This is a genomic window from Rudanella paleaurantiibacter (genome assembly GCF_009184635.1).
Classification (GTDB): domain Bacteria; phylum Bacteroidota; class Bacteroidia; order Cytophagales; family Spirosomataceae; genus Rudanella; species Rudanella paleaurantiibacter.
The window spans coordinates 1-57,671 of record NZ_WELI01000003.1 but is presented as its reverse complement, the minus strand read 5'-3'; the positions used below and the strand labels follow the sequence as shown (position 1 = coordinate 57,671).

Below are 57,671 nucleotides of genomic sequence, written 5' to 3'. Positions count from 1 at the left end.
CGGACAGAATCACAGTGCCACCCAGTGCCACGAGCCGGTCAGATACCTGACCCAGCACGGGGTTGGCCGAAATGCCAGAGAAACCATCGGAGCCGCCACATTCCAGCCCTACGCAGAGTTTGCTCAGAGGGGCAGGTTGTCGCACACACGCATTGGCCTGCATGAGTCCGGCAAATGTTTGCCGGAGAGCCTGTTCCATCAGGGTGACTTCGGTGCCTATGCTTTGTTGCTCCAGAATGTACAGCGGGCGCGGGTCGTTGGGGCTGCGTTTGGCAATTTCGTCCTGCAACATGGCAACCTGCGCATTCTGGCAGCCGAGGCTCAAAATGGTGGCCCCGGCTACGTTAGGGTGCGTAATGTAGCCCGCCAGTAGCCCACAAAGCGCCTGTGCATCCTGCCGGGTGCCGCCACAGCCTCCGTCGTGGATCAGAAACTTCACCCCGTCGACGTTAGGGAATAACTGCTGAGGCCCGTGGGGTGTGGCGGTGCTACCCCCGGTGGCTGAGAAATGGGTATCCAAAATCTGTTCTACGGTTTTTCCGGCCCGCACCAACTCAATCAGCTGGTTGGTGTGTTCGGTGTAGCTGTGCCGCCGGGCGTACCCCAGATCGTGTACCAGAGCCTCCTGAAGTACCTGAATATTTCGGTTCTCGCAAAACACCAGCGGGATCACCAGCCAGTAGTTAGCCGTACCCACGCGTCCGTCGGCCCGGTGATACCCCATAAACGTTCGGGCTTGCAGGTGGCTCACGTCCGGTGCGGCCCAGTTTTGGTGCAAATCGGGTGAGGTAGTCGTTGCGATCTGGTAGCTGTCGGTCGCATGCTGAACGTTGAATGTAGTGAGTCGGCCACCGGCCCGAATCGCGTGTTTGAGCGTACCCACCCGTACGCCGTACATGCTGACGGCACCGCCCGGAAGGCTGTCGGCGAGGGTCAGTTTATGTTTGGCCGGAATGGCCTCGGTCACGGTCAGGGTGGTATCTTCCCAATGAACAATTTCGCCCGGTTCGAGGTCTTTCAGCGCAACCAGGACTGTATCGTTCGGGTGTATTTTTAAAACGGATTGACTCATTTGTCGAGTAAAACGGATTTGGTAAAACGGGCCGCCAGGGTGGCGTAAAGTCCCTGATTGAGAAACTGTTCGAGAGCCTCATGTACGCGTTCAGCAAAACCCGGCAACAAAGTCAGGTCATGCCCCCATAATGATTTGTTGCTCAGTACTGTACTGACTACCTGTGCCGGTGTTGATCGCGACCATATGTCGGCGAAGTAGCCCGCTTTCTCATCCTGAATCGGGTAGGGGGTACCGTCGCGGTCACCGTACCAGAGACCACCCGATTCGGCAGGCTGATGTGTGCCCCGCATGAACAGGAGGTAGGCCGCAAACCCCAGCGGCATGTAGGCCGGTGTGGTACCCAACTGACGGTAGTACTGGAGCAGGGTAGGCACGTTGCGCATCTGCATTTTGGCGGTGTACTGCATCGTAATGGATAGCCAACGGTGTTCGATATACGGATTCTGAAACCGGTCGAGTACATCGGTAGCAAAGCGTTGGGCCGTTTTTTCGTCTACCGGGTAGGGGATGCCCGGCAGCAGTTCGGCCAGCATGAGCGACCGGATAAATGCTCCCATGGTTTCGTCGTCCATAGCCTCACGAACCGTATCAAAACCCGACAGCCAGGCCATGCCACAGCTCAAGGTGTGGGTGCCGTTGAGCAACCGTAGTTTTAGCTCACGGAACAAACCGATGTTGGGCCGGATAAACACGCCCGCATCGGCCCGGCTGAACGATAGCACCTCAGTTACCCGGCTCGCATTGGGGCCGTCGGGTACCTCAATAGCCCAAAGGCGGTACACTTCGGCAATGGTCAGCAATTCGTCGTCGTAGCCGAGTTGGTCGGCCAGGTCGTGCAGGGTAGTGGGGTCGGGGCGACCCGGCACAATCCGGTCGACCAGCGAGTTGCAGCAGGTATTGGCCGATTCGAGCCAGTCGATAAAATCGCTTTCAAGGCCGTTGCGGTGCGCCAGTTCGAGCAGAATGGCTTCGAGCCGGGCGCCGTTGTCGGGAATCAGTTCGGTGGGTACAATCACGAGTCCCCGGTCGCGGTCGCCCCCAAAAGCCTGGTAGCGGGCGTACAACACGGCGAGGAGCTTACCCGGAAATGATTGCGGGGGCGTTTGCCGAATGTCGTCCTGTACGAGTTGAATGCCCACCTCGGTGGTGTTCGAAATCACCAGTTTCAGGTCGGGGTTACCCGCCAGCTGAAGCACCGATTCCCATTCCGTTCGGGCCGATAAAACCCGGCTGATGGCCGAGCAGATAACGTTTTCCTCGACGGTACGGCCTTGTTCGACCCCTCGGATACAAAGCGTGTAGAGGTTGTCCTGCCGCCGAAACGCGGTGAGGTCGCCCCCGTCGGTCGATTTGACGACTACGATGCGGCCGTTGAAGATACCCGCCCGATTGGCTTTGTCGATCAGGTAGTCGGGCAGGCCCCGCAACAAGGCTCCCGTACCAAATTGAAGCACCGTTTCGGGCAGTTGCAGTAACTGCTCAGGGGTTGGGCGGGCGGCCGCAGCGGACGGTTGGTCCAGCAGGTAGTTTAGCGAAAGATCATTGGTCATGAGCCCTGTCGCCGGCGATAAACCGGATTGTCTTTTTTCAATCTGTATCGATAAAGAGTGCCCGGTTCTGGAAAAGCCGGATAGGTTAAGAATAGCCAGTCTGGAAGCTCGCCCGACGGGTTAGGCTGTATTTATTCATGCAATCGTTATCGGGAACGTTGCCAATTTGGCTTCCCTGTGGGTGGGTTGGGGGCTTATCAGTAGATTTGGTCTCTAAAACCCTCCTACTGATGACTCAGCGACGACGGGTTACTTTATCTTTTTTTGGATTTTAGCGAGAATACGCTTTGGAGGCAGTTACCATAAAAGACATCGCCCGGGCCCTGAATCTGTCGACTTCAACGGTATCGAGGGCCCTGCGGGGAAGCTATGAAATCAACCCCGAAACCAAGCGGCTGGTGATGGAGTATGCCGAGCGGATGAACTATCGGCCCAACCCGATTGCACTCAGCCTGAAAGAAAACCGCAGCCGGGTGATTGGCGTGATTGTACCCCAGATTGCGAACGATTTTTTCTCGCAGGCCATCAATGGCATTGAGGCTATTGCCTACAACCGGGGCTACCACGTGATTATCGCCCAAAGTCACGAGTCGTTTGAACGTGAAGTAGTTACGGTGCAGCAGTCGGTGGCGCGTAAGGTGGATGGGCTCCTGATCTCGCTATCGAGCGAGACCAACGATGTGAGCCACTTGCAGGAGTTACGGCAAAAGAACTTCCCGATTGTTTTGTTCGACCGGGTGTCGGATGAGCTGGATACCGTAAAAATTGTGTCGGACAACTACGGGGGGGCGTTTGCCGCTACCGAGCACCTGATTCGGTCGGGGCGTCGGCGTATTGCGCACGTGACCATTCCGCCGTACATGTCGATCACGCAGGAGCGATTGGCGGGTTACCGGGCGGCTCTGGAACAAAACGGGTTGCCGTACGATGAGTCGCTGATTCGGTATGTGGGGTTCGGGCAGCACGAAATTGACCCGATTGTCGACGATTTGCTGGAGCAGTCGCCCCCGCCCGACGCTTTTTTTGCCGCGAGCGACCGACTGGCGCTCGGGTGTCTGGCTACGCTACAGGCTCGCCGGATTGTGATTCCCGAGCAGGTATCCATTGTGGGTTTTACCAATATCGGGGTAGCGCATCTGCTGTCGCCCCCGATGAGTACAGTGGTGCAGCCCGCGAAGGAGATCGGTCAAACGGCCGCCGAGCGACTCATTGAACTGATTGAGCGCAAGCAAAAAGCCGCCCCCATTGGTACCGTCCGTATTCCGACGCAGTTAATAGCCCGTCAGTCGAGCGGGGTGTGATTACCAATAAGTCTATTGCTGAATCTTTACCACCCCCTGCTCCCTCCTGAAATAAGGAGGGGGAGCGGAAACGTCCATATCGACGAATAAAAGGGGACAGTACTGGACAAAATGAATACCCAAGCGATTGAGGTAACCAAAAATTGAACGCAGATGACGCGGAGCAGGCATATGTACACCGATTCTCTTTATCAATCCGCGAAAATCGCCTTAATCCGCTTCATCCGTGTACCAATCTTTTGAATTTAAATAGCACGCGGATAACACCGATTTAACGAATTCGCGCTGATAAGTAGATCAGCGAAAATCGGCTTAATCCGCGTCATCCGCGCGCCAATTTTTGAATTTAAATGGCACGCGGATAACACCAATCTAACGAATTCGCGCCAATGAGTAGATCCGCGAAAATCGCCTTAATCCGCTTCATCCGTGTACCAATCTTTTGAATTTAAATAGCACGCGGATAACGCCGATCTAACGAATTCGCGCTGATAAGTAGATCAGCGAAAATCGGCTTAATCCGCGTCATCCGCGTGCTAATTCTTCACTCAATCTCTCAATTATTTTCGCAGAGCCGCAGCGTTCGAGGGCACTTGCTCCAGTAGCCACGTAGCCAGCTCTTTACCGGCTTTGAAGTTCTCGTAGCGGGCCGGGATTCTCCGTCCATCCACGTATTCGTTGTACAGCCAGGGGTCACCAACGGCAAACACGGTTCCTTTGCCTACTTTGGCAACGGCCATGATCACATCCCCACCGTCTGTCACGACTGCCTTAGCCGGGGCCTTCACCGATAGGGGAGACAATTCTTTGATGTACACCGTACGGGTGGTCGGGAATAGGGGTAACCCGGCTGGAATGGTAATTTGCCCTTGCTCGAACTGATCTTTCTGGACCATGTTGCGGTTTTTGGGCAGAAACTGAATCCCGAACTGAGCCGCCAACCGGTTGAAGTTTTTGTGTTCGCAGTTGGCCGTATCGTTGGCCATCAGCACAAGCGTACCCCCCGCCCGCACCCAGTCGGCAATGGCTTTGGAGTCGGCTTCCGAAACATAGTTGGGTTGGGCCGTCTCCTTCGGGGTGTCGGGGTCCACAATAATGTACACGTCTATGTTTTTGAGGGCCGCGGCTCCCGGAGCTGTAGGTACCGAAACGGTTTTGGCCCCGAGGTCGCGGAAGGTGTTGCCCCACCACCAGAAGCCTGAGTGGAGTTTGTCGTCCCAGGTGTAATGGAATGGCTCCTGCTCGCCCAATATCCCTTTCCGAAATTCATGGTTGAAATACGTATCAACGGCCACCGTTTTGCCAACGCCCACGGCAGTTTGCCCCGCTGCCCCGGCAATTTCCAATTCAACGCTCGCCATAATAAACGGCCCAACACCCTTCAGGTCGTCTTGCCGGAGCGGCTCGCCTAAGTAATACTCGTAGCTGCCATCGCGGTAAGGCGTACCGCCCAGGCCGCTCACACTTACCGTTTTTTCAAGGTGAATCAATCCCTTGCTATCAGTCGAGATAAAGTTTTTGAGCATGCCAGCGTACCCTTTGCGGGCGTAGGATAGCATCGACGCGGGCAGGTATCCCAGCCGGACACCCTTTGCCAGCGCATACACAAACATGGCTGTTCCTGAGGCTTCGAGGTAGTTGCCGGGGCTACCCATGCGGTCGGTGACCTGATACCAGGCTCCTTCTTTCGGGTCCTGGTATTTCACCACGGCGGGCATGAGCCGTTGCAGAATCGCGATCACCTCGCCCCGGCGCGGATGCGAGGCCGGAATATAATCGAGCACATCGACCAGAGCCATGGCGTACCAACCCATAGCCCGGCTCCAGAAGTTGGGCGACTTGCCGGTTTGGGGATTCGCCCATTTTTGTTCGCGGCTTTCGTCCCAGCCGTGGTACAGCAGGCCCGTTTTTGCATCGCGGCTGTGCTGCTCCATCCAGACAAACTGATTCACGATGTCGTCGAAATTTTTCGACTCGCCAAACAGCAGGCTGTATTCGGCATAAAATGGCTCGCCCATGTACAAGCCGTCGAGCCACATTTGGTATGGGTACCGTTTTTTGTGCCAGAAACCCCCTTCTTTAGTTCGGGGTTGTTGAGCCAGTTGCTTCCGAAGCAGGTCGGCGGCTTTGCGGTATTTTTCCTTGCCCGGCAACGACTGCTGATACAGCAGCAGTAGCCCCCGGCCCGGTGTCACGTGGTCGATGTTGTAATCTTCCAGCTTGTACGTGCGGATAGTGCCATCGGCCGTAACGTACCGGTCGAGGTTTTTCTGGATGTACTCGAAATACCGGTTGTCGCCGATACGGTACCAGACCTGCTCAATTCCCCGTAGCACTACGCCCATTTCGTATTCCCAGCGGGCGTCTTTTTTCTCTTTGGTGTACGCAATAGAGTCGGCATGCGTAGCCATCACAGTAGCGGCCATGCGCTCCGACCAGGGCGCTGTTTGGGCGTAGGCGGCCATACTCAGGCCCAGCCACGCCAGTAGGGTGAATCGTTTAGTCATGGTTCAGAAAATCTTCCCGCATGGGCGTAAATACATCGACCAGTACGCCCGCTTCGAGGCACACGGCACCGTGCATCACATAGGGCGGAATGTAGTAAGCATCGCCGGCTTTGAGCTCGCGTTTGGTGCCGTCGATGTCGATTTCAAAGCGGCCGCGTTCCACGTAGCTGATTTGGGTATGTGGGTGGTTATGCAGCGTGCCGATGCCGCCGGTTTCAAAGGCTACTTTGACCATCATCAGGTCGTTGTCGAACGTCATGATCTGGCGTTTTACCCCTTCGCCAGCTGTTTCCCAGGCCAGTTCGCCTGCGTCGACAAAGCGTTGTTCTCGTTGCATTCTATCGGTCGTTAAACCCGGTGTTGTTCAGGCGCGATGGCCCGTTGGGTGTACACGTAAAACGGTTTGGAGGTGTTCGTTTACTTGGCCAGCATAGCCGCCGTAGCCTGACCGCCAAACTCGACATCTTTTTTGGCCTTTGTTTTGTCGGTATTCAGTAGCCGGATGTTTTTTGAGCGGTCGCCGAGTAAGCGTAAGAGCAAATCGACATTGTCGGCATACCGAATCCCGTCGAGGGTCAGGTTTTTGCTGTTTTGCACGGTCATTACGGTTTTGGCTTTGGTGAGCAAGGTCACGTTTTTGAGCCGGATATTGTCGGCTTCCACGCACACCAGCCCGGCATTGGCCTGCAATACGGCATTTTCGATGTCGATGTCTTTGATGGCCATTTCGGGCAAACCCCGGATCAGAATGCCCGTTTCGGCACCCTGACAAACCACGTTGCGGATGTGAAAATCGCGGAATTGTGGGGTGCCGTCGTTCAGGGGCTTAGCCTCAATGGTGGGCAGCTCGTTCGACTCGCCTGCCTGCGGTACGGGGTCTTTCGCCATGTAGTACATATCGAACAGGATGGCCTCACCCGGAATGTTGGTCATGTTGATATCCGACACGTAAATCTTCTCGACAATGCCCCCGCGTCCGCGGGCTGTTTTAAACCGCAGCCCCACGTCGGTTCCGAGGAAATTGCAGTTCGATACAAACAGATTCCGCACCCCGCCCGACATTTCGCTGCCGATCACAAAGCCACCATGCCCGTGAAAAACGGTATTGTTGCGCACCACAATGTTTTCGGTCGGAACACCCCGCTTACGGCCTTCTTCATCCTTGCCCGATTTAATGCAGATGCCATCGTCACCCACGTCGAGCGTACAGCCCTCTACCAGCCCGTTTCGGCACGATTCGAGGTCGATGCCATCGCCATTTTGGGCGTACCACGGGTTCCGAATGGTCAGGTTGCGCAGGGTAATATGGGCACAAAGCACCGGGTGCAGGCACCAGGCGGGTGAGTTCTGAAACGTTACGTTTTCGAGCAGCACCCGTTTGCACCGGGTAAGCACGAGCAGGTTGGGCCGTACAAATTCCTTTATCTCTTCGGTATTCTGCAAGGTGTAGCCCTCGGCAACTACGCCCCCCCGTTTGGCCGATGCGCCCTTGAGCGCTCGCTCGGTAGGGTACCAGGTTGTTTTTTCAGCGTCGAGCAAACCACCCGATTTGAGCAGGTTGGCCCATTGTGAACCGGTCAGCTTACCTTTCTTTACCGGCCGCCAAACTTCACCCGCACCGTCGAACACGCCTTGGCCCGTGATACCGATATTGTCGAGGTCGGTGCCGGAAATAGGGGCCTGCGCCCGAATCGCTTCCACGCCTTCCCAGGTGGTTTTGACCAGCGGAAAATCGGTGGTGTTCCGGCTAAACTGCACCAGCGCTCCGGCCTGTGTGTGCAGGTTGACGCCACTTTTGAGCGTAATAGGACCGGTAAGCCAGAAGCCCTTTGGAATCAGGACGGTACCACCCCCGGCCCGCGCACATTGCTCAATGGCGTCGTTGATAGCGCGAGCGTTGTTGGTCACTCCGTCGGCTACGGCCCCGTACCGCACAATGTTGAACGTGTCTTTCCGAAAAGCCGGCTCGGCTACGTGGGGTAATTCATACGCGTACTTACCCGTGAAAGGCGATGCTTTCAGAAACGTAGCCAGTGAGCTTACGTTTTGCCGGATACCGTCGGCTACCAGACTGGCCATCACGGCTGCACCGTAGGGCGAGAAGTGGGTGTTGTCTTCTTTCCCGTCGGGAAACTTGGCGTACATTTTGGTGGGCAGGTGCATAAACAAGGCTTTGGATTCCTCCACACCATGTTGAACAAGAGCCTCCCGGCTGCTGCTGTGCAGATCGATAAGGGGCACGCGGTATTGCTTAGCAACGGCCTTCACCACGCCGGGGTATTCTCCGTGCTGATCGACAAACTGACCGGCCTGGTCAAACTTACGGCGCATCACGGGCGTAATCAGCACCGGGTTAGCCCCCTTGGCGCGGGTTTCCTCAATGTACCGGATCAGGTTTTTGCGATAATCGGTCTGAGCGGCTGCAAACCGGGTCGTGTCGTCGGCTTTCTGATCGTTGTGACCAAACTGAATCAAGACCCAGTCGCCGGGGCGGAGGTTGTTCTGAACCGCTTTCCAGTGTCCCAGCGTCCGAAAGCTTTTGGTGCTTCGTCCGTTTACGGCATGATTTTGCACCTCTACGGCTTCGTTAAAAAACGTCGGGAACACCATGCCCCAACCCGTTTCGGGCGCGTCGAACGGGCGTTTATCCGCAATGGTCGAATCGCCGATGAGGAAAATACGAAGCTTATCATCAGCCGGACGAAAGGCCGTCAGAATCAGGAGAAAGGCAAGTCGTGATATGAATTTCATTACCGAAACCGGTTAAATCGTTTAGCCCTGAAATTAGATTATGGCAAGAACAGGTATTGCCAGCCGGGAAACCTGTTAAGGCCCCGGCTGGATAAGATGCCCCCAAAAAAGAGACGTAACCTCGCCGGGCTTTAACTTTTTTTACGCAATCGTTCCCGGTAACGATGTCGTTATGGCTCTCATCCGACGGTTATTGGCAAATGGGTCCGTTTTGAGTCAGCAAGCCACCTACCAAAAAAGCAGCCTACGTAGGCTGCTTTTTTGCACTTTCTCGGCTTTGCCGAATATTGGCGTGAATGATTGATCAGGCTGTTGCTTACTCTGGTTCCTGTGGTTAATTACTGCTGTGAAATCTCTGCTGTGGGTTTTCGGGTGTGGAGGGGTTAAAACCACTGCCAAGGTATAGAGGAGTTAAAACCACTGCCAGGGTCTTTGACCACTGGCAGGGTATGGAGAGCTGAAACCCTGCCAGTGGTCGAAGACCCTGGCAGTGGTTGATGTTGACATTGGTTGATGGCGGCTATTCAGCGGTTGTACAGATTGAATAAACCGTAGACGGCCTCATGACTCAATTACATCTACTGCTTCGTCACCCTCAGTACGGCGGTTTGCTTCGTGTCGGTAGTGGTGCCGGGGTAGGGGCGCACCTCAGTCAGCAATACCTTGTACGTGTCGGGGCCCAGTTGCAGCGTAGTTGAGTCTTTGTCGTGCAGCCCTTTGGTACCGCATTCACCCAGACATAATTTGCCCGACTGACTCAGGCTTCCCTGACTGAGGGTAAACGTAACGTCGGCATTACCGTACCGAATACAAACGGCATTGGCCGGGCATCGGCTATCCTGAATGGAATTGACCTGAACGGTCGCATTACCGCCAACCCGCGCCGACCCGTTGAGCTCTACCGCAACAGGTTGAGTAGTCGATTGGGTAGCTACTGTGGCTTCTTTTTCGCAGCTGAAGAAGGTTAAACCGCCCAATAGGAGGGCCAGAAAGGAAGTTGATCGAGTGGAACGCATGTGTAAACGTGTTTACTGTTGTCGTTCTGAAGACCCTCGATCTACGCGAATGGTTGGAATCAATACGAAAATTATTGCCGTTTGTCTGTTTAATCTTCTGCGTGAAAGTTAAACAGGTGTTCAAGCATGGGTTCGCTGAACCGGGCTTTCCGTTTGAGTGCCTGCTTTAACAGTTTGAGGTACTGATTCTTAGGTATTTCAATCGCGCCAAAACGCCGGACATTATCATTAATAAACTGAGTGTCAAGAAGTTCGAAGCGCTGTTCGCGTAGAATCATGATCAGGTAGTGGAAGGCGACTTTCGAGGCATTGTCGACTTCGTAGAACATCGATTCGCCGAAAAAAGCCGCCCCGAGGGCCACCCCATATAGGCCACCGACCAAACGGTCATCTATATACGTCTCCACACTATGGGCTAAACCCATCTGGTTGAGGGTGGTGTAGGCACTGATAATTTCTTCGGAAATCCAGGTGCTGTCGTCGTCTGACCGAGGTACAGCACAACGGCGCATAACCTGTTCAAAATCAGCGTTTATGCGGATTTCAAAGGTTTTTTTGTTCAGCACCGGGCGCAATGATTTGGCCGGTTTGTACGTTTCAAGCGGTATAATAGCCCGGGGGTCGGGCGAGTACCAGTATAACGTACCATCGGCGTCGGCCATCGGAAAGATACCGTTTAAGTAACCGTAGATGAGATCGTCGGCGGTTAATTGATTCATTAAGTTTTCGGCTGGCGCTTGATTTTGACAAAGATATATAAATAAAATCCGAATCTTACAATAATTGATTGTTAATTATTTGGGCATTAAAAGTGAACCATGCGCAAAAAAATACGTTTTATTCATTGCACAAGCCCGGCAATTTATCTAACATTGTCGGCTTTTTCAGGCTCATCTGGCCTATCTAATCAGCGATGACGAAACCGAACGACATAGCGGCCTTTTATCACACAACGCCCTATCGAGTCAGGTCCGAAAGGACCATCTAATCGCTTTTGCCTACGTGGCAGAACTCCTCCGCTATTCTTTTTTTATTCATCACTAAGCCAACACACGGGTCACAACGTCCCCGGTTGCGGTAAACGTCACAACGTTTTTCGTTGCCCAATAAATGACGATGATTAATCACGAAGTAGTCAACGACCAGTATATCGTACAGATTGCCAGCGAGGATCACCTCCGCCTGGCCGAGACCATCTGTCAGGAAATGGAACGCAGCGCCAAAGCCCGGGGCACCGGTATCGCTAAGCGCTCGCCCATTTATGTCATGGAAAAAATGCTTGAAGGCAAGGCCATTGTCGCTACGACACTGGCTGGCGAATGGGTCGGCTTCTGCTACATCGAGACCTGGGAGCACGGTAAATTTGTGGCCAACTCGGGCCTAATCGTGCATCCTGATCATCGGAAAAGCGGTATTGCGACCCGGATCAAGGCCAAAGCATTTGAACTGTCGCGCAAGCGGTTCCCCAATGCCAAAATCATTGGGCTAACCACCAGTCTGGCTGTTATGAAGATCAACTCTGATCTTGGGTATGAGCCAGTGACTCTGAGCGAACTGCCTGCCGACGAAGCGTTCTGGAAAGGTTGTTCGAGCTGTGTCAACTACGACATCCTGAACCGGACCAACCGGAAGCACTGCCTCTGTACGGGTATGCTCTACGATCCCGAGCAACATCGGAAAGAGGAAAAGAAAGAAAACTGGAATTTTCTGAAAGAATCGAAATTATATGAACGCTGGATGAAGCTGAAAGAGCGGATTTTGCTCCGGTTTCAGGATCGGCAGCGCGCCCGGCGGCACGACCGCGAGCTGGAAACAGCTTAGTTTTTAATGCTTTCTAAAATTGGTTGATAAAAGAATGAGTAATAAATCAATAAGACCAGTAGATAGGCTGATTTTACAAAATCAAATTATCCAAAGTCAGATTTTGGAGCACTTGAGTTTAACAAATGTGGGGCATATGAATCATTTTGCTTCGCTAATGCTTAACTTAAGTTCTATGGCGGCTTCGATAGGTATGCCTGCGTCACAAAGAGAGAAAATTTTACAGAATGTTCAAGTGGTATTGGATAATATTGATAGACTGGAAGGGTTGAATAAGCACATCTCACATTCAATTGCAGCAATGGAGCAAGAGATAGAGAACTTAGAAAATCAGAACAGTTTATGAGGAGTTTGTTTTAGCTGGCTTTAGTAAAAACAAAATCTCTCAGTAAAAGAGCACTAAAACCCCGGTTCCTCAGGGCCGGGGTTTTTTCGTGCCCAAACCCAAACAGCTTTTCCGGTAAGCGGTTATTATACGTATACCAACAGACTCAACACATGGAAAGCTACGCACCTAGTCCCGATGATATGATGAACCAGAATTCCAGCCGGGTGCCCACCGGGATGGAGCAGGACGTTCGGGCCGACGAAGATATTATTGACCAGACCGGGTCAGAGCCGGCTGCCGCCGATACCGAGTTGCAACGCGCCCCGGTAGAGCCTCCGCAGGTCGGCCAATCGACGCCGGTCGATGATTTAGCCAGCTCTATTGCTTACGCTCTCGACGGCTCGGGGCGGGGCGAAACGAACCCGGTGTCTCCGCAGCAGGGGCCAATTGGTCCCGAACACAAACCTATTACGGAAGGAACAACGGGGGCAAGCCTGCGCGATGAGGAAGACGCCCTCTGATCGTTGGATTCCTGATTGAGCCGGTTTCCGATTTGCGCAGTGAGACTACTTGGTTTAAGTAAACCCATTGGCTAATGTTTTAACTATTTTCTCGTATGAAGAAAATGGTATTCTTAATTTGACGCTGTTGCTCGCCAGTCGTTTTGTCGCCCAGATTTTACGGATAGTTTTTGGCGGGTTTGCTGTGGCTGTACCATGCCTGACTCTATTTTACACATTGAATCAAACGAAAACGGGCCGCGTTTAAACCGACTATTAGCGTCGGTATTCATGCAGGTGCCGTCGGCTATGGCGGTGGTGCAATGGCCTGAGTTGACCTTCGTATTTGCCAATCCACGCTATCAGACGCTTTTCAGGCGTTCCTCAGAGCAGCTGAATGGGCGTTCGATTAAAGAGGTATGGCCCGAAAGCTCAGCCTATGCTATTGATCGGGTAGGTGAATCGGGGAAACCGCTGACCATTGCCGAATATCCTATTGAGGTACAGGGCTCTGATGGAGGCTACCGGGTTTTGTATTATCAATTTGTGTTTCAGCCGATAGCCGTCGAAGGTGATACCCCAACGCATTTGGTTATTCAGGCAACCGATGTGTCAGAGCAGGTGTATGCCCGGCAACAATTGGAGCAGAGTCAGGACCGGTTTGGGGCGGCTATTGCGGCCGTGCAGGGTACGTTGTGGACGAACAACCCGCGCGGGGAGATGGAAGGGGCTCAGCCCGGCTGGGCCGCTCTGACCGGGCAATCGTACGATGAATACCAGGGGTACGGATGGTCCAGAGTTGTACACCCCGACGATGCGCTCCCCACGATCCGGGCCTGGAACGAAGCTGTCCAAGAACGGCGTATGTTTGTTTTTGAGCACCGGGTTCGGGCCAAAGGCGGGCGTTGGGGGCAGTTCACGATTCGGGCTATTCCGCTGTTTGATCGGGAGGGGGCTATCCGGGAGTGGGTGGGTGTGCATACCGACGTTACCCAGCAGCGACAGGCTGAGGCCGCCCTCCGCGAAAGTGAAGAGCGCTTCCGAATTATGGCCGACGCGACCCCGACGCTCGTCTGGACCTGTAATCCCGACGGCTCGTTTAAGTACGTGAACCCGCAGGTGCTGGCGTATCTGGGCATGTCGGAAACGCAGGTTTTCCCGCTCAGCTATACCGATCTGCTGCATCCTGATGAGCGCGAATCAGTTGGGCTGGCTTTCCGGCAGGCCATTCAGACGCTGCAACCCTACACACTCGAACACCGATTACGGAAGCAGGATGGTTCGTACCGGTGGTTTCTGGCGCAGGGGGCTCCAAGCCAATACCCCAATGGGGAGTTGTTTGCCTATGTGGGCTCCTGGATCGACATACACGAGCAAAAGCTCTCGGCTGAACGGCTGGAGCAGGAAGTGGCCGACCGTACCCGCGAACTGGTAAAGCTGAACCGGGCCCTCGAACGGTCGAACGAATATCTGCAACAGTTTGCTTACGTAGCCAGTCACGACTTACAGGAGCCGCTGCGTAAAATCCAGTATTTCGGGGGGCACGTGCTCGAACAGTACGGCCAATTGCTGCCGGCTCCCGCGCAGGATTTGCTCCGGCGGATGCAGAATGCGTCGGTTCGGATGGCGAATCTGATTCGGGACTTACTGGCTTACTCGAAACTATCCACACAGTCCTTGTCGGCACAGCCGCAGAATTTCGAGTCGGTGGCGCTTAAGGAGGTTGTGGCAGAGGTTCTCAACGATCTTGAGCTGACCATTCAGGCCCGAAAAGCCCAAATAGACGTGGGTGAGCTGCCCACCGTGTTGGCCGACCGGACGCAGATGCAGCAACTGTTGAGTAACCTGATGGGGAATGCGCTCAAATACACCCGCCCCGGTACCGACCCTGCGGTGCAGATCGGGAGTCGGCTGGTTGAGGCTCACGCTTCCCATTTGCCTGCGTCCCTTTCCCAGTCAGACAAGCCATACTGGGAAATTTGGGTAACCGACAATGGCATCGGTTTTCAGGAAAAGTATCTCGACAAGCTGTTTCAGATGTTTGGGCGGTTACACGGCCGCAGTCAGTACGAGGGGTCGGGTATCGGACTGGCAACCTGCAAACGAGTAGCCGAAAACCATAACGGGGCCATCACTGCGCGCAGTGAACCGGGGCAGGGGGCTACGTTTCTAGTGTATCTGCCGGGGTAGAAATCAGGCCATTTCCTTGTACTGCATTCGGTACAGGTTAGCATAGGCACCTTCCCGTTGCAGAAGCTCCTCGTGTGTGCCCTGCTCCACCAGATGCCCCTTGTCCACCACAATGATGTTGTCGGCTTTCTGAATAGTCGATAGTCGGTGGGCAATCACAATAGCCGTGCGGCCTTTCATGAGCTTTTCAATGGCCCGCTGAATGAGTTCTTCCGTTTCGGTATCGACCGACGATGTGGCTTCGTCCAGAACAATGATGCGCGGGTTTTGAACCATGGCCCGCACAAACGAGATCAACTGACGCTGCCCGACCGAGAGCGTGGCCCCACGCTCCATCACGTTATATTGATACCCGCCCGGAAGCCGCTCGATGAATTCGTGTACCCCTACCAGTTTGGCCGCTTCGATCATACTTTCGCGGCTGATGGTAGGGTCACCGAGGGTGATATTGTTCTCAATCGTGTCGGAAAACAGGAAAACGTCCTGTAATACCACCCCGATGTTTCGGCGCAGGGCTCCCAGCTCGTAGTCGTGCAGGTCGCGGCCATCGATTCGGATGTGTCCCCGATTGATGTCGTAAAACCGGCTCAGGAGGTTGATAATCGACGATTTGCCCGCGCCGGTGGCCCCCACAAACGCTACGGTTTCCCCTTCATTAACCCGGAACGATATGTCGCGGAGTACCCAGTTTTCGTCGTTGTAAGCAAACCAGACGTTTTCAAACTCCACCTGACCCCGAAGCTTTTCGGGTACGTACGAACCGTTGTTCTGGGTGTAATCGTCGCTGTCGAGGAGTTTCAGGATACGATCGGTACTCACAATACCCATTTGTAGGGTGTTGAACCGGTCGGCCAGCATTCGGATAGGCCGGAAAAACAGGTTGATAAACATCACGAAGGCCGTAACCGTCCCGAAGGTAACCTCGCTGTTCAGAATCTCGCGGGCTCCGTACCAAACCACCAGCCCCGTACCAGCCGCCGACAGAATATCGGCCACCGGAAAATAAATAGAGTAGTACCAGATAGAGCGGATATTGGCTTTGCGGTGCTCATCGTTGATGGCGCGGAACTTCTCGGCTTCGATTTTTTCACTACCGAATATCTGGACAATGTTCATGCCTGTAATGTGCTCCTGCACAAAGGCGTTGAGGTTAGCCACAGCCGTCCGAACCTCGTTGAACGAAGCTTTGATCTTTTCCTTAAAAATGTAGGTACTTATCAGCATGAGCGGCACCATCGACAGGCTAATGGCCGCGAGCCGCCAGTCGGTGTAAAACATCACGCCAATGATTAGAACCAGCTGGAGGATATCGCCCGCAATGGCGGCCATACCCTCGCTGAACACATCGGCCAGCGTTTCAACGTCGGAGATGGTGCGTGTAACCAGTCGGCCAATGGGGGTATTGTCGAAAAACTTGAGCCGGAGGTGCAGAATTTTGTGGTAAAGCTGTACCCGAATATCCCGGATTACATGTTGCCCCAGCCAGCCCGAGAGGTAGGTATTCGAAAATTGCATGACAGCCTGCACCACCAGTACCCCAACCATAGAAGCCAGCATGAGCGATAGCCCCTTGTAATCACCGGCCGCAATTTCATTGTCAATTGTGTACCGAATCAGGAGGGGCGTGACGGGTGCCAGAGCGGCTGCCAGCATGATAATCAGCACCAGCAGATAAAACCGGCCCTGATATGGTCGGATGAATGCATAGAGTCGGCGGAGGGTAGCCAAATCGAAAATCCGGCCAGCCGGAGAGCCTTCGGCGGTACTTTTTTGTGGTTCGCTCACGAGGGTTTGTAACGTTCTTCTGGGAGGCTAACAGCCAAAACCCACCGAACGTTTCCTATAAGTGGAGTGCTTTCATGGTGATCCCAGACTTCAGACCCAAAATCAATCCCCATCCTCCAACTGAAACACCTCCTCCACCCGTACTCCGAAAAGGTGTGCCAGTTTCAACGCCAGAATCGTGGAAGGTACGTACCGGCCCGTTTCGATGGAGTTGATGGTTTGTCGGCTCACACCAATGCGCTCGGCAAGGTGGGCCTGGGAAAAGTTATGCTCGGCGCGCTGCACCTTCAGGCGGTTCTTCATAGCGCGAGTAGTTGGTGATTATGGCGGTACATGAGCCACCGCATCCGGGCAACAAATACGATTAGTAGGGTAAACATGTTGTACGAAAGGACTAGAATGAATTCAAGCCCATGCGCCAGAATGATGAACAAGGCCAAAATGGCGTAATTAACTACCACACTCCATTGCAAAGCTTCCAGCCGCATACGGCTTATAAATTCATCTTCGATACGCTCGCGGGAGAACGCGATTAGAAACAGTCCTATCAGGGTACCTATGGCAGCTAACTCATTCGTGAGGTTTATTACCGGTGGTTCTTTTTTTACAGTAAGTCCAGCGAGTGGATCGGAAGTAATGAAGAATTCAGGTAACGGAACCGTCAAGAAATCGAGGGTAAAATCAAAGTTGAGGGTCGCGATGCCTAATAAAGCTGCCGGGATAAAGATTAGCCAGCCCACATAGCGGGCCCGATACGGAAAAAGCAAAGAGTGTAGCATGAGTATTGACAAGTTTAGTTGTTTGAATGTAAAACTAACTTGACAAATAGAATATTGTACTTGTCAGGACGATCTTTCTTAGTATTCGGAAATAAACGGTGAAAAAGAAGACTTCAAGGGCGTTTGGGGGCCGTAAAACGGGGCAATGCCTGCCTGAATTTTCCCCAGTCTTTGGTTTGAAGAAATGTCCAGGCCACCTCAGCGGCTGCGGCCAACCGGGGTTGAAGGTCCTCAAACGGATGGCTCGCCGGGCCGGGATGAATATAGCTGTAGTCGACCCCCAGAATTTGCGGCTGTAGCTCTGCGGGCATCTGATCGGGTACGGGGTCGAACCGGTACACCCGCTCGACCGGGAGGGTAGTGAGGGGCTGACTCAACTCTGTTTCGGCCCGACTGGCGTGGATTAGTTGTTGACCTGCCCGGGCCGCTTCGACCAATCCCCTTGCCGAACCTTGCCAGAACCGCACCGTGCCTCCGGTAGCGAGTTGGTACACGCGCGATGTCTCACCCGATAGGTTTGCTTTTGGTTTGGTCCGTTCCACTACAGCCAGGATATGCCGTTCCTGGGCATACCGAATTAACTCCTCAAGTTGTGCCGGGGGGTACTCCCCGCCAGTAGGTTCGGCGGGTGCCGTGCCGGGGTTTAGCAGCAGATGAAACCGGTTGAATTTGTGCCGGGCTAATTGATCGAGTAGTGTTTTGATCCGCTCGGTGCCTGCGCGGTACGTTCGCTCATCGAGGGTGAACGAACGCCAGCCAAAGCGGGGCTTGTCGCGCACGAGTAGGGCCGGAATTTGGCGGTTGTCCGTGGCCGGAAGCACCTGCCGGAGTGTTTGCAGGCCATAAAATACCCCCGCTGGGCTGCCACCCGTGAGCGTAATGCGTCGACCCGAAATGTGGAGTTCGTATCCTTCGGGGCCAAGGGCTTCCCGGCGCGCTGTATCTACGGTGAGCAGAATATCGGCTTGCCGGGCTTTGGCAGCGGATGTTAGATGGGGCAGACCCGCCTGTTGCCAGTAGGCTTGCAGAACCTCTCGTTCGGTGGTGCAGGCCGCCGAACTCCAGATGCGCAGGCCCGGCCGGATGCTAAACTCGCCCCGCTCGGGCTGTACCACAGGAGCCTGCGGAATAAGCCGAATCTGAGCCAGTGCCGAACTGGCCAAAAACACGAGGAAAAGCGGCAGAAATCGCATCGTACAGTGGGGTTGCCAGGCTGTAAGTTAGGCGAAAAGGCCCAAGAGAAAAAGCCCTCTGCAAACGGTTACTCAACGCAGGCGAAACGTAGCCATGACCGGGTAGTGGTCCGACGTAACGTTTTCTTCCACAATGCGGTAGGCTATCTGCCCAAACTCGCCGTTGGGGCGGGTCATGATGTAGTCGAAGCGTGATACCAGATCGGGAAAGGTAACCCCGTCGTTGTTAACCCCGGCGTAGCGCCAGTAGCGGGCCATTTGCCGAATCACGGGGTCGTCGGTATGGCCGTGCAGGTCGCCTACCCAAACTACCGGCTGAATACTGTCTTTGAGCAAAGCCGTAATGGCGGCCGCCTGCGCCAGCCGGTTTTGGATAGAATGCGGGTCGAGTTTGGCTGTGCAGAACCGAACGGTTTTGCCACCCGGCAGCTCTACGTACGCACACAGCAGCACCCGGTTGGCTCCGGTTTCGGGGGAGGGGAGGGGTAACGTCTGGCTTGCAATAATGGGGTGCCGCGACAAGATTGCCAGTCCGTGGCCGCCCTGCGCTTCGGTAACGGCCCGGCCAAACACGGCGTTGAGCCCCGTTGCTTTGGCAAGGGCCTGTACCTGGTTACGACCTTGACTGCGGGCTGTGACGCTGTCAATTTCCTGAATACCAATGATGTCGGCGCGTTGCTCCCGAATCAGTTGTCCTACTCTGACAAGGTTACTTTTATTTTGGGTATTGAGTCCATGCCGGATGTTGTACGACATCAGGGTAAGACTTTGCGACAGAGCTGTTAGGTTAACCAGCAAACAGATAATTAAGGCCAGAGAGCATCGCGTCATAGCGCAAAGATACGCTCCATCAGCATCCATTTTTCGCCCGGTTTGGCGGTTGGGAGGGCTTGCTGATACTGCCACATGAGCCCTTCCCACTCCTGTACCTTGGGGTTTTGGGCGTCGGCCTCCGCTTTGGCCGCAAACGAAAAGGTCTCGTTTGTTTCCATAATCATGAAAAGTCGGTTGCTCACCCGGTAAATCTGCATATCGGTGATGCCGCTGTCGCGGATGCTGGCTTCAATTTCAGGCCAGATTTTCTGATGGTATCGCTCGTATTCGGCAATCAGAGCGGGGTCGTCAACAAGGTCGAGTGCAAGACAATAGCGCATAAAAGAAGGGGGGGGAAGGAGGAAAGGAGAAGGGAGGAAAGGAGGAAGGGCTTTCTTCTCCCCTCCTCCTTGCCTCCTTATTTATATCCCCGCCAGCCGAACCAGGCTACAACGCTGAAACAGAGCAGCGGGATTATGTATGCCAGTTGAATGTTGCTTTGGTCGGAAATCCAGCCCATCAGTAATGGGAACAAGGCTCCGCCCGCAATGGCCATTACCAACAGCGATGAGCCCAGCTCCCGGTCTTCTTCGAGCCGGTCGATGCCGAGGGCAAAGATGGTCGGGAACATGATCGACTGGAAAAACGGTACCGCGAAAACGGCCCATACCGCCAACTCCGACTCTACCGTCATGGCCACACCCAGCAAGGCCATGCTGATGAGCGAATACAGGGTAAGCAAGCGGTTGGCGGGGATAAAGCTGGTCAGGAACGTACCCACAAACCGACCAATCAAGAAACCAAGCATGGCGTAGCCCAGCCAGTCGGCGGCTTGTTTTTCGGGAACGTTGCTCGTGTATTTGGCAAACCGGATAAAAAAGCTCGTTACGCAGACCTGCGCCCCCACGTAGAAAAACTGTGCCCAGATACCCGCTACCAGGTGTTTGTGCCGCAAGGCCGTGCGCAACGATGCTGTGTTGCCAGCCTCACGGTTCTGCACGTCGGGCATTCGGGTAATCACAAACAAGCCCAACACGGCCAGTACCACAATGGCGATGATAATATAGGGTAGCTTTACCGAATCGGCTTCAAACTGAAGGTACCCATCCAACTGAGCGGGCGTCATGGCGGCCAGTTCGGCTTCGCTGTGCTCAATGCCGCTCAGGATGAATTTGCCCCCGATGAGTGGAGCCAGAAATGCCCCCAGTCCGTTGAACGATTGGCTCAGGTTGAGTCGGGTAGTGGCCGTATTGGCGGGCCCCAGAATGGTCACGTACGGGTTGGCTGCCGTTTCGAGAAAGGCACAGCCCGAGGCAATGATGAACAGCGCCCCCAGAAAAAGCAGGTACATCCGGGTATTGGCGGCCGGCACAAACAGCAAAGCCCCCAGCGCGTAGAGGGCCAATCCGGCCAGAATGCCCTGTTTGTAGCCGTACTTCTTCATAATAAGCCCCGCCGGTACGGCCATCAGAAAGTAGCCGAGGTACACCGCCGAGTCGATCAGGGCCGATTGGAGGTCGGTGAGCTGACAGGCTTTCTTGAGGTGCGGGATCAGGATAGGCTCCAGATTGTGCACAAAAGCCCACAAAAAAAACAGGCTGGTAACCAGCGCAAACGCCACTTTGTGGTTTCCGGCCTGAGCCGTCGGGTTGGCAGTACTCACCGAAGGGGTAGGAGAAGGCATAAGAGCAGAAGGGAAATAGGACGTGTTTATGGGGTGCAGGCGGCTCCGATTTATCGTTTATGCCAGCTGCTTAAAGCGCAAAATAACACAAACGAATTAGTCGGTTATCGCCCGATCGAGGTGGGTGTAACCTCCGTCGATGTGAATAAGCTGACCCGTGGTGTGGCTCGACTTATCCGATAGCAAAAAGGCTACCATATTGGCAATCTCCTCCGGGGTGGTCATCCGTTGCTCCAGCGGAATTTTGCTTACAATTTTTTGGAGGGTTTCCTCGGGGTTCGGCAGCGTCTTGATCCAGTTTTCGTACAGGGGAGTCCACGACTCGGCTACAATCACGGCGTTGACCCGGATGCTGTACGGCAGCAGCTCCACGGCCCACTCACGGGTAAGAGCGTTACGCCCGCCATTGGCCGCAGCATAGGCCGAGGTGTTGCCCTGTCCGGTTTCGGCTACTTTCGACCCTATGTTTACAATACTCCCTTTCGATGCCTTCAGCGCGGGCAGGGCGTGTTGTGCCATGAGGTAGTAATGCACCACGTTTTTGTGCAACGAAGCCATAAAGGCTTCGTATGAGCCTTTTTCAAGACCCACGCTGTCGTTCACGCCCGCATTGTTTACCAGCCCATCAATACGCCCAAACTGTGCCAACACCTGTTCTACAGCGCGTTGACACTCCTCGGGGCGGGTGAGTTCGGCTACGATACTGATGGCTTTTCCGCCGGCCTGACGGATAGCGTCGACGGTTTTTCCATTATCAGCTTCGTTGCGGCCGACAATGGCTACGTGTGCCCCTTCGCCAGCCAATACCCGGCTGATGCCTTCGCCAATACCCTTGGCACCGCCGGTCACAATAATTACTTTATCGGTAAGGTTTAGATTCATGGTGTTTGAGAGTTGATGTCTTGCAAAACTACAATCGGTAAAACGACATGGCGTTGGCTCCGAATACCTTCTGGCGGACTTCAGCGCCCCAGGGGGCCACGTAGTCTTCGACCAGAGTTTTTACCTGCGTGTAATCGGCTGCGACGAGGCATACCGGCCAGTCGGAGCCAAACATCAGCCGGTCGGGACCGAATTGCTCGAATACCACGTCGAGATACGGAAAAAAGTCTTTCTTCGACCAGCCGTGCCAGTCGGCCTCGGTCACCATCCCCGACACTTTGCAGTGCACGTTTGGGTGCTTGGCTAGTTCGCTCATCCAGTTCGACCAGCGCGTAATCTCCTGTTTCTTGATGTACGGTTTGGCCAGATGGTCGATCACAAAGTTTACTTCGGGCACCTCCCGCACCAAATGCAGGGCTGCTTTGAGCTGACTGGGGTAGATCAGAATATCGTACGTAAAGTCGAAAGCTGCCAGTTGCCGAATACCCCGGATTACCTCCGGTCGCATCAGAAAATCGTCGGGTTCAGACTGGGCCACATGCCGGAATCCCTTCAGTTCTTCGTACTGCGAGTACACTTCGAGTTTATCGTACAACTCATTACTCCGCAGATCAACCCAGCCCACTACCCCTTTGACAAAGTCGTAGGCATTGGCCAGTCCCACCAGTAGAGTTGTTTCGGCGTCCGACTGGTCGGCCTGCACGGCCACGCAGCCGTCGATTCCGTTGGCTTTCAGCACCGGCTCCAGATCGGCCGGTAAAAAGTCCCGCCGAATCACGGCCATATCGTCGGTAATCCAGGTATCGCGTTCGGGCGTGTAAAACCAGAAATGTTGGTGCGCGTCAATTGTCATAGAAAGAAGGGAGAAAGGGAGGAAGGAGGGAAGGAGAAGGGGGATGAGGCCATTCTCCATTCCTCCCTTTCCTCCTTCCTCCTTTTGTTAAGAATACGATTCCCCGGTTTGCTGTTGTTCGCCGAGGCCTTCGATACCGAGCCGCACCACGTCGCCGGGTTGGAGGAAACGGGGTGGTTTGAGACCCATACCGACACCGGCAGGCGTACCCGTCGAGATAACGTCGCCGGGCAACAGACTCATAAACTGGCTAATGTAGCTCACGAGCGTCGGTACGTTGAAAATCATGTCGTTCGTGTTCGAGTCCTGCAATCGTTCGCCGTTCAGGTCGAGCCAGAGGTGCAGGTTGTTCGGGTCGGCGATTTCATCCTTCGTGACCAGCACCGGCCCGATAGGGGCAAACGTATCGGCACTTTTGCCTTTTACCCACTGCCCACCACGCTCCAGCTGAAAGGCCCGCTCCGAGTAATCATTGTGCAGGGCATACCCGGCCACGTAGTCAAGGGCGTCTTCGGTGGAAACGTAGGTTGCTTTTTTGCCAATCACAATGGCGAGTTCGACCTCCCAGTCGGTTTTCTCCGAATGTTTCGGAATCACCACGTTGTCATTGGGTCCGCAGAGCGCCGAAGTCGATTTGAAAAACAGAATAGGTTCGGCGGGGCTGGGTGAGTTGGTTTCGGCCGCGTGTTTGGCGTAGTTAAGGCCAACGCACACAATTTTGGAAGGCCGTTTGATGCACGACGCCAACCGGGCCGACGCGTCGACTTCGGGGCAGGAGTCGGCATTCGTTTGGAGCCATTGGGCCAGCCGGTCGAGGCCGCCCGATGCAAAGAACTGCTCGTCGTAATCGTGACCAAAAGCGGCTACGCTGATGCGTTTGCCAGAAGGAAGTTCAACACCGGGTTGTTCGTTGTCGGCGGGGCCAAAGCGGAAAAGTCGCATAAAAAGGAGTGAAAGAGTGAAATAGTGAAGGAGTGAATAGGCGGAAGCTGTTGGCGATGTTCTTGAGAAGATTCTTTCTCCCGTCGCCCTTTCGCTCATTCGCTCGTTCACACAGTAAAGGTCTGTGAATGCCCTTCTTTAATCATGCAGGGCTCGTAAAGATAATTCCTTTGTGTATTTCCGGGCAGAATGCCAGATATTTGCACTGCGAACAATGAACAGTGGGCAGTGAACAGAGAACAACTAACAACGAACAATAGGGTAGTACACAAGTAGTCACTATTCATTGTTCACTGTTGGTTGTTCTCTGTTCACTGTTGGCTGTTCGTTGTCCACTGTTAGCTGCTCGTTGTTCACTGATTATTATGTCTCAGAAAGTTGTTCTCGCGTTTAGTGGAGGTCTCGATACCTCGTTTTGCGTTAAATATCTGACCGAAGATCGGGGATTAGAAGTCCACTCGGTGCTGGTCGACACGGGCGGGTTTTCCGAAGCCGAACTGAAAGCGATTGAAGAGCGGGCCTACTCCCTCGGGGTGAAAAGCCACGCGACCGTTTCTAAAACCGACGAATACTACCAGCACTGCCTGAAGTTTCTGGTATTCGGAAACGTGCTGAAAAATAACACGTATCCCCTTTCGGTAAGTGCCGAGCGGTTTTTTCAAGCCATTGCCGCGGGCGAATACGCTCGCGAGATAGGCGCGTCGGCTATTGCTCACGGGAGCACCGGTGCGGGCAACGATCAGGTACGGTTCGACATGGCGTTTCGGATTTTGGCCCCCGAAGCCGAAATCATCACGCCGATTCGAGACCTGCGTCTGTCGCGCGAGGCCGAAATTGAATACCTCAAAAGCAAAGGCGTGGATCAGGAGTGGCACAAAGCGGCTTACTCGATCAACAAAGGCCTCTGGGGTACGTCGGTAGGGGGTAAGGAAACCCTTACGTCGGATCAGTACCTGCCCGAGTCGGCCTGGCCAACGCAGGTGACCGAGACGACCCCCAAAACCATTACCCTGCATTTTGAGCATGGTGAACTGAAAGGCATTGACGATGAGCAGTTCGGAAACCCCGTGGGGGCTATTCAGAAGCTGACGGCGCTGGCAGGCCCCTATGGCATTGGCCGCGATATTCACGTGGGCGATACGATCATCGGTATCAAAGGTCGGGTTGGTTTTGAAGCCCCCGCTCCGCTGATTATCATCAAGGCGCACCATACCCTCGAAAAGCACGTCCTGACCAAGCATCAGCTGACCTGGAAAGAACAACTGGGCAATTTCTACGGAACCATGCTCCACGAGGGACAATTCCTGGACCCGGTCATGCGCAACATTGAAACATTCCTGGCCGATACGCAGGCCCACGTGACCGGTAAAGTGCACGTTCAGCTTGACCCCTACCGGTTTACGGTACTGGGCATCGAATCGCCGTTTGACCTGATGTCGTCTAAATTTGGTTCGTACGGCGAGATGAACAATGCCTGGACCGGCGAAGACGTGCGGGGCTTCTCGAAAGTAGCTTCCAACCAGGTAATGATTTACGAACGCATAAAGGGGTGATAAGTGATGAGCGATGAGCGATGAATGATTTTGTGCCTGAACGAAAGAACCCGGCACGGCTCAGTTCATCACTCATCGCTCATCACTTATCGTTCATCATTTAATCTTGAACGTATTTATCGACGCCAGCCCGTTGGGCATTGGATTTTACCACCCCGAAGCGAAAACTGGCGTGAGTCGGGTCGTGGAGGAGTTGGTGCGCGGACTGTGGCGGTCGGGAGACGTACATTTGTCGCTGGCGGCCCCCTCGTACGTGTCTGAAACACAACGATACGCGCACTACACCTTCGGTCGGAGCGGCCCCCGGTTGGTTAATGATTCGGCCGACCGGCGCTGGGCAGCTCTGGAAAATACCTTACTCCGTTCGTTGTCGCCGGGCAGTAAACCGTCGAAAGCCATTCGGGCGGGGCTGAGTCAGTTTCGGCAAACGTTACGCATCAAACCCGGCCCGCTGCCCGTGGGCAAGTGGGCACCGGGTACTATTTATCATTCGCCTTTTTTCCCGATTCCGAAGGAGGTAGCGCAGGCGCGGCATATCCGCAAGGTGGTGACCATCCACGACCTGATCCCGATTCAGCGGCCTGAGTGGTTCCGCGATGGCGAGCAAACCGTTCGGCAGGTGATTGCGTCGCTCACGCCCCATACGCACGTGGTGTGTGTGTCGGAGGCCACCCGAACTGATTTCCTGAGCCATACCGGTTTCGATCCGCAGCGGGTGAGTACGATTCCGCTGGCGGCTTCGCGCGAGTTGTTTTATCCCGTTACCGACCCCGACCGTATTTCGGCGGTGCAGCAGCGGTTTGGCATTAAGGGGGGCAGCTATCTGCTGAGCCTGGCTACGTTTGAGCCCCGCAAAAACATTGACCACCTGATTCGGAGCTTTGCCCGGCTGGTGGAATCCCGTAGCATTCCCGACGATTTTAACCTTGTTCTGGTAGGCACCAAGGGCTGGAAGTTCGATCAGATTATGGCCGAAATCAATCGGACCGACCATCTGCAATCGCGTATTATTCTGACCGGTTTTGTCCCCGACGAAGACCTGGCTCCGCTCTACTCAGGCGCGTTGGCGTTTGTGTATCCGTCGTTGTACGAGGGGTTCGGCTTACCCCCGCTCGAAGCCATGCAATGTGGCCTGCCCGTCATTACGTCCAATCAGTCGTCGCTGCCCGAGGTAGTGGGCGATGCGGCCCTGTTGGTTCCTCCTACAGACTCCGATGCCCTTTGTCAGGCGCTACAGACGCTAATTAATTCGTCGGTTGTTCGGGCCGAACTGGCGCAAAAAGCCCTCGAACGAGCCGCTTCGTTTTCGTGGGACCGCTTTATTCGTGAGCATATCGAACTTTACAGAACGATAAGTGATAAACGATGAGTGATTTACATCAGCAAACTCATCGTTCATCACTTATCACTCATCGTTCATCACTCCTTACTCCTTACTTGACATGACCATAAACGTAGGCATTATCGGCGCGGCCGGCTATACCGGGGGCGAATTGCTCCGGATTCTGATTCATCATCCGTTTGCAGCTATTGCGTTTGCGCATAGTCAGAGTCAGGCGGGGAAACCCGTCTGGTCGACGCATACCGACCTGATTGGTGATACCGATTTGACCTTTGCCGGGGGCGATATGGCTCCCTTGTTGAACCAGGAGGGTTTAGATGTGATTTTTCTGTGTTCGGGGCACGGGGCCTCTAAAAAGTTTCTGGCCGAAAACGAGGTGCCGGACCATGTGTCAATCATCGACCTGAGCGCCGACTTCCGCGACGAGTCCGAAGACTTTGTGTACGGCCTGCCGGAGCTTCAGCGCGACCGCATCGGGCAGTCGGAGCGGATTGCCAACCCCGGTTGTTTTGCCACCGCTATTCAGTTGGCTCTGTTGCCATTGGCCGAGGCCGGCCGCATTCAGGATGCTGTGCATGTGAGTGCCATTACGGGCAGCACTGGCGCGGGGCAAGCCCTTGTACCTACTACTGGGTTTACGTGGCGTAACAACAACGTCTCGATTTATAAAGCGTTTGAGCATCAGCACTTGGCCGAAATCGGGCAGAGCCTGACGATGCTACAGCCTGAATTGAGCCATCCGGTGCACTTTATTCCGTATCGGGGCAATTTCACGCGGGGTATCATGGCCAATGTGTACACAACTTATAGCGGTACGCTCGACGAAGCAAAAGCTCTGTACCGGGCATATTATGCCGGGCATCCGTTTACGCACCTGAGCGAGGCTCCCATTGATGTGAAGCAGGTGGTCAATACCAACAAGGCGTTGGTGCATCTGGAAAAGCACGGCGATCAACTGCTTATCACGAGTGTGATTGATAATCTGACCAAAGGGGCGTCGGGGCAGGCCGTGCAAAACATGAATCTGGTATTTGGCTTACCCGAAGATGCGGGTCTGCGACTGAAACCGGTTGGTTTCTGATTTAGATTTGTACTGGTGCTTTCAGGTAGAGTAGTTTAATTTCTACGTGAAAGCACCATTACGCTTCAACTGGCGTCTGATAAATCTTTAATACCTGATCCTGCGCAAGAATTGGCATCGCGTACGGTACTCCATCAGGATCTGCAAATTCTACTAAAAAAGTTTGATTGTCGAAGAGTTCGACGATAGTGCCCAAACTTCCTTTTCTAAGCTTTTCAGCTGGCAAATCATGCAGAACGGCAACAACATCCAGAAGTTCAAATGAATCAGTCATTGTCGATTATTCTTTAACGTAACAACTAACTAAACGCGGAAACGATTCGCCAAACAAACAAATCCAGGCGGTCCGTACGTTTGTACGTTTGGTCTTGTGAGCCATCATAAAATCAACAGTATATAAATCACCTTGTTGGTTCCGGCCACTGTAAATAGCGTCGTTTAACAGAACAGCCGTGATAATCGCTTCTTTCAAAATTAAATAATCAGCAGCTGTTATCCCCAACGTAGCTTTAAAGACTCTGGCTTTATGCTTTCCCGTAATGTGTGTTTCCGACAAGCAATAACCTGTTAACTTCAAATCGTCAATAAAGGCCTTTTCAGCGAACGGTAAGAGCATAGACAAAGATACACCAAATCGTCGGTGGATCCGTTTACGCACCTTTCCAACGCGTCAGCGTTCTATTGATCCGTGTTAGTTTATTTTCAGCAAAATCTCTTTTAGCTGTTCCCCCTCACCCGGCTCGATGACAGCTGCAACCTTCCCTGCGCGATCAATAACGATATACGAAGGAAAGCCCATAATGGAAAATTTCTGATGAAACCCCACCGCATCGGGAATCGGTATAAAAGGCAGCGTTTCAGTTTTCAGTATTTCGTTGATAGCTGTCCGGGAAGTGCCCACTACACCCAGTACAATTGGGTTGACGGTTGCTCGTGATGGGCTGATCAAATCGTCAAGCGCTTTTGCCCCATTTGCATTCCAGAACGGTTTTTTCAATTCCAGCAGAAAAGCTAAAACAACCACTTGTCCTCTCAAGGCAGTTGAACGGTACACGTTGCCGTTCACATCCTTCATGACGAACAAAGGCATCACATCCCCCACCTTTGGCCTTTTTGACAAGTCGCGGGAGTTGACAGCGCCGGTTTGCTTTTCCTCAACCGTTAGCGGCCGGAGTTTGTAACTGCTGACCTGGGCGTACTCATCGAACACAGGTTCAAGATGGTGGCTTCTCGGGACTGTATCAATCAAACGCATAGCGTCTCGCACAGTAACTCGCTTGCCGGTTTCCTGGTCAATAATTTGTGTAGACTCGTCAAGTATTCGGCGGGTCGAAAAGGTGAATGGCTCGCCCGGTTGTTGCGCCTGCAAAGTGCCTTGCGACAAAAACCAGATGAGAAACGCACCTGTGAAAATTCTAAAAAAGGAAGTATTCATAACCTAACAAATGGTGTGTTGGTGGCAAGGAGACGTAAGTCGCCATGACTGAATAGACAAAAACTCGCCCTCTAATACCCGTACCAGTCGCCCCACCACTTTGCCAAACTACGCCGGATTTCGGCTTCACGGGCGTTTTGGCCGGGCTCGTAAAGTCGGTGGCCTTTCAGCTCGTCGGGCAGGTAATTTTGCTGGCTGAAATTGCCTTCGTAATTGTGGGCGTATTGGTAGTCCTGTCCGTAGCCAATCTGCTTCATCAGCTTGGTAGGGGCGTTGCGGAGGTGCAACGGTACGGGCAGATGCGCCGTTTTTTCGGCGAGGGCAATAGCATCGTCGATGGCTACATAACTCGCGTTACTCTTGGGTGACGTAGCCAGATACACCGCTACCTGCCCCAGAATAATCCGGCCTTCGGGCATACCAATGGCCCGGATTGCCTGCACCGCTTCCGACGCCATAATCATGGCCGTGGGGTTGGCGTTGCCAATGTCTTCCGAGGCCAGAATCAGCATCCTGCGGGCAATAAATACGGGGTCTTCGCCCGCCACCAGCATACGTGCCATCCAGTACAGAGCCGCATTGGGGTCGGAGCCGCGCAACGATTTGATAAACGCCGAAATAATGTCGTAATGCTGCTCGCCTGATTTATCGTAACGGGCAATATTTTGCTGGGCAACGGTCGTCACGCCCTCGTCGGTAATCACCAACGGGTCGGCCGAGACGTGGGCCGACGCTACCAGTTCGAGCAGATTGAGCAACTTGCGGCCATCGCCCCCCGAAAGCCGCAACAGCGCATCGTACGATTGTACGGTAATCTGCTTGCTCTGCAAAAATGGGTCGGCAGCAATGGCCCGGTCAACAACGGCAACCAGCTCATCGCGCGTGAGCGATTCGAGCACATATACCTGACAGCGCGACAGCAGGGCCGAATTGACCTCGAACGAAGGGTTTTCGGTGGTGGCCCCGATGAGCGTAATCTGCCCTCGTTCGACGGCCCCGAGCAGGGCGTCCTGCTGACTTTTGTTGAATCGGTGAATCTCGTCGATGAACACCACCGGGGCCATCAGCGGAGTGGCCCGGCTCAACACCTCCCGTACTTCTTTCACCCCCGAATTGATGGCACTCAGCGCCACAAACGGTCGCCGAACGGCTTCGGCCAATAGCAGAGCGAGGGTTGTTTTTCCCACGCCCGGCGGCCCCCACAGAATCATGGATGGCAGCCGACCTGACTCCACGGCCCGGCGCAGGGCTCCGTTCGGGCCAATCAATTTTTGCTGGCCAATCACCTCGTTGAGGGTTCGGGGGCGTACGCGTTCGGGTAGGGGTGTCGAGTCGGTGTTCATGCGTCGTTGGGTTTTGCGAAACGAAAACGTTACCGGTTTGGGTCGAGCAGGGCCACGCTGTACGGCCCCACGGTGAGGCTCGCATCGGAAATGTGGGTTGCCGGGCTGCTGTGCCAGTTCAGTTGGGTAAAGGCGGCTTCTTCGGGGGGCAGTACCGTGCTGATGGGTTGGCCGGTCAGGTTATGAACGAGCAGGGACCGCTCACCAGTTTGACTCCGCCGAATAAACGCTACTAAGCCCGTTTGCCGAATGCCACTCAGTTCGATTCGGCTCAGGTTGTCGTTGAGCACGGGGTGGCTGTTCCGAAACCCAATCAGGCGTTTGTAATGGCTGAACAACGAGTCGGGGTCGGTTTGTTGCGTGGCCAACGGGCGCACCGTCCGGCTGGTTGAGTACCGCGCCGACCGCGAACCGGTTTTGTTCCAGCGGGCCCGGTCGGGGTCGTGTTTGCCTACGTTCCAGACGAAGGGCTCGCGGATGTGTTCGTCGGGTTTCTGGCCCAGCATCCCAATCTCTTCACCGTAATACAGGTACGGGTTTCCGGGCAGGGTAAGCAGCAGGTTAGCCGCTACCTTGAGCCGGTCGGTATGTCCCTTCAGCACGCTGCCAATACGGTCCTGGTCGTGATTCGAGAGAATCAGGGCGTCGATAAAATTTGGCTCTACCTGCTCATACGCCCCCTGAATAAAGGCGAGCAACTCAATCAGGTCTTCGGTGTCATCCTCCTGCCGAATCACCTCAGCGAGCGAAAGGGCAAAGTCGAAGTTGAAGTTAGCGTGCAAGCCCCGGAAATAAGGGGCTACGTGAGCCGGTCGGGTCCAGACTTCGCCCACCAGGTGTACGCCTTCCCGACGCAGGCCGGGATGGTCGCCGGTGCGGAGAACCGTCTCTACTTCGCGCCGAAATTCTTCCCAGAACTGATGGTTTTTGGGCTCTTCAAACTCGCGATAAAGGTGCCGGGCTGCGTCGAGTCGGAACCCATCGACCCCGATTTCGGCGAGCCAAAACCGGGCAATCTGAAAAAACTCCTGCCGTACGGCTGGATGGTCGAAGTTGAGGTCGGGCATCTGGTTCCAGAACATGCCGTAGTAGCGTTCGGGGTACGAAGCCCCGGCTACCCGGTGCCACGGGTTGCGCTCCGACGAGTCGGCTGTAATGTCGCGGGTGGCCAGGTTTCGGGCCTTAATCTCGTCGGGGTGCAGCCATTTGTAATACGACCAATACGGGTTGTCGGGGCCTTTACAGGCTTCGGTAAACCAGGGGTGCTTACTGCTGGTGTGGTGCAGCACCAAATCCATCAGCACGGCAATGCCCCGCCGGTGGGCTTCCTGCACGAGCCGCCGGAAATCGTCTAGAGTGCCGTATTCGGGGTCAATGCCGTAGTAATCCGTCACGTCGTATTTGTGGTACGAGGGCGACGGATTGATGGGCATGAGCCAAATGGCGCTGATGCCCAAATCCTGCAAATAATCGAGCTTGGCCGTGACGCCGTTGAGATCGCCAATACCGTCGCCGTTGGAGTCACAAAAAGCCCGGACAAAAATCTCGTAATGGACGCCTGTATGGGCAAGGGGTGACGTTTGTTTCAAGAGGTTGTACTGCATGAGGTTATGTTCTCTACCTGTGCCCTGCACAGGTAGAGAAAACCTGATTTACTGCTTCATTAATTTCCGAACCACACGCTGCTCGCCCAGTTGCAACCGAATGATATACAGTCCGTTGGGTAAGTTGCGCAGGTCAATGGTCTGGGTCAGCGTGTCGGTTGTTTTCGTCGTCCGACTGCTGCGGAGCTCGCGACCTGAAGCATCGGTCAGGTACAGATTTACCAAACCCCGGTATGGGTTACTCAGTTCCAGCCGGGCCTCATCGGCGCTCGGATTGGGCGAAAGCGTCAGACCATCGACGGGTTGCTCGGTCACGGCCGTAACCACCGCCATCGATGGCCCGAACGGTACAAGCCCGGCCTCCGGTTTAGGCAGGGGTTGGCTTGAATACAGGTGAAACTCGCCCGGTTGCATCATTACGGTGCTGTTTGCGTCGGTAACGTTGATCGATTCGCCGGTGAAGAAGTCGTACCAACGGCCCACACCCGGAAAACCGCCCGGTACGGTACGGACTTCGGCGTCGGAGTTACCGATGAGGAAAATTGTATTGGCCGGGTCGCGGAGGGTGATGCGCTTCACCAGGTCGTTGGTGGCCATCGTCACATCGGCCGACCGGAACGCCGGTACCGTTTTTTTGAGGTTGATCAGTTCGCGGTACACGCCATACAGTTTTCGACGATTGGGGTCGCTGTAATACTCCCACCGAACGGGCTTTGCTCCGGTACGACCGTTTTCGTCGATGCTCACATCGTAGCCCAGTTCGCCAAATTGCCAGATTAGCTTCGGCCCCGGTGTGGTGACCAGAAATGCGGCCGCCAGTTTGGCCCGCTCAAGGGCAGTGGGTAGCTGGGTGGTGTTGTAGCTGTTTTCGACGCGGCCGTTTTTCAACACATCCACCAGCAGTCGCTCTTCGTCGTGGCTCTCGGCATACCCAATCAGGTTGGGCCGCTGCCAGCCGCGCTCTTTGGCCGAGAGGCCGTTGAGGTTGGCGGCCCGGCCTTTGGCAGTATTCCGAAAATCGCCGTTGTGATTGCCCCAGAACATCATGCCGTAATCAGCCAGTTCTTTCTCCTCGGTATTGTCGGCAAAGTGTTCCAGAATTACATAGGCGGTGGGGTCTACGGCCCGAATCTGGTCATAAATGCGTTTCCAGATGCGTACCCGGCTGATGTCGTAACTACTCCACGACCCTACATCGCTACCCGACTGCTTTTGCGTGAACCCTTTCGACAGGTCGAACCGGAATCCATCGAACCGAAACTCCTGCAACCAGTACGTATTGACCCGCTCAACCAGGGCCTGCGTGGCCGGGCTCTCGTGGTTGAAGTCGAAAAAGACGCTGAACGGGTGTGTTGCCTGTGGATTGAAGAACGGATTGTCGGGGCTTGGGCGGCTGCCGTCCCAGTACATTTTTACGTATGGGTACTCGTAATCGGCCTGATTCAATACCATGTCGAGCACAACGGCAATGCCCTGCTGATGAGCGGCTTCGATAAACCGTTTCAGGTCGTCGGCGGTACCGTATGCCTTGTCGGGGGCAAAGTAAAAAATCGGGTTGTAGCCCCACGAGTCGTTCCCGGCAAACTCCATAATGGGCATAATCTCGATGCAGTTGATCCCCAGCCGTTTGAGGTAGGGTAAGCTGTCGGTCACGGTTTTGTAGTTGCGGTTGGCCGAAAAGTCGCGGACGAGCAGTTCATACACGATCAGATTGGCCGGGTCGGGGCGCTCAAAGTTGACTTTACGCCAGGGGTAGGGCGTTTGGTCGGTTTGTAGAATCGACACGATGCCTGTAGCTCCGGCGGGGTAGGGCTTCAGGTTGGGGTAGGTAGTAGCCGGGATAAACCGGTCGTTGTTGGGATCGAGAATCTTGGTGGCGTAGGGGTCGGCCACGGCCAGGGTGCCATCTACCAGATACTGATACGCTACTTCGGCCTTGGGGGTCAGGTTTTTCAGTTCAATCCAGTAGCGGTTGCCGTCGGGTGTCCGCTTCATGAGGTACTCGGGCGAGGTGCGCCAGTTGTTGAACTCGCCAATGGCGTACACGAAGCTTTTGCGCGGAGCAAACAGAACCAGGGTGGCGGTGCTGGGGCTGGCGTAGTTCACACCATCGCGCAGGCCGGCGGGTAGCTCGGCTACGGTCGGCTCGGGCCGAACGGTGAAATAAAAGGTGTCGGCTGCGGCTTGCCCCGTGGGCGAAGTCATGGTCATGGCCCGAAACACAACCATCCGGCGGGCACCCGATTGCGTGCCGGTATTGATCTGTGCCCGCAGGGAGTCGCGGTCCAGCACATTTGCGACGGGTTGCCCGTCGACGGTCAGGGACAGAGCGGCCCGTTGTGAGGTTTGGTAGCGTACGGGTAGGTTGGTGTTGGGTGCAACAAAGAAGTCTTTTCCGGTTGGCTCGATCCGGTTAATACTGAGTCGGTTGTCGTAGATTCTGACGTACAGGTCTTCGGTTTGGGACCGGCCGTCACCGCTTTTGAGTAAAACGCCTAACCGCCGGATGGGCTGGTTGGCGGGTACGTTGAAATAGGTGCGGGGTACGATCCGAATCTGCCATTTGTTATTGCCGAGGGCGGTCATGGTGCCCGGCACAAAGGGGGCGTTGAAATTGGTTTGTCCCGTTGGCTGGAATTGAAAGGCGTCGCCGGTTTCGGTGGTGCCAGCCCCCGACCAGAGGTACACATCGCCCGTTTTGCCGAGCAAACCGGCGGCCCGGTTGTCTTTGGCCTGTGTGAGATCGAAGATGAGCGTCACCTCGCTGTCGGCTGTCGGAAAAGCGGGGACGGTGGTAACGACCTGACTTAAGGTGCGTTGGGCGAGAAAGAAAAGTGAAACGAAGAGAAGGAGACGAACGAACATAGAATCTTGTGATAGCGTAAAACCAAAAATACGGATAAAATGGCCTCTTTCCGAAGGGGCTAACCGGAGGGTTAGTCGAGGGGGGTATCCGAGGGGGCTAGCCGGGTTCTATCCGGGGACTGGCGTCCCCGGTGATTCGTAGTCAACCCCGTTGGGGTTGGGGGCGGAGGGGTATTGATTTTGGTAGGTGGGGTTTGTAGTTTGCGGGCATGGGCTACCGATAGATTCTATGAGCTACCGACAGATATTGTATCATATCGTTTTTGGGACGAAGCACCGTAAACCGACAATTCCAGATGAACACTGTACAGAACTGTACCGGTATATCTGGGGCGTTGTGAAGAACCAGAACTGTCGGTTGTACAGAGTGAATGGGGTAGCCGACCACATCCATATCCTCAGCGACCTGCATCCGAGTGTGTCGCTCGCTGATTTTGTGAAAGCCATTAAGGTAGGTAGCTCACTTTGGATGAAGGCCAACGGAAATTTTCCGGCGTTTGAAGGTTGGGCTGTGGGATACGGGGCCTTTACATACTCGATCAAAGAGCGCGACCGCATAATCAACTACATCAAGAAGCAAAAGGAACATCACCGCAAAATAACCTACGAGACCGAGTATAAGTCGTTGCTCGATGAACACGGTGTTACCTACGACGAACGCCATCTTTTCACCTGATCCACCAACCCCAACGGGGTTGACTCATAATTAACCGGGGACGATAGTCCTCGGATGGGGCGCAGTCCTCGGATGGGACGCAGTCCTCAGCTAGGGCATCATCCCTCACACACAGACTACCTACGCAATGTATATTCAATCTGTCAATGTAGGTCTGCCACAGACCCATACGTGGAAAGGCCGATCTGTACGTACGGCTATTTTTAAGCATCCTGTAGAAGGGCCTATCCGGTTAGAGCCGACTTCTATCGAGGGCGATGAACAAGCCAACAAGTGGGTGCATGGTGGCCCTAATAAAGCTGTGTACGCTTACGATTTGGCCTTTTATCGGTTCTGGGAGGAGGCTGGTAAAACCCTCGAACCGGGTCATTTTGGCGAAAACCTGACTACGGTGGGCTTGCCCGACCATGAGGCCGGATTGGGCGATACGTTTCGGATTGGAACGGCCGTGCTCATGGTGGTTCAGCCCCGCTTTCCGTGCAACAACCTAAACGTTCGCTTCAACGATTCGAGCATGGTGAAACAGTTTCAGCAGGCCCGTCGGCACGGTATCTATTTTCGGGTAGTCGAGCCTGGCGAAGTGAAAGCGGGTGATATCATCGAGCGACTCGAAACGGCTCCCTATGGGGTTACCATTCAGAATGTGGTCGATGAATACTACGCTAAAACGCCCGACCCCCTTTTTCTGACCAAACTTGCCCAGTTCCCATACCTGACCAACTACCTCCGGGAGCATTTTTATTAACGAGGGAGGAAGGGGAAGATGTCTTCTCCTTACCTCCTTCCTCCCTCGTTTTTACAACTCTACTCCGAACCGTTCGCCCAGTTCGTTGAGGCTGTTCACTACCGGCTCCACAACCGGAATGCCGTTGGTGGTACGCTCGGCTTCCATCATGCGTTCGGGGTCGCCGGGGATAAGCACCTGTTGGCCCGGTACCGCCCGTGCCGACCGAAACCGGTTGATCCAGGTATCCATGTGGGCTTTAAACTCGTCGGCGGGCCGGAACGCGTCGATGCGCATAGCCCCGAAAAAGTGCCCTGTGCCGATGCCTACACCTTCCTGCGCGCTCATGAAACCCGCCGTAGCAAAGGGAGGCACCCACGGGCCGTAATTCGCCCCCGACAGGACGCCGGAGAAAATATCGACTACAGACCCCAGCCCGTACCCTTTGTGCGAACCGTGTTCCCGGTCGGAGCCGAGCGGCAGCAGTGCCCCGCCATTCCGAACGGCGTTGGCGTCGGTGGTGGGCTGACCGTCGGCGTTTTGCGCCCAACCCGTCGGAATATCCTGTCCTTTGCGTTGCAGAATTTCGAGTTTGCCGTAGGCTACGGCCGTACTGGCAAAGTCGGCTAGGAACGTCGGTTCGGTTGCGGCCGGAATCGCCACGGCTATCGGGTTGGTGCCGAGCATTTTTTCGAGCGAAAATGTCGGAGCTACCAGCGGGGCCGCATGGGTCATTGCCTGCCCAATCATGTCGTGCTCGGCCGCCAGCAGGGCGTGGTAGCCCGCAATACCAAAATGGTTGGAGTTGCGCACAGCCACCCAGCCCGTACCCGCCGTTCGGGCTTTCTCGATAGCCACCTGCATGGCCCACGGGCCCACCACAAGCCCCAGGCCCCGGTCGCCGTCGACAACGGCCGTGGAGGGACTCTCGTGCACAATGCGCATCTGCGGTTGTGGGTTCAGGCGGCCCAGATCGTACAGGCGTACATAACCCGGCAGGCGGGCCACACCGTGCGAGTCGACGCCCCGCAGGTCGGCTGAGATCAGGACATCGGCCGCCAGTTGGGCGTCATGGTCAGAGCAGCCAATGGCCAAAAATATACGTTCGGTAAAAAGTCGAAGTCGGTTTGCGTGAATCATACCGCAAAGTTGAACAAAAATGAATTTTGGTACGATGTTCGCGGTTGAAGAGATGAAGCGAGCTGCCTAAATAGCCAGGTCAAATACTGTACAGGCCGCCCAGCGAGCAAAACCACCATGATCCGTAAATTACTCAATCGTACCATTACCTATTTTGGCCGTGGATTGCTGGCGGTAGCCCCCATTGGGTTGACCATCTGGATTATCTATGGTATTTTCGAGTGGGTCGACGGACTGAACCCCATCGATATCCCCGGCATCGGCGTGCTGATTATGGTGGGCATCATTTTTGGCGTGGGTGTGCTGGTCTCGACCATCATTCCGCAGTCGTTTGCCACCTTGCTCGAAGGCTCTATCAAGCACCTCCCGCTGGTGAGCCTGATGTATTTTTCGCTCAAAGACCTGATTTCGGCCTTTGTCGGTGATCGCAAGAAGTTCAACCAGCCCGTTTTGGTGCTTATTAACCGGCAGTCGGAGTTACGAAAGCTGGGTTTTATCACCCAAACCGACCTCAGCCATCTCCAGCTCCACAACATGGTGGCCGTGTACATGCCGCATTCGTACGCGTTTTCGGGCGAGCTGTTTATTGTGCCTGCCGAAAACGTGACCTTGCTCAATGTGCCGAGCGCCGATGTCATGAAAATGATTGTGTCAGGCGGAGTATCGGCCAATACCCCCGAACCCCTGGAAGCTCCTAAGCGAGTGGAGAACGTAATTTAGCGATACGTAATTTCGATCAGGCGTTTGCCGTCGGTATCGGGCTTCCCGACCGTGAACTGCTCAATCTGCCGCCCCTTTTGCAGGAAGGCCCTCTTCGCCTGCTCGGTGCTTTTGTAGATTTGGCCGTTCAGTTTGTACGTGGTAGTGCCCTCCGGGTACGAAAATAGGTTGAAGACCGCTTTGGACTGACGGGGTATAGACCTATCGGGGTTTACGTAATCATAAATCTCGTTTGGATTGGGCTTAATGTGGTCGTACGTCGGAAACCGGTCTTGGCTGGGCTGCGATTGACCAAAGCTATAGCTACTGCACAAAGCGATTGTCAGGAGGCTAAGGCAAAGAAAACGCGATGGGGCGGGTACTGGCATGGTTATCTCTTGAATGCTTTCAACGTGAATTACTACTGATATTCCAAAAACTCAATGCGGTTGCCAAACGGGTCGCGGATAAAAAAGCGCTGCCGCCCGTCAATCTCCGACGAATACGCAATCTCGACGCCTTTCTGCTCCAGCTCATGCCGGGCTGCAGTGAGGTCTGTTACTTCAAATGCCGGGTGCCGGGACGAGAAATTGCCTCCTTCTTCTTCGCGCAGGTGCAACTGAATGTCCGCAATTTCGAACCAGATAGCCCCGTGTGGGTGTCCGCCGGGAATCTCCGTCAGGCCGAGGACTTGGGTGTAAAACGTTCGGGCCTGCTGTGTGGTACCGGGCGGTATAGAGACCAAAATATGGTCGAGTCGTTTAAACTGGATCATTGGAAACATAATAATCGCCCGAAAGTAAACATAGAAATTTGGTTTTGAATACGATACAGGATCGCTGTAACCTTTTAGCCGTTTCTACGTTGTAGACTAAAACCCCGCTGCCATGAACCCTGTCTATTTTCTTCTGCTTGGCTGTATACTCACTACCATGCCCTTGGCAGGGTTGGCACAACGTGCGGCAGCGTTGCCCACGCTCAATGCACGCTACATGGCGCTCGACGTTCGGGGCCTGACGGGGTTTGCGCGGTATCGCTATCAGGTGGGCGACGAAATCCGGCTGCGGGCTAAAGGCGACCGGTGGGAAGGCCCGGTATCGGCCGTGACCGACAGTACGTTTGATATTCTGGTGCTTAATGAAATTATGGATCGGACGGAGAATCTGACCATTCGATTTCGGGATGTTGACCGAATTTATCGGCGCAAACAGATTCCGTTTGTGACGCAACTGGGAGTGATTTTGCCCGTTGCCGGGGTAATTTACGCGGCCGCTGATTTCGTGAACCCGAAAACGCTGGACGGCCGAACAGGCCGGTTTCTGTTTGATAAACAGGTCTTGATTCCGTCGGGGGCGATGATTGTAGCCGGGGGTATTTTCTACAAAATCAGCCGACCGGTTTACCGCGTGGGTAAACGCAATCGGCTGCGGGCATTCTGAGGTGCTGCCAATCGGCTACAGGGCGGCCATTAATCCTTCGGGTGTTAGCCCGGTAAAGTCCCGGATCACATAGTCCGACACAGCCCGTAACTGGTCGGTTGTATGCGTAGTGGCCACGCCCACGACCCGTGCCCCCGACGCCCGTGCGGCCCGGATTCCCGTCATCGAATCTTCAAAAATCAGACTGTCGGCGGGCGACACGCCCAGCATCTCCATGGCTTTGCTGTAAATCTCAGGGTCGGGCTTGGGCCGTTGCACCAGCTTTTCGTGCAGGAGCACATCGAAGTAATCGCGTAGGCCAAGCTTTTCGAGCACAAAATCAAGGTTCTCGACCGGGGCCGACGTACCCACGGCGGTTTTGATACCCGCCTGCCTGAGTGCTTCCAGGAAATCGGGTAAACCAGGCACGGGCACAATATGCGGGGCATACAGCTCGCGAAACAAAGCTTCTTTCTCGTCGCCGAGTCGGTAAGCTTCCTCATCGGTTAGTGTTTGTCCATCAAACAAATGGGCCACAATAGCTTTGTTATGATTGCCCGAAACGTATTTCACAAAATCGGCATCGCTCAGGGGCTTACCGTTGCGCCGGTAGTATTCGCGCCAGGCAATAGTATGGTAGGGGTTGGTATCGGCAATAACGCCGTCCATGTCAAAGATCGCTGCAAGCATGGGAACAGAGGGAGAAAAGGGAGGAGGGAGGAACGGAGAAGGTAGGAAAGGAAAAAGGGGGAGGACCTTCCTTTTCTTACTTTCTTTCTCCTTTTCTCCCTCCTCCCTTCCTCCTTCATTTTTCATTTTTACAATTTCACAATTTTAGAGAGTGCTGCCGATACGAGCATCATGAAGCCTACAAAGGCAATACCCCAGGGTAAGCCAAAGGCTTCGGCAACGAAGCCGATAACGGGAGGCCCCGCCAGAAAACCGATAAAACTAAAGGTGGCAAACGTTGCCAGACCGGCTGCGGGCGGAATACCCGGTACCCGTAAGGCCGCTGCGTACAGAATGGGTGCCCCCAGCGAACAGCCCGCGCCGAGCAGGGCAAATCCAAGCAGAGCTACACCCGGTACCGGGACCAGTACGGCCAAAAACAAGCCCGCAGCGGCAATAAGTCCACCCAGAAACAGAAACCGCTGCGCACCCAGCCGGGGAATGAGGGCGTCGCCCATAAACCGCCCCAGAGTCATGGTCAGCGAGAAAGCGCCAAACCCAAGAGCCGCTACCTGACTACTGGCTCCGAGAGTCTCGCGGAGGTACACCGCGCTCCAGTCAAAGGCCGTACCCTCGCCCATAGCCAGGGCTAGCCCGATCAAAATCATCAGCAATAGGTTGAGGTTGGGCATCACAAACGAAGCCTGTTCGGTAGTGGGCTGTACCGGAATCCGGGCCAGAACCGGCCGTACCCCGACCGTAATCAAAAGCACCAGCAGACCCATCAGCGGTAGGTGTATTTCGGGGGCAACGTTCAGGGCAATCACAGCCCCGGCCACGGCCGACCCAACCATGCCGCCCACGCTCCACATACCGTGACACGACGACATGATGGCCAGCCCCGTCGATTTTTCTACGTCGGTAGCCAGGGTGTTCATGGCTACGTTGATGAGCGCCCCGGCCAGCCCGACCATATATAATCCCAGAACGAGCACCCACACGTTGGGCGCATTGACCGGAATGCACATGGCCAGCGCCAGGCAGATAGCCGCCCAGAAACAGGCACGGGCCTGCCCCAGCTTGGCAATGAGGTACCCCGTGAGCGGGTTCATAGTGAGGAGGCCGGCAGGCATGGCAAACAAAACCAGACCCAGCTCGCCCTCACTTAGTTGCAGGCGTTGCTTGATGTGCGGAATGTGCGCTACCCAACTGCCAAACAGCAGGCTATCGGAGGCAAAAACCAGCCCTACTGCCCGGGCCTGTGCATGAACAAAATAAGCCAGCACGTTCCGAACGAGCGGGTTGCCCGTCATGGATATAGACGTTACAGTCGATTGATCCGTTGTATTCATGGTACAAAGCTAAGGCCCGAACAGCACTCGTACGACGCTACGATTTGCCAAAACCAATGCTCTGTTGATTTTTGAAACGCAGAATGTGTTATTTTTTGGTTAATTGAGCACGAGGTTAGTTCGGCATACCCGAAGACGGCCTCCTCTGAACAAAAAAAATAGACCGTAAGCCCTACCTGTATTGAGTGATTGGATTGTTACTTTCTCTAAATCATCAAACACGGGTTTCAACCACTGCCAGGGTCTTTGACCACTGGCAGGGTGAGGAGCGTTGAAACCCTGCCAGTGGTCAAAGACCCTGGCAGTGGTTGACGATAACAGAATACCCCGGCAGTAGTTGACGCCAGTACGTAAGACCAGAATTCAAGTAAACAACAATCCAGTCACTCAATACACCTAAACGCTAAACTCCGTCGTGCGCCTACAATTCGAAAAAATAGAACCCGGTCCCGGTAACTCCTTCAAGGTGGTGCACCTGACCGAGGCCGAAACCTGCCGGGTGTACTGGCATTATCACCCCGAATACGAGATTGTGTATATCCCGGAAGGGAGCGGTAAACGCCATGTGGGTACTAATATTTCGCAGTACGAAGCGGGCGAGCTGGTGTTTATTGGCCCCAACCTGCCACACCTCAATTTTAGCTACGGCAAGCAGGGGCAGTATGAAGAGGTGGTGGTGCAAATGCGCGACGATTTTCTGGGAAAAGGATTTCTGCTAACGCCCGAAATGACCGAAATCCGGCGCTTGTTCGAACGGAGCCGGCTGGGGTTGGTGTTTGGCCCGGCAACCAAACGGGCCGTTGGCGAAACCCTGCTCCAATTGCCCCACCTGCCCTCGTTTGCGCGCATGATGACCTTGTTGCAGGTGTTGCACCAATTGGCAGTCGCTCCCGATGTTCAGCCGCTGCACGCCGATGGCATCCGGTTCGACCTGAACCCGAAAGAACAGGAGCGCATCAATCGGGTGTATCAGTACGTGGCCGATCATTACGGGGGAGAGTTGTCGGTACAGCAGGTAGCCGACACGGCGGGCCTGACGGTACCGGCGTTCTGCCGTTATTTTAAACGCATGACGAGCATGACCTTCACCGATTTCGTCAACGAATACCGGGTCAATCAGGCTCGCAGGCTGCTCAACTCTGCCCGAACCGTGGCCGATATTGGGTACGCCGTTGGGTTTAGTAACCTATCCCATTTCAACAAGACGTTCAAGGTCGTAACGGGCCAAACGCCCAGTGCGTACCGGCGGGCGTTGGCACCGGTTTAAGCCGGTGAAAAAGCCCGGTCAGAGCAGCAGGCTTTCATTAAAAACGCCGGACGATGGAGATCGAAACCTCCTTCGTCCGGCGTTGCTGTACCGGCTCCTTCGTTTGGGGAAACCCCCAAACTCGTTACTGCCGTACTACTTTCACCGTTTGCACCTGGTTAGGGGTGCTTACCTGCAACAGATATATACCGGCCGACTTGCCGAGTGGCATCACGAAACGGTTGGCCGCTCCTGCCTTCTCAAGGCGCTGCTCGCCCATCGGCTTGCCCTGCGCATCGCTGAGACGGAGCATCAGCGGCTTACCTTCGGCACCAGTTACCTCAAACTCAACGGCATCGGCCGACGTTGGATTGCCAAACACCGTGATGTTGAGGTTACCCATCGGCTCCAGTACGCTCATACGAGCCGAACCTGGGTTGCCGGTACCACCTGGGCGGCAGTACGCACGGGCATCCCACGAGTACGAAACCGTGGTACCGTTCTGACGGGCCAGAATCGTGAAGGGCTCCACGTTTGGCTTGTCGTTCCGAACGTCCTGCGCTACTTCCGTATCCATCGTCTCAAAGCAGTTTTGCTGGAACGGCGTGATACCAATAGCGGCAAACTCGATAACCGTACCATTACCACCCCGTACGTTGAACTTGATTGTACCGGTCTGGCAATTGTAGGTAGGCTCAAGCAGCTGTAGCGGCTGACCAATGGTTGTTGGGTCGCTACCGCACTGATCGCTCGGGTTCACCGTAAGGGTAAAGGTTGTGCTGGCCGTGTTACCATCCGGGTCACGGGCGATTACAGTGATCTGGAAGCTACCCTGCTGAGTGGGTACCCCGCTGAAGACACCGTTATTGAACAACAGACCCCGTGGCATACCCGACGCCGTCAGTGTCAGCGACTGACCCTGCGGATCGGTAAACGTGTTGGCCGGAACGGTGTAGCCAAATGGAACACCTACTGTTGCGGTCTGATTCGGAATGGTGCCGTTGACAATCGGGGCACCACTACCACCACCCGCCGGGTTGATCAGAATCTGGAAATTACCCGTAGCGGTGGCCCCTTGTGGATCGCGGGCGGTAATCACTACACCAAACGTACCCGACTGCGACGGCGTACCGCTGATTGTGGTACCGTTGATGCTCAGACCAGCGGGCAAACCTGCTGCGGTGTACGTGAGCGTCTGACCTTCAGGGTCAGAGAACGTGTTGGCCGGGAAGGTGTACGTGAATGGTACGCCGACGGTGCCTACCTGATTGGTCAGGCCGCCGTTGTTGACCGGCGACTGGTTGGTGGGTTGGCCACCTGAACAGAACGCCCGGAAGTCGAACACGAAGACGACCTGCGAAGCCGGATCACCTACGTAACGAGCCATAACGGTGATCGACGTATTGTTGGCATCGGCCCGAACGGCGGCTTCAATAATACCGCTTGGATCAGTCGAATACCCTTTCACGCCAATCGCCATGTATTCAACCTGACGGTTCGGGTCGCCACCAACGCGGCCGAACACGATCGCGCCAGTTGTACAGTTGTACGACAATACCGTAGCGGCCAATGGTCCGGTGACACCGGTGCCATTGCTGGCTGGGCTGATCTGAATCTGGAAATTACCCGTAGCCGTTGCCCCCTGTGGGTCGCGGGCAGTAATCACCACACCAAACGTACCCGATACCGACGGTGTCCCGCTGATCGTAGTACCGTTGATGTTCAGACCAGCGGGCAAGCCTGCTGCGGTGTACGTGAGCGCCTGACCTTCGGGGTCCATAAAGGCATTCGACGGGAAGGTGTACGTAAACGGTACGCCCACGGTACCCACCTGATTGGCCAGGCCACCGTTGTAAACCGGCGACTGGTTGGTAGGTTGACCGGTTGAACAGAATGCCCGGAAGTTGAACACGAAGACCACCTGCGAAGCCGGATCACCTACGTAACGAGCCATAACGGTGATCGACGTATTGTTGGCATCGGCCCGGACGGCGGCTTCAATAATACCGCTTGGATCGGTCGAATACCCTTTCACGCCAATCGCCATGTACTCAACCGGACGATTCGGATCACCTCCCAGTCGACCAAACACAATTGCACCGGTTACGCAGTTGTACGACAGAACCGTTACGGCCAGTGGAGTTGTACTTACTGGGGCTGCTGGCGAAACGTTCAGGGTAAATCCGGCGCTGACACTTGCTCCCTGCGGATCAGAAGCGATCACCGTAACCCCGAATGTTCCTGACATTGACGGATTACCTGAGATCACCCCGCTGCTTGGATTGATATTGATACCTACAGGCAAGCCAGTGGCTGAGTAAGTCAGCGGCTGCATTTCGGGATCAACAAACGCCTGGGCCGTATTGGTCGAGAAACCTACACCCACCGTCGCGCTTTGGGGCGAAGCCAGGGGTGTCCCCGACAGCATTGGCGGCATGTTAGGCGTTACCTGCGGGTTCACCGTCAAATTGAAGCTCACACTGCTGGTAGTACCTACCGGATCGGTTACAGTAACCGTTACAGGGAAGACACCCGTTTGCGACGGAGTACCTGAAACAACACCCGTGTTCGGGTTGATCGTCAAACCCGCTGGCAGACCCGTAGCCGCGTAGGTAAGCGTGCCGCCCTCAGGGTCGGTTGCCACTACGGTGAAGCTGGCCGGGGTGTTGAGCGTCAGTGACTGATCGCCGGGCGAGGCCACAACAGGAGCACCACTCGGTGAAATATTGAGGACGAAATCATCGCTCACAGTACCACCTTGGCCATCGTTAGCCGTCACGGTCACATTAAACGAGCCTGATACCGTTGGGGTACCTGAGATAACACCCGTCGGGCTGATTGCCAGACCGGCTGGGAGACCCATCGCCGTGAAAGTAAGCGTACCACCGTCAGAATCGGAGAAGGCACCCGATACAGTGCTCGTGAATGGAACACCTACTGTACCACTCTGGGGCGACGTAATACCCAAACCAACGAGGGTCGGTGGTTGGTTGCCCGCAGCTGGAGATACGTTCAGGACGAAATCATCGCTCACAGTACCACCTTGACCATCATTAGTCGTTACGGTTACGTTAAACGAGCCTGATACCGTTGGGGTGCCCGAGATAACACCCGTTGGGCTGATTGCCAAACCGGCTGGCAGACCCATCGCCGTGAAAGTAAGCGTACCACCGTCAGAATCGGAGAAGGCGTTCGAAATAGTGCTCGTGAATGGAACACCTACTGTGCCGCTTTGGGGCGACGCAATACCCAGACCAACAAGGGTTGGTGGCTGGTTGGCAGGGGCCACGTTGAGCTGGAAGCCGGTGCTCACCGAGCCGCCTTGGCCGTCGTTGGCCGTTACGGTTACATTGAAGGTGCCTGATGCGGTCGGCGTGCCCGAGATCACACCCGTGGTGGGATTGATGCTCAAACCACCGGGCAGGCCCGCGGCTGAGTAAGCGAGCGTACCCCCGTCAGGGTCGGAGAAAGCCCCGGCTGTGGTCGTCGAGAAGCCGATACCTACAGTAGCCGACTGGGGTGAAGGGATGCCGCCATTCACCACTACGGGTGGTTGATTAGGCGTTACCTGCGGGTTGACCGTTACGTTGAAGCTCACACTGCTGGTGGTTCCCTGCGGATCGGTTACCGTAACCGTCACAGGGAAAACACCCGTTTGTGACGGAGTGCCCGTCACAACACCTGTGTTCGGATTGATCGTCAAGTTGGCTGGCAGACCCGTAGCCGCGTAAGTAAGCGTACCGCCCTCAGGGTCGGTTGCCACTACGGTGAAGCTGGCTGGGGTGTTGAGCGTCAGTGACTGATCGCCGGGCGAAGTCACAGAAGGCGCACCATTGGGGGCCACGTTGAGCTGGAAGCCGGTGCTCACTGAGCCACCTTGGCCGTCGTTGGCTGTGACGGTTACGTTGAACGTACCCGATGTAGTTGGTGTCCCTGAGATCACACCCGTGGTGGGGTTGATGCTCAGACCCGCTGGCAGACCCGCGGCAGCGTAGGTCAATGTACCCCCGTCAGGGTCGGAGAAAGCTGCGGCCGTGGTGGTCGAGAAGCCGATGCCGACAGTAGCCGACTGGGGCGAGGGAATACCGCCATTCACCACTACAGGTGGCTGGTTGGCGGGCGAAACGTTGAGCTGGAAGCCCGCGCTCACCGAGCCACCTTGCCCATCGTTGGCTGTCACCGTTACATTGAAGGTGCCCGATGCGGTCGGCGTACCCGAGATCACACCCGTGGTGGGGTTGATGCTCAAGCCCGCAGGCAGGCCAGCTGCCGAGTAAGCGAGCGTACCCCCATCAGGGTCGGAGAAGGCTGCGGCCGTGGTGGTCGAGAAGCCGATGCCGACAGTAGCCGACTGGGGCGAGGGGATACCACCATTCACCAGCACGGGGGGCTGGTTGGCAGGAGCCACGTTCAGCTGGAAGCCCGCGTTCACTGAACCGCCTTGTCCGTCGTTAGCTGTCACCGTTACATTGAAGGTGCCCGATGCGGTTGGTGTACCCGAGATCACACCCGTGGTGGGGTTGATGTTCAGCCCACCGGGTAGACCCGCGGCCGAGTAGGCCAACGTACCCCCGTCGGGGTCGGAGAAAGCCCCGGCCGTGGTCGTCGAGAAGCCGATTCCCACGGTAGCCGACTGGGGCGAGGGAATACCGCCATTCACTACTACAGGTGGCTGGTTAGGCGTCACCTGCGGGTTGACGGTTACGTTGAAGCTGACGCTGCTGGTGGTTCCCTGCGGATCGGTTACCGTAACCGTTACAGGGAAGACACCCGTTTGCGAGGGAGTACCCGTCACAACACCTGTGTTCGGATTGATCGTCAAGTTGGCTGGCAGACCCGTAGCCGCGTAGGTAAGCGTGCCGCCCTCAGGGTCGGTTGCCACTACGGTGAAGCTGGCTGGGGTGTTGAGCGTCAGTGACTGATCGCCGGGCGAGGTCACAGAAGGCGCACCATTGGGGGCCACGTTCAGCTGGAAGCCGGTGTTCACCGAGCCGCCCTGTCCGTCGTTAGCTGTTACGGTCACATTGAACGTACCCGATGCAGTTGGTGTGCCTGAGATCACGCCCGTGGTAGGGTTGATGCTCAGCCCACCGGGCAGGCCAGCCGCTGAGTAAGCGAGCGTACCCCCATCAGGGTCGGAGAAGGCCCCGGCTGTGGTGGTCGAGAAGCCGATGCCGACAGTAGCCGACTGGGGCGAAGGAATGCCACCATTCACCACCACGGGTGGCTGATTGGGTGGATTAACCACATTGAGGGTGAACCCGACGGATGCCGATCCACCAAATGGGTCGGTAGCAATAACACTAACGCTGAATGGACTGCCTACTGTTGTGGCGGCTGTCCCGGTTATGACCCCTGTGGTGGGGTTGATTGAAAATGATGCTGGAAGTCCTGTGGCTGAGTATGTAAGAGTTTGGTTGTCTGGGTCTGTAAAAGCACCCGCAGTAGTCGTACTGAAAGCTACCCCAACGGTAGCCGTTTGTGGATTCGTAATAGCGCCCTGGTTGGCAACTGGATTGTTGTTAACTACGTTGGCCACCACACGGAGGTCGTCGATGGCGAGGCTATGGTCTGTATCAATCACGTCAAGTGCTCCATTTTCAGCGTCGTTCAGATCAGTCCAGCGGAGCAGGACGTATTCGCCGGGGGCCAGTGGTGTACCAAACGTGATCGTTGACGTAAGTGTAGTTCGGTTGGCAGCCGCGTTTCCATTTAAAACACCCGCTGTACCACCGTTCTGTAGGCTTGTAAATGTCAAGCCCGGAACCTGCGTGTACGGAATCGTGCTCACAATGGGTAAATCGTTCAACAGGTTTAATACCCCTGTCAATAGACCTCCAATTGTAGAAAAAGCACCTTCGTCAAACCGGGCATAGGCTGCTGTGAGTGACTGTGCTGCTCCATCACCATCTTGATACCATTGTTCGCCCGTGTAGGTCACCTGTAGGGATGACACAGGGGCGCCTGTACTGTTCTGAAACAGAATGCCGTACCGAATGGGTACCAAACCAACGGCCGAGTTCAGCAGGTTGGCATTGGAACCAAGCGCCCGATCACTGTTGGTGCCGAAGCTGTAAGCCCCCCCTGTGGGAACCGCTCCCAATATATTTGGAGCACCCGTTGAGGCAAAAACCAGTGTACGGTTGGTGTACGTACCCTGCACGTTGCCCAGCAAACCAGCTGCCGAAACGGTAACGCCATTGTCGAGTGCATCGAAGTTCTGGGTAACTGTACTTGATGTTGTACCAATCGGAACCCCAATGCCGAGAACTTCAACGCCCCCCGTAATCTGCGCCTTTGCCATCGTTATCGATAGCAGTAGTACCAGCCAGCATATGAGCTGAGTAGTACGTCGTAAAGTTTTTGTCATAAACGAGAAAAAATGAAAAATGAAAAAAGGGATAATTACGAATCGGCTGATTCGGGGCCCCTAATTCAACTACTTTTCGTTTTGTTCCCCGTCTATCTAATTTTTTTGAATGTTCTATTTTCCGGTTATATAAGTATGTGATTTTGTTGATTCAGTGATATGACTTTTTTATTAATTGATGTTTTTACACTAAAAAGAAAGTGCTTAAGTAAAAGTAAGCAATATGGTGTGGTTTGTTTTGTGTGAAAATCTAAGTATTCCTTTCTTGAAAAGACCGGTCGGTAAAAGCTAATTGTCTGATTGTTAACATGTAACTCGTTGTTTTTGTAACCAAATGGATTGTAACCAAACCAAAACACCCGTTGTCAAACAGGGCCAGTATGGTAGTCCTGTTCGACAACGGGTGTAGTATATTCAATAGAGAAGCGTATCCGCCGATGCTTAATCGAAGCAAAGTGATGCCGCGCCGAGGAGGCCCGCATCGTTGCCAAGTGTGGCACGTTTTACTTCGAGCCCATCTTTGTAATAGGGGGTAAGCCAGTACTCAAGCTGACGGGTAACGCCGGGCATGATGTAATCAAACGAAGCCGACAAACCACCCCCGATCAGAATCTTGCGGATGTCCAGAATCCGAATGAGCGATACCAGACCCTCACCGAGCATTTCGCCAACTTCGTCCAGAATTTGCATGGCCAGCTCGTCGTTTTCGGCCGCAGCGGCTACCAGGCCTGTCGTTGAGATGCTCCCGTCGGCGGGTAGGCGGGTGGGCCGATTGTACTGCGCCCGGCGTTCGTTGGCCAGGTCGAGCAATTCTTTTTTGCCGATGTTCCGCTCCAGCACCCGGCCGTTGCGCGAGGGCAGGTGACCCGGTTCCATGGCGTTGCCATCTCCACCTTTGAACACTTTTTTATCGATGATAGCCGCACCGCCCACGCCCGTACCGAGCGTGATAAAGATGTAGTTTTCATCGTTCATGTCGTCTACAAAGTAAAACTCACCGAGTGCCGCAGCATTGGCGTCGTTTTCAAGGAAAAACTGAACACCCGGAAAACGCGTGCTCAGAATCTCGACCATTGGTACCCCATTGAGCAGCGGAATGGCTGTAATCTCGAGCGGAATGGTACGCTCCCGGTTAATCATACCCGGCAACCCGATACCGACACGGGTGATGTGCTTGTTGTCGTGGAGCTGCAGGGCAATGGCATCGCCGAAGCGTTCCATGAAATGACCCGATTCGCGCCAGGAGTTGGTGTCGTGGCTGTAGAAATTAGAAATGGTGCCCGACTGGGCGTCAACAATGCCCATTTTGACGTTGGTGCCGCCCACGTCGATACCTAAATACTGCTCTGAAGCCATTCTAAAAAAAGACGATTGATTAAATGGAGGTTGCAAGATAGGGAAAAGGGAGGAGAGGCTGTAAGTTTACCCCATGAATCCATTACTTGTTGTCACGGGTGGGACCAAAGGAATTGGTCGTGCCATCGTCGATTTGTTTGTCGAACAGGGCTTCGACGTGGTTGTTTGCTCGCGGAATGTCGACAGTGTAACCGGCCCCAACCGGCTACCATTTGCCGCCGATTTATCAACCCGGGCCGGGGTCGATGCGCTGGTAGGCTATGTGCAATCACTAAACCGGCCGGTAGAGGTACTGGTCAACAACACGGGCATTTTTCTGCCGGGCATGATCCATACCGAAGCCGAGGGGACGTTTGAAACCCTCATGAATACCAACGTAGCCAGCGCCTATCACCTCACGCGGGGGCTGGTAGGGGGCATGATGGCCGTGCGGTCGGGGCATATTTTTATGATGTGCTCTACGGCCAGTATCACGGCCTACACCAACGGGGGCTCGTATTGCATCTCAAAATTTGCCCTGCTGGGTATGAGCCGGGTGTTGCGCGAAGAGCTGAAACCACATGGGGTAAAAGTAACCGCCGTGCTACCTGGTGCTACCCTGACGGCCAGCTGGGAAGGCACCGACCTGCCCGAAGAACGGTTTATGAAACCGCAGGACGTTGCCGATAGCATTTGGGGGGCTTATAAACTCTCAAAAAGTGCGGTGGTGGAAGAAATCCTCATTCGGCCGCAGCTGGGCGACCTGTAGAAGCCGTAAACCATTCTATCTTTGTGGGCGTTAGGTAGTTTATGGCGTAAAGTTTATAGTTTTCGGTTGATGAGATGGAGATAACTAGTTGATAGATAGTCTTTTAAAAGTATCATTTTTTGATCGGAACTAGGCGTAGCCAAGCCTTCTGAGTACAACCTCCTCACAACACTTCCCCAAAACATGGCAGCAATTGGCCGTTATTTTATTTTTCTGGGTGCCCTCTTTACCAATCGTGAAAAGTTAAGCGTGTACTACCGGTTGATTATGGACGAATGTATGTCGATCGGGATCAACTCGGTATTTATCGTGTCGATTGTGTCGACGTTTATCGGGGCCGTAACCTGTGTGCAAACAGCGTATAACCTGGTAAGTCCGCTCGTGCCTCTGTCGATTATTTCGGTGATCGTGCGCGACAGTACCATTCTCGAACTGGCACCCACCATCACGAGTATTGTGCTGGCCGGTAAAGTCGGGTCGAGCATTGCCGGTCAACTGGGTACTATGCGGATCACAGAGCAGATCGACGCGCTCGAAGTTATCGGGATCAACTCGGGGTCGTATCTGGTGCTACCCAAAATTATCGCCGGGATGCTCATGTTTCCGTTGCTGGTAACGATGGCGGCCTTCCTGTCGATTCTGGGTGGATACATTGCCGGAACGTTTGCCAACATCATCACGCCCAACGACTATATCGAAGGGCTTCGGTCTGATTTTAAATCGTTTAGCCTCATTTTTGCCCTCATCAAATCAGTGGTGTTTGCGTTTCTGATTACCACTATTTCGGCCTTTCAGGGCTACAATGTGCGGGGTGGTGCGCTCGAAGTGGGCACAGCCTCAACCTCGGCCGTGACCAATAGCTGTATCGCTATTCTGGCCGCCGATTTTCTCCTGGCACAACTGCTGCTGTAACGTGGATTCTCACTACTGGACATTTGGACTTCAGACACTGGACGTTAGACGTTATACCTTTACAGGTGGAGGTCTAATGTCCAACGTCTAATGTCCAGTGCTGAGATTCTACGCTTTGTCCTGCTTTTCAATTTGTTTGATCAACTTCTGAGCCTCTTTCTCGTTGCGCTGGGGAAAGTGGACGGGGAGTGATTCGAGCAGTTCGGCCATGATGTGGGCAATAATCAGTTGCTGATTGTTCATGTCGTCGCTCGGAATTACGTACCACGGGCAGTTGCGGGTGGCAGTTGCGTTGATGGCATCCTCGTAGGCTTGCATGTAGGCGTCCCACTCCTGCCGTTCTTCCAGGTCATTTTCGCTTAGCTTCCATTGCTTTTCGGTGTCTTTAAGCCGGTTGATGAGCCGCTGACCCTGTTCCTCTTTCGAGACGTGCAGGTAAAACTTCACCACCCGAAACCCGTTGCGGTGGAGGTAATCTTCAAAATGGGTAATGTCGGCGTAGCGTTCTTTCCAGAGTTTGCCGGGGTTCTTCAGAAACTCTTCGGGAATGCTATTGTCGGCCAGCCGGTCGGGGTGGACTTTCAGGGCGAGAACCTCCTCATAATACGTCCGGTTGAAAATGCCAATGTAGCCCCGCTCGGGTAGTTTCTTCCAGAACCGCCACATAAAATCGTGGGCCAGGTCTTCTTTTCCGGGTTTTTTGAAAGCTGCTACCTGAAACCGCGACGGATTCACGCCTTTGAAAACATGCCGGATGCTGCTATCCTTACCGCCCGCGTCCATAGCCTGAAACAGCACCACAAAACCGTATTTTTCGTGGGCGTGCATCTGGTTCTGGGCCTGATCCATACGGTCGCTGAGTGCATCGAGCTGATGAGCACGGTCGTCTTCGTCCCGGAAAAGTGGGTCAATTCGGGTTGGGGTATGTTTGGCCGAATACGGCGTCCGGCCGTCGAACCGGAACGGTTTACTACTGAATTTTTTCATGACGTTGAGAATTGAGTAGCCAGCCCGCTGGGGCGGGCTGGGCGTATGTTACTGCTCTTTAATCACCTTAATAAGCTTTTTGAGGGCTGCGGCCCGCTCTTCATCGACTTCAGGTTTATGAATGGGCAGCTTTTTCAGTTCGCTGAGCAGAATTCGGCTCACCATAAGCCGCATATTCTTTTTGTCGTCGGCGGGGATCACGTACCAGGGAGCATTGGAGGTAGCCGTTTCGTTGATAGCTTCTTCAAACGCGGCCATGTACTCGTTCCAGAAACCCCGTTCTTTTACATCGCCTTCGTCGAATTTCCAGTGTTTTTCGGGGTTTTCAATTCGTTTGATCAGCCGGTCGGCCTGTTCTTCCTTCGATACATGCAGGAAAAACTTAATCACCGGGAAGCCGTTGCGGTAGAGGTGCTTTTCTACGTCGCGGATGGCTTCAAACCGGTGTTTCCAGACTTTATCCAGATCGTCGGTACGTGCGGTGGGTAGTCGTTGAGACTGGGTCAGAATTTCGGGATGTACCCGTACCACCAGTACCTCTTCGTAATACGAGCGGTTGAAAACCCCGATGGTGCCCCGCTCAGGAAGCTCGCGCCAGCTGCGCCAGAGCCAGTCGTGCTCCAGTTCCTGATCGGTGGGGCGCTTGAACGAGGTGATGCGTAGGCCGAGCGGGTTGGTGCCCGTAAACACGTGTTGAATGGTACCGTCTTTACCGGCGGCATCCATCGCCTGGAAAATAGCGACTAAACCGTACCGGTTATCCGCGTAGAGGTCGGTCTGGAGGTCGGCGATTTCGGCGGCCTGGTGGCGGAGCTGAATCTCGTAGTCTACGTCGTCCGTGTATAAATCGTCGATTTTAGTGGCAGCATCCTCCATGCGGAATGCCTTTTTTCCGTCGAAACGGAGCGATTCAATGTCGAAAGAAGTCATAGTGTATGGAAACGTGCGGCCTGATACTCAACACCTGGCCTGAGCTATACACAATAAACCCGATTTGGGGAAATAGTTCTGAATTGCCGATTCACGCAAACTCGGCGTGGTTGGTCAGCCTGTTTCGTTTTACGGGTCGGCTTGCCCATTGCAGGGTTATGGTGGTGCCAGCGTGTAATTGGCTCTGGATGCTCATTTCGCCCTTGTTGAGCCGTATAAACTCCCGGCACAGAACAAGTCCCAGCCCGGTGCCTTTTTCGTTGGCGGTTCCGGTTCGGGGTTCGGCCTGGGCGTACGCCTGACAAACCTGAAGGGTGCTACGCTCCGGTCGTTTACCGAGAAGGTAGAGGCATTGGCCGGGCGGATTCTGGAAGCTGGCGAATCGGCGGATGGGTATCAACTCGTTCAGGTGGTGCGGCAAGGAAAGCCTCTCGATTCGTTTACGCAGAAGCTCTGGATTCGATAGGTAAGCGAATGAACAATGTAAAATGCACAATGAATAAGGGTCTTGTCTGCCAATAATGGGCTTTTCATTATCCTTTGCTCATTACGCATTTGATTGTTCCCTGGTATTTATGCTAAAAAGCCACTGCACGGATAATGCGGTGGCTTTTTGGTTGGTTGGGCTGTAAACTTATCAGGGGTAAGATCTGTTATTCTGATGCAAACAAACCGGATTCGAACCAGTATGGTTACGAGTAATTTCTGGCAACAAGCCCTCACTGCACTGATCGCTTTATGGATCACCCCGGCCGTTTTTGGCCAAACGCAACTGGCCCATCGACCGGTTGGCGCTGCAACGAAATCCCAACAAACAGGAACAATGACAGGAAACGAATCGACGGCTGTGCCTGCAGGCCTGGCCAAAGCCACGTTCGGAACGGGCTGCTTCTGGTGTACCGAAGCCATGTTTGAAACCCTCGACGGGGTGCAATCGGCCGTATCGGGCTATGAAGGCGGAGCCAAGCCAAATCCAACGTATAAGGAAGTATGCACCGGTACAACGGGCCATGCCGAGTGTGTAGAGGTGACCTACGACCCTACCAAAATTACCTATGCCGAACTGCTACAGGCGTTTTTCCGTAGCCACGACCCGACCAGCCTGAACCGGCAGGGGGCCGACGTCGGTACGCAATATCGATCGGTGATTTTTTACCACAACGACGAACAGAAAAAACTGGCCGAAACCATTAAGGCCGAGTTGGATAAGTCGGGAGCTTACGACAAAAAGATTGTTACCGAAATTAGTCCGGCCACAACGTTTTATGTGGCCGAAGAATACCACCAGAATTATTTCGCTCAGAATCCTGAGCAGGGCTATTGCGCGTTTGTGATTGCCCCCAAGCTCGACAAATTCAGGAAAGTATTTAAGGATAAATTGAAGAGTGAGGTTAGTCATTAGCTCGTCATAAGTTGAAGAACTGTAAAGCCCTGAATTTCGGGGCTTTATTTTTTTAGTAGCTATATATTGGCTATCGAATAGCTTTGTTATTTCTACATATAGTTTGTACCTTGCTTGTACCTTTGAGGAAGATGTGAGGATGATGAGGTACAAATTATGAATGTAACGCTACGAACAAAACCGATCAGCGGTAACCGTCTCAGTTTATATCTGGACTTCTATCCGGCAATACCACACCCCGAAACCGGAAAGCTAACCCGTCGTGATTTTTTGGGCTTGTATCTATTCGAGAAACCCCGTACGGAGCTGGAGCGTACCCACAACAAAACGACTCGGCAGTTAGCCGAGAGCATACGATCAAGCCGACAGTTGGAGGTGCAAGCTGGCCGTTATGGGTTTCTGGTAAAGAATGATAAACCGGAGGAGCGCAAAGACTTTTTGACCTGGCTCAAAGTGCAGGCCGAAGCCGAGAAGCAAAAGAAGAGTATAGGGAGCCGGAATAATTGGATGAGTGTTTACCAACACCTCAGCCATTACGCCAAAGGTGCTCTGTTTGTCGATGAGCTGACCGAAGAGTTTTGCAAGGGGTTCCGTAAATATCTGACCACGGCGAAAGCCCTCAACGCTACCAAATCATCAAACGCCACCATTGCCCATAATTCAGCCGTTGGGTACTTCACCATTTTTAAGACGGCGCTAAGTCGAGCCGTAGAAGAGAAGTTACTGGAAGAAAACCCCAGCCAACGAGTGAAACGGATCAAGCGGAAAGAGACCCAACGGGAATTTTTGAGTTTGGCCGAAGTACAGGCACTGGCTAAGATAGATTGCGACTTGCCTTATCTCAAGAAAGCAGCTTTGTTCTCGGCCCTCACTGGCCTACGTTACAGTGACATTGCAAAGCTGGTTTGGGCGGAAGTACGCGACGATGCCGACGGGGCTTATTTGCGCTTCAGACAAAAGAAAACAGGCAGTGAAGAGACTTTGCCGATCAGCGGCAACGCCCGCAGCCTGTTAGGGGAGAGAGGAAATGAGACCGCTACAATTTTCCCCCAGCTACTTTACTCCAGTTGGCAGAATCAGAAGTTGCAGGAATGGTGCTACAAAGCCGGAATAATGCGCCCGATCACCTTCCATGCATTCCGGCACACGTTCGCGACGCTGCAACTACAGAGCGGTACCGACATCTATACCGTCTCTAAGCTACTGGGGCATCAAGACCTTTCCACGACACAGATTTACGCCAAGATTGTAAACGAACAAAAGAGAGCGGCCGTAAATCGAATATCTATTGAACTCTAACCCCTTCCCTATAACTATGTTCACTTCGATCCAACAAAAGATCAATAAGCAGCTCACTCGGCTCTACACAAAAAAAGGGGGAGCCTACCCCGACTATGAGCTTCTATACGACCTTGTTTGTGATAGCAAAGAATCTCCTTCGTGGGAAAAAACGAAGTACCTCACAAAATTATATTGGGCATTAAAGGACTTGAGTTCTGAAGTTTATTCTGATCAGTCAAGCATTAAGTCAATTGATGAAGCAAATCAGACAGTTACCTACACTACCCAGAGGTTTTACAACGATAAATGTGGTATTGAGACTTTGCCAGACCGCACGGTTACCATTGCCCCATATAAATTTGTCGGCTTGTATTCTGGGAAACTAAAGGAGTTGATTGAGAGGGAGCCAGTCGTAACATCACACACAAAGTTAGATCACTATTTGTCTTTGCCCCCTTTCGTGAGCCAGTTTGCACTGGAGTTTAAGCCGCCTGTCGGTACTCGACAGGTGTCATGAACCTCAAGGCCTGGTGAGGGCGTTCCGTGTTGTATTCGACCAACCATTCAT

At 54.3% G+C, this 57,671-nt stretch carries 52 protein-coding genes (1 of these 52 running past the window's edge); 18 read left to right on the top strand and 34 right to left on the bottom strand.

The annotated features are described in order from the left end of the window. Positions 1–1,072, bottom strand: the 5' portion of a protein-coding gene (locus F5984_RS09015) for a UxaA family hydrolase (RefSeq protein WP_152123952.1). Its footprint begins 608 nt before the window's first position; only the first 1,072 of its 1,680 coding nucleotides appear in the window; its start codon is at positions 1,070–1,072; the stop codon falls past the left edge of the window. Further along, positions 1,069–2,625: a tagaturonate reductase gene (locus F5984_RS09010; protein WP_152123951.1), complete on the bottom strand. Its 1,557-nt coding sequence runs from the start codon at positions 2,623–2,625 to the stop codon at positions 1,069–1,071. Before F5984_RS09010 ends, F5984_RS09015 begins: the two co-directional genes overlap by 4 nt. Positions 2,626–2,912: 287 nt before the next feature. Between F5984_RS09010 and F5984_RS09005 the strand changes: the two genes are divergently transcribed. Then, a complete protein-coding gene (locus F5984_RS09005; protein WP_152123950.1) occupies positions 2,913–3,926 on the top strand; it encodes a LacI family DNA-binding transcriptional regulator in 1,014 nt (337 codons plus the stop codon). Between the two features lie 560 nt (positions 3,927–4,486). Here F5984_RS09005 and F5984_RS09000 read toward each other — a convergent pair. The 5 genes from F5984_RS09000 to aat all read right to left on the bottom strand — a co-directional run bounded on the left by F5984_RS09000 (position 4,487) and on the right by aat (position 10,919). Beyond that, positions 4,487–6,433: a DUF4350 domain-containing protein gene (locus F5984_RS09000; RefSeq protein WP_152123949.1), complete on the bottom strand. Its 1,947-nt coding sequence runs from the start codon at positions 6,431–6,433 to the stop codon at positions 4,487–4,489. Beyond that, on the bottom strand, positions 6,426–6,770 hold the full coding sequence (locus tag F5984_RS08995) for a cupin domain-containing protein (RefSeq protein ID WP_152123948.1): 345 nt from the start codon (positions 6,768–6,770) through the stop codon (positions 6,426–6,428). Before F5984_RS08995 ends, F5984_RS09000 begins: the two co-directional genes overlap by 8 nt. 80 nt (positions 6,771–6,850) lie before the next feature. Continuing rightward, positions 6,851–9,184 (bottom strand): glycosyl hydrolase family 28 protein, encoded by a 2,334-nt coding sequence (locus F5984_RS08990; protein WP_152123947.1) that lies wholly within the window; start codon positions 9,182–9,184, stop codon positions 6,851–6,853. Positions 9,185–9,762: 578 nt separating this feature from the next. After that, positions 9,763–10,200, bottom strand: a complete 438-nt coding sequence (locus F5984_RS08985; protein ID WP_152123946.1) for a hypothetical protein — start codon at positions 10,198–10,200, stop codon at positions 9,763–9,765. 89 nt (positions 10,201–10,289) lie between these two features. Then, positions 10,290–10,919 carry a leucyl/phenylalanyl-tRNA--protein transferase gene (aat, locus tag F5984_RS08980; protein WP_152123945.1) on the bottom strand — a complete coding sequence of 210 codons (630 nt, stop codon included), beginning with the start codon at positions 10,917–10,919 and terminating at the stop codon, positions 10,290–10,292. A gap of 397 nt (positions 10,920–11,316) precedes the next feature. Here aat and F5984_RS08975 point away from each other — a divergent pair, with 397 nt between their 5' ends. The 4 genes from F5984_RS08975 to F5984_RS08960 all read left to right on the top strand — a co-directional run bounded on the left by F5984_RS08975 (position 11,317) and on the right by F5984_RS08960 (position 15,039). Next, the gene (locus F5984_RS08975) at positions 11,317–12,021 is read left to right on the top strand and encodes a GNAT family N-acetyltransferase (RefSeq protein ID WP_152123944.1); all 705 of its coding nucleotides are present in this window, start codon (positions 11,317–11,319) and stop codon (positions 12,019–12,021) included. A gap of 34 nt (positions 12,022–12,055) precedes the next feature. Further along, positions 12,056–12,367, top strand: coding sequence for a hypothetical protein (locus F5984_RS08970; protein ID WP_152123943.1), 312 nt, complete (start codon positions 12,056–12,058; stop codon positions 12,365–12,367). A 152-nt stretch (positions 12,368–12,519) separates the two neighbouring features. Next, the gene (locus F5984_RS08965; RefSeq protein ID WP_152123942.1) at positions 12,520–12,870 is read left to right on the top strand and encodes a hypothetical protein; all 351 of its coding nucleotides are present in this window, start codon (positions 12,520–12,522) and stop codon (positions 12,868–12,870) included. Between the two features lie 195 nt (positions 12,871–13,065). Further along, positions 13,066–15,039, top strand: a complete 1,974-nt coding sequence (locus F5984_RS08960; RefSeq protein ID WP_152123941.1) for a PAS domain-containing sensor histidine kinase — start codon at positions 13,066–13,068, stop codon at positions 15,037–15,039. Positions 15,040–15,042: 3 nt separating this feature from the next. Here F5984_RS08960 and F5984_RS08955 read toward each other — a convergent pair whose 3' ends face one another. From F5984_RS08955 to F5984_RS08910, 10 genes are all read right to left on the bottom strand, one after another. Continuing rightward, positions 15,043–16,824, bottom strand: a complete 1,782-nt coding sequence (locus F5984_RS08955; RefSeq protein WP_152123940.1) for an ABC transporter ATP-binding protein — start codon at positions 16,822–16,824, stop codon at positions 15,043–15,045. Positions 16,825–16,926: 102 nt separating this feature from the next. Beyond that, positions 16,927–17,127 carry a helix-turn-helix transcriptional regulator gene (locus F5984_RS08950; RefSeq protein WP_152123939.1) on the bottom strand — a complete coding sequence of 67 codons (201 nt, stop codon included), beginning with the start codon at positions 17,125–17,127 and terminating at the stop codon, positions 16,927–16,929. Next, a complete protein-coding gene (locus F5984_RS08945) occupies positions 17,124–17,603 on the bottom strand; it encodes a hypothetical protein (RefSeq protein ID WP_152123938.1) in 480 nt (159 codons plus the stop codon). The genes F5984_RS08950 and F5984_RS08945 overlap by 4 nt, the downstream gene beginning before the upstream one ends. Before the next feature lie 113 nt (positions 17,604–17,716). Continuing rightward, positions 17,717–18,796, bottom strand: coding sequence for a beta-N-acetylhexosaminidase (locus F5984_RS08940; protein ID WP_152123937.1), 1,080 nt, complete (start codon positions 18,794–18,796; stop codon positions 17,717–17,719). Between the two features lie 72 nt (positions 18,797–18,868). Continuing rightward, a complete protein-coding gene (locus F5984_RS08935) occupies positions 18,869–19,627 on the bottom strand; it encodes an endonuclease/exonuclease/phosphatase family protein (RefSeq protein WP_246168884.1) in 759 nt (252 codons plus the stop codon). After that, a complete protein-coding gene (locus F5984_RS08930; protein WP_152123936.1) occupies positions 19,624–19,950 on the bottom strand; it encodes an L-rhamnose mutarotase in 327 nt (108 codons plus the stop codon). The genes F5984_RS08935 and F5984_RS08930 overlap by 4 nt, the downstream gene beginning before the upstream one ends. Before the next feature lie 77 nt (positions 19,951–20,027). After that, entirely contained in the window at positions 20,028–21,293 is a 1,266-nt protein-coding gene (fucP, locus tag F5984_RS08925) for an L-fucose:H+ symporter permease (protein WP_185155461.1), read from the bottom strand. A gap of 96 nt (positions 21,294–21,389) precedes the next feature. Further along, the gene (locus tag F5984_RS08920) at positions 21,390–22,175 is read right to left on the bottom strand and encodes an L-fucose dehydrogenase (RefSeq protein WP_152123935.1); all 786 of its coding nucleotides are present in this window, start codon (positions 22,173–22,175) and stop codon (positions 21,390–21,392) included. A gap of 28 nt (positions 22,176–22,203) precedes the next feature. Further along, complete coding sequence (locus F5984_RS08915) at positions 22,204–23,028, bottom strand: amidohydrolase family protein (protein ID WP_152123934.1); 825 nt, start codon at positions 23,026–23,028, stop codon at positions 22,204–22,206. Positions 23,029–23,115: 87 nt separating this feature from the next. After that, positions 23,116–23,970, bottom strand: a complete 855-nt coding sequence (locus F5984_RS08910; RefSeq protein ID WP_152123933.1) for a fumarylacetoacetate hydrolase family protein — start codon at positions 23,968–23,970, stop codon at positions 23,116–23,118. Positions 23,971–24,335: 365 nt separating this feature from the next. Between F5984_RS08910 and argG the strand changes: the two genes are divergently transcribed. The 3 genes from argG to argC all read left to right on the top strand — a co-directional run bounded on the left by argG (position 24,336) and on the right by argC (position 27,946). After that, the gene (argG, locus tag F5984_RS08905; protein ID WP_152123932.1) at positions 24,336–25,523 is read left to right on the top strand and encodes an argininosuccinate synthase; all 1,188 of its coding nucleotides are present in this window, start codon (positions 24,336–24,338) and stop codon (positions 25,521–25,523) included. Between the two features lie 106 nt (positions 25,524–25,629). Next, the gene (locus F5984_RS08900) at positions 25,630–26,892 is read left to right on the top strand and encodes a glycosyltransferase family 4 protein (protein WP_152123931.1); all 1,263 of its coding nucleotides are present in this window, start codon (positions 25,630–25,632) and stop codon (positions 26,890–26,892) included. Between the two features lie 73 nt (positions 26,893–26,965). Continuing rightward, a complete protein-coding gene (argC, locus tag F5984_RS08895; RefSeq protein ID WP_152123930.1) occupies positions 26,966–27,946 on the top strand; it encodes an N-acetyl-gamma-glutamyl-phosphate reductase in 981 nt (326 codons plus the stop codon). A 58-nt stretch (positions 27,947–28,004) separates the two neighbouring features. Here the strand turns inward: argC and F5984_RS08890 are convergent, their stop codons facing one another. The 6 genes from F5984_RS08890 to F5984_RS08865 form a co-directional block, all read right to left on the bottom strand. After that, on the bottom strand, positions 28,005–28,220 hold the full coding sequence (locus F5984_RS08890) for a DUF4926 domain-containing protein (RefSeq protein WP_152123929.1): 216 nt from the start codon (positions 28,218–28,220) through the stop codon (positions 28,005–28,007). A gap of 6 nt (positions 28,221–28,226) precedes the next feature. After that, complete coding sequence (locus F5984_RS08885) at positions 28,227–28,562, bottom strand: DUF6883 domain-containing protein (protein ID WP_152123928.1); 336 nt, start codon at positions 28,560–28,562, stop codon at positions 28,227–28,229. A gap of 75 nt (positions 28,563–28,637) precedes the next feature. Further along, on the bottom strand, positions 28,638–29,381 hold the full coding sequence (locus tag F5984_RS08880; protein ID WP_152123927.1) for a TlpA family protein disulfide reductase: 744 nt from the start codon (positions 29,379–29,381) through the stop codon (positions 28,638–28,640). A gap of 71 nt (positions 29,382–29,452) precedes the next feature. Next, a complete protein-coding gene (locus tag F5984_RS08875) occupies positions 29,453–30,724 on the bottom strand; it encodes a replication-associated recombination protein A (protein ID WP_152123926.1) in 1,272 nt (423 codons plus the stop codon). 29 nt (positions 30,725–30,753) lie between these two features. After that, a complete protein-coding gene (locus F5984_RS08870) occupies positions 30,754–32,328 on the bottom strand; it encodes an alpha-amylase family glycosyl hydrolase (protein ID WP_185155460.1) in 1,575 nt (524 codons plus the stop codon). Positions 32,329–32,376: 48 nt separating this feature from the next. Beyond that, the gene (locus tag F5984_RS08865) at positions 32,377–35,193 is read right to left on the bottom strand and encodes a DUF4961 domain-containing protein (protein ID WP_152123924.1); all 2,817 of its coding nucleotides are present in this window, start codon (positions 35,191–35,193) and stop codon (positions 32,377–32,379) included. A gap of 229 nt (positions 35,194–35,422) precedes the next feature. Between F5984_RS08865 and tnpA the strand changes: the two genes are divergently transcribed. Together tnpA and F5984_RS08855 are read left to right on the top strand one after the other, a co-directional pair. Further along, entirely contained in the window at positions 35,423–35,869 is a 447-nt protein-coding gene (gene tnpA, locus F5984_RS08860) for an IS200/IS605 family transposase (protein ID WP_152123923.1), read from the top strand. Positions 35,870–35,996: 127 nt separating this feature from the next. Continuing rightward, positions 35,997–36,614, top strand: a complete 618-nt coding sequence (locus F5984_RS08855) for an MOSC domain-containing protein (RefSeq protein WP_152123922.1) — start codon at positions 35,997–35,999, stop codon at positions 36,612–36,614. 51 nt (positions 36,615–36,665) lie between these two features. Here the strand turns inward: F5984_RS08855 and F5984_RS08850 are convergent, their stop codons facing one another. Next, positions 36,666–37,733, bottom strand: a complete 1,068-nt coding sequence (locus F5984_RS08850; RefSeq protein ID WP_152123921.1) for an Ldh family oxidoreductase — start codon at positions 37,731–37,733, stop codon at positions 36,666–36,668. Positions 37,734–37,850: 117 nt separating this feature from the next. Here F5984_RS08850 and F5984_RS08845 point away from each other — a divergent pair, with 117 nt between their 5' ends. After that, the gene (locus tag F5984_RS08845) at positions 37,851–38,453 is read left to right on the top strand and encodes a DUF502 domain-containing protein (protein ID WP_152123920.1); all 603 of its coding nucleotides are present in this window, start codon (positions 37,851–37,853) and stop codon (positions 38,451–38,453) included. On the opposite strand, the gene F5984_RS08840 is transcribed toward F5984_RS08845, so the two are convergent. Beyond that, positions 38,450–38,821, bottom strand: coding sequence for a hypothetical protein (locus tag F5984_RS08840; protein WP_152123919.1), 372 nt, complete (start codon positions 38,819–38,821; stop codon positions 38,450–38,452). The genes F5984_RS08845 and F5984_RS08840 overlap by 4 nt on opposite strands. Before the next feature lie 32 nt (positions 38,822–38,853). Beyond that, a complete protein-coding gene (locus F5984_RS08835; protein WP_152123918.1) occupies positions 38,854–39,207 on the bottom strand; it encodes a VOC family protein in 354 nt (117 codons plus the stop codon). A 112-nt stretch (positions 39,208–39,319) separates the two neighbouring features. Between F5984_RS08835 and F5984_RS08830 the strand changes: the two genes are divergently transcribed. Continuing rightward, positions 39,320–39,871 (top strand): hypothetical protein, encoded by a 552-nt coding sequence (locus F5984_RS08830; protein ID WP_152123917.1) that lies wholly within the window; start codon positions 39,320–39,322, stop codon positions 39,869–39,871. A 15-nt stretch (positions 39,872–39,886) separates the two neighbouring features. On the opposite strand, the gene F5984_RS08825 is transcribed toward F5984_RS08830, so the two are convergent. Together F5984_RS08825 and F5984_RS08820 are read right to left on the bottom strand one after the other, a co-directional pair. After that, complete coding sequence (locus F5984_RS08825) at positions 39,887–40,540, bottom strand: HAD family hydrolase (RefSeq protein ID WP_152123916.1); 654 nt, start codon at positions 40,538–40,540, stop codon at positions 39,887–39,889. Between the two features lie 128 nt (positions 40,541–40,668). After that, positions 40,669–41,871 carry an MFS transporter gene (locus F5984_RS08820; protein WP_246168883.1) on the bottom strand — a complete coding sequence of 401 codons (1,203 nt, stop codon included), beginning with the start codon at positions 41,869–41,871 and terminating at the stop codon, positions 40,669–40,671. Between the two features lie 415 nt (positions 41,872–42,286). Here F5984_RS08820 and F5984_RS08815 point away from each other — a divergent pair, with 415 nt between their 5' ends. Then, positions 42,287–43,138: an AraC family transcriptional regulator gene (locus F5984_RS08815; protein ID WP_152123915.1), complete on the top strand. Its 852-nt coding sequence runs from the start codon at positions 42,287–42,289 to the stop codon at positions 43,136–43,138. Positions 43,139–43,262: 124 nt separating this feature from the next. On the opposite strand, the gene F5984_RS08810 is transcribed toward F5984_RS08815, so the two are convergent. Together F5984_RS08810 and F5984_RS08805 are read right to left on the bottom strand one after the other, a co-directional pair. Then, the gene (locus F5984_RS08810; protein ID WP_185155459.1) at positions 43,263–49,421 is read right to left on the bottom strand and encodes a putative Ig domain-containing protein; all 6,159 of its coding nucleotides are present in this window, start codon (positions 49,419–49,421) and stop codon (positions 43,263–43,265) included. Positions 49,422–49,928: 507 nt separating this feature from the next. Continuing rightward, complete coding sequence (locus tag F5984_RS08805) at positions 49,929–50,843, bottom strand: ROK family protein (protein WP_152123913.1); 915 nt, start codon at positions 50,841–50,843, stop codon at positions 49,929–49,931. Positions 50,844–50,916: 73 nt separating this feature from the next. Between F5984_RS08805 and F5984_RS08800 the strand changes: the two genes are divergently transcribed. Both F5984_RS08800 and F5984_RS08795 read left to right on the top strand, forming a co-directional pair. Then, a complete protein-coding gene (locus F5984_RS08800; RefSeq protein ID WP_152123912.1) occupies positions 50,917–51,591 on the top strand; it encodes an SDR family oxidoreductase in 675 nt (224 codons plus the stop codon). 183 nt (positions 51,592–51,774) lie between these two features. Beyond that, positions 51,775–52,503, top strand: coding sequence for an MlaE family ABC transporter permease (locus F5984_RS08795; protein WP_152123911.1), 729 nt, complete (start codon positions 51,775–51,777; stop codon positions 52,501–52,503). Positions 52,504–52,611: 108 nt separating this feature from the next. Here the strand turns inward: F5984_RS08795 and F5984_RS08790 are convergent, their stop codons facing one another. The 3 genes from F5984_RS08790 to F5984_RS08780 form a co-directional block, all read right to left on the bottom strand. Further along, positions 52,612–53,490, bottom strand: coding sequence for a PPK2 family polyphosphate kinase (locus F5984_RS08790; RefSeq protein ID WP_152123910.1), 879 nt, complete (start codon positions 53,488–53,490; stop codon positions 52,612–52,614). 48 nt (positions 53,491–53,538) lie between these two features. Then, positions 53,539–54,420, bottom strand: a complete 882-nt coding sequence (locus tag F5984_RS08785; RefSeq protein ID WP_152123909.1) for a PPK2 family polyphosphate kinase — start codon at positions 54,418–54,420, stop codon at positions 53,539–53,541. A 91-nt stretch (positions 54,421–54,511) separates the two neighbouring features. Continuing rightward, the gene (locus F5984_RS08780; protein WP_185155458.1) at positions 54,512–54,820 is read right to left on the bottom strand and encodes an ATP-binding protein; all 309 of its coding nucleotides are present in this window, start codon (positions 54,818–54,820) and stop codon (positions 54,512–54,514) included. A gap of 423 nt (positions 54,821–55,243) precedes the next feature. Between F5984_RS08780 and msrA the strand changes: the two genes are divergently transcribed. From msrA to F5984_RS08765, 3 genes are all read left to right on the top strand, one after another. Continuing rightward, on the top strand, positions 55,244–55,822 hold the full coding sequence (gene msrA, locus F5984_RS08775; RefSeq protein WP_152123907.1) for a peptide-methionine (S)-S-oxide reductase MsrA: 579 nt from the start codon (positions 55,244–55,246) through the stop codon (positions 55,820–55,822). A gap of 156 nt (positions 55,823–55,978) precedes the next feature. Beyond that, positions 55,979–57,121: a tyrosine-type recombinase/integrase gene (locus F5984_RS08770; RefSeq protein WP_152123906.1), complete on the top strand. Its 1,143-nt coding sequence runs from the start codon at positions 55,979–55,981 to the stop codon at positions 57,119–57,121. 16 nt (positions 57,122–57,137) lie between these two features. After that, positions 57,138–57,620 (top strand): hypothetical protein, encoded by a 483-nt coding sequence (locus F5984_RS08765; RefSeq protein WP_152123905.1) that lies wholly within the window; start codon positions 57,138–57,140, stop codon positions 57,618–57,620. On the opposite strand, the gene F5984_RS27010 is transcribed toward F5984_RS08765, so the two are convergent. Further along, positions 57,586–57,663 (bottom strand): IS3 family transposase, encoded by a 78-nt coding sequence (locus F5984_RS27010; RefSeq protein WP_394367403.1) that lies wholly within the window; start codon positions 57,661–57,663, stop codon positions 57,586–57,588. The two genes, F5984_RS08765 and F5984_RS27010, sit on opposite strands and share 35 nt — an antisense overlap. Positions 57,664–57,671 lie beyond the last annotated feature (8 nt).

Excerpts from the sequence above, each read along its gene's own strand:
- F5984_RS09010 (WP_152123951.1), bottom strand. The coding sequence starts at position 2,625 with ATGACCAATGATCTTTCGCTAAACTACCTGCTGGACCAACCGTCCGCT.
- F5984_RS09000 (WP_152123949.1), bottom strand. The coding sequence starts at position 6,433 with ATGACTAAACGATTCACCCTACTGGCGTGGCTGGGCCTGAGTATGGCC.
- F5984_RS08995 (WP_152123948.1), bottom strand. The coding sequence starts at position 6,770 with ATGCAACGAGAACAACGCTTTGTCGACGCAGGCGAACTGGCCTGGGAA.
- F5984_RS08990 (WP_152123947.1), bottom strand. The coding sequence starts at position 9,184 with ATGAAATTCATATCACGACTTGCCTTTCTCCTGATTCTGACGGCCTTT.
- F5984_RS08985 (WP_152123946.1), bottom strand. The coding sequence starts at position 10,200 with ATGCGTTCCACTCGATCAACTTCCTTTCTGGCCCTCCTATTGGGCGGT.
- aat (WP_152123945.1), bottom strand. The coding sequence starts at position 10,919 with ATGAATCAATTAACCGCCGACGATCTCATCTACGGTTACTTAAACGGT.
- F5984_RS08975 (WP_152123944.1), top strand. The coding sequence starts at position 11,317 with ATGATTAATCACGAAGTAGTCAACGACCAGTATATCGTACAGATTGCC.
- F5984_RS08970 (WP_152123943.1), top strand. The coding sequence starts at position 12,056 with ATGAGTAATAAATCAATAAGACCAGTAGATAGGCTGATTTTACAAAAT.
- F5984_RS08965 (WP_152123942.1), top strand. The coding sequence starts at position 12,520 with ATGGAAAGCTACGCACCTAGTCCCGATGATATGATGAACCAGAATTCC.
- F5984_RS08960 (WP_152123941.1), top strand. The coding sequence starts at position 13,066 with ATGCCTGACTCTATTTTACACATTGAATCAAACGAAAACGGGCCGCGT.
- F5984_RS08950 (WP_152123939.1), bottom strand. The coding sequence starts at position 17,127 with ATGAAGAACCGCCTGAAGGTGCAGCGCGCCGAGCATAACTTTTCCCAG.
- F5984_RS08945 (WP_152123938.1), bottom strand. The coding sequence starts at position 17,603 with ATGCTACACTCTTTGCTTTTTCCGTATCGGGCCCGCTATGTGGGCTGG.
- F5984_RS08940 (WP_152123937.1), bottom strand. The coding sequence starts at position 18,796 with ATGCGATTTCTGCCGCTTTTCCTCGTGTTTTTGGCCAGTTCGGCACTG.
- F5984_RS08935 (WP_246168884.1), bottom strand. The coding sequence starts at position 19,627 with ATGACGCGATGCTCTCTGGCCTTAATTATCTGTTTGCTGGTTAACCTA.
- F5984_RS08930 (WP_152123936.1), bottom strand. The coding sequence starts at position 19,950 with ATGCGCTATTGTCTTGCACTCGACCTTGTTGACGACCCCGCTCTGATT.
- fucP (WP_185155461.1), bottom strand. The coding sequence starts at position 21,293 with ATGCCTTCTCCTACCCCTTCGGTGAGTACTGCCAACCCGACGGCTCAG.
- F5984_RS08920 (WP_152123935.1), bottom strand. The coding sequence starts at position 22,175 with ATGAATCTAAACCTTACCGATAAAGTAATTATTGTGACCGGCGGTGCC.
- F5984_RS08915 (WP_152123934.1), bottom strand. The coding sequence starts at position 23,028 with ATGACAATTGACGCGCACCAACATTTCTGGTTTTACACGCCCGAACGC.
- F5984_RS08910 (WP_152123933.1), bottom strand. The coding sequence starts at position 23,970 with ATGCGACTTTTCCGCTTTGGCCCCGCCGACAACGAACAACCCGGTGTT.
- argG (WP_152123932.1), top strand. The coding sequence starts at position 24,336 with ATGTCTCAGAAAGTTGTTCTCGCGTTTAGTGGAGGTCTCGATACCTCG.
- argC (WP_152123930.1), top strand. The coding sequence starts at position 26,966 with ATGACCATAAACGTAGGCATTATCGGCGCGGCCGGCTATACCGGGGGC.
- F5984_RS08890 (WP_152123929.1), bottom strand. The coding sequence starts at position 28,220 with ATGACTGATTCATTTGAACTTCTGGATGTTGTTGCCGTTCTGCATGAT.
- F5984_RS08885 (WP_152123928.1), bottom strand. The coding sequence starts at position 28,562 with ATGCTCTTACCGTTCGCTGAAAAGGCCTTTATTGACGATTTGAAGTTA.
- F5984_RS08880 (WP_152123927.1), bottom strand. The coding sequence starts at position 29,381 with ATGAATACTTCCTTTTTTAGAATTTTCACAGGTGCGTTTCTCATCTGG.
- F5984_RS08875 (WP_152123926.1), bottom strand. The coding sequence starts at position 30,724 with ATGAACACCGACTCGACACCCCTACCCGAACGCGTACGCCCCCGAACC.
- F5984_RS08870 (WP_185155460.1), bottom strand. The coding sequence starts at position 32,328 with ATGCAGTACAACCTCTTGAAACAAACGTCACCCCTTGCCCATACAGGC.
- F5984_RS08865 (WP_152123924.1), bottom strand. The coding sequence starts at position 35,193 with ATGTTCGTTCGTCTCCTTCTCTTCGTTTCACTTTTCTTTCTCGCCCAA.
- tnpA (WP_152123923.1), top strand. The coding sequence starts at position 35,423 with ATGAGCTACCGACAGATATTGTATCATATCGTTTTTGGGACGAAGCAC.
- F5984_RS08855 (WP_152123922.1), top strand. The coding sequence starts at position 35,997 with ATGTATATTCAATCTGTCAATGTAGGTCTGCCACAGACCCATACGTGG.
- F5984_RS08850 (WP_152123921.1), bottom strand. The coding sequence starts at position 37,733 with ATGATTCACGCAAACCGACTTCGACTTTTTACCGAACGTATATTTTTG.
- F5984_RS08845 (WP_152123920.1), top strand. The coding sequence starts at position 37,851 with ATGATCCGTAAATTACTCAATCGTACCATTACCTATTTTGGCCGTGGA.
- F5984_RS08840 (WP_152123919.1), bottom strand. The coding sequence starts at position 38,821 with ATGCCAGTACCCGCCCCATCGCGTTTTCTTTGCCTTAGCCTCCTGACA.
- F5984_RS08835 (WP_152123918.1), bottom strand. The coding sequence starts at position 39,207 with ATGATCCAGTTTAAACGACTCGACCATATTTTGGTCTCTATACCGCCC.
- F5984_RS08830 (WP_152123917.1), top strand. The coding sequence starts at position 39,320 with ATGAACCCTGTCTATTTTCTTCTGCTTGGCTGTATACTCACTACCATG.
- F5984_RS08825 (WP_152123916.1), bottom strand. The coding sequence starts at position 40,540 with ATGCTTGCAGCGATCTTTGACATGGACGGCGTTATTGCCGATACCAAC.
- F5984_RS08820 (WP_246168883.1), bottom strand. The coding sequence starts at position 41,871 with ATGAATACAACGGATCAATCGACTGTAACGTCTATATCCATGACGGGC.
- F5984_RS08810 (WP_185155459.1), bottom strand. The coding sequence starts at position 49,421 with ATGGCAAAGGCGCAGATTACGGGGGGCGTTGAAGTTCTCGGCATTGGG.
- F5984_RS08805 (WP_152123913.1), bottom strand. The coding sequence starts at position 50,843 with ATGGCTTCAGAGCAGTATTTAGGTATCGACGTGGGCGGCACCAACGTC.
- F5984_RS08800 (WP_152123912.1), top strand. The coding sequence starts at position 50,917 with ATGAATCCATTACTTGTTGTCACGGGTGGGACCAAAGGAATTGGTCGT.
- F5984_RS08795 (WP_152123911.1), top strand. The coding sequence starts at position 51,775 with ATGGCAGCAATTGGCCGTTATTTTATTTTTCTGGGTGCCCTCTTTACC.
- F5984_RS08790 (WP_152123910.1), bottom strand. The coding sequence starts at position 53,490 with ATGAAAAAATTCAGTAGTAAACCGTTCCGGTTCGACGGCCGGACGCCG.
- F5984_RS08785 (WP_152123909.1), bottom strand. The coding sequence starts at position 54,420 with ATGACTTCTTTCGACATTGAATCGCTCCGTTTCGACGGAAAAAAGGCA.
- msrA (WP_152123907.1), top strand. The coding sequence starts at position 55,244 with ATGACAGGAAACGAATCGACGGCTGTGCCTGCAGGCCTGGCCAAAGCC.
- F5984_RS08770 (WP_152123906.1), top strand. The coding sequence starts at position 55,979 with ATGAATGTAACGCTACGAACAAAACCGATCAGCGGTAACCGTCTCAGT.
- F5984_RS08765 (WP_152123905.1), top strand. The coding sequence starts at position 57,138 with ATGTTCACTTCGATCCAACAAAAGATCAATAAGCAGCTCACTCGGCTC.